The sequence below is a fragment of the Lysinibacillus sp. NPDC093692 genome (assembly GCF_050280125.1).
In the GTDB taxonomy this organism is placed as follows: Bacteria; Bacillota; Bacilli; order Bacillales_A; family Planococcaceae; genus Lysinibacillus.
In genome coordinates this window covers 114334-172004 of the sequence record NZ_JBNNUW010000010.1, presented here as the reverse complement: position 1 = coordinate 172004, position 57671 = coordinate 114334, and the positions used below count along the sequence as shown (strand labels likewise).

Sequence of the window (57671 nt, the reverse complement as noted above, 5' to 3'; positions counted from 1 at the left end):
TGAATCCATCTCTTTCCGCATGAAAAAAGTTGGGGAAGAGGCATTACTTGAAATGCCAATTGGGATTTTGCTTGTCAATGATCAATATGAAATAGAATGGTCGAATCCATATATGCAAGGCGTTTTAAATATGGAGAATTTAGTAGGTGAAGGGATCGTTAATATATCTGACGACATTTACGTGCTAATGAAGTCCGAGGAAACAAACGAAGATACGATTACGCTGCATGATCGTAAGTACCGAGTTTATTATAAAAAAGAAGAGAATTTACTATATTTCTTTGATATCACTGAGCAGATAGCTATTGAAAAACAATACTATGCTGATCGTACAGTTATTGCGATTTTATTTGTTGATAATTATGACGAAATTACACAAGCAATGGACGACCAGCCACGTAGTTTAACGAATACGCTGGTGACATCGATTGTTAATGATTGGGCGGCTGAGCAAGGGATATTTGTGAAACGAATATCATCTGATCGTTTTTTAGCTGTATTAAACGAATCGATTTTAATGGAGCTTGAAAAGAAAAAATTCGCTATTTTAGATACAATTCGAGAAAAAACGGCGCAAAAAAATATGTCATTAACATTAAGTATTGGCGTTGGCGCAGGGTCATCTTCATTAGTAGAACTTGGTGAACTAGCACAATCAAGCTTAGACCTTGTTTTAGGTCGTGGTGGTGATCAGGTTGCTATCAAGCAGCCTACAGGAAAGCTGAAGTTCTATGGCGGGAAAACTAACCCGGTTGAGAAACGTACACGCGTTAGAGCTCGTGTTATTTCTCATGCACTACGTGATTTAATTCAGGATAGTGACCAAGTGTTTGTTATGGGACATAAAAATCCTGATATGGACTCTATTGGTGCCTCTGTTGGCGTACGTAAAATGGCACAAATGAATGATGTAAAGGGCTACGTAATCATAAATTTTGAAGAGTTAAACGGAAGTGTAACACGTTTAATGAATGAAATTGAGAGTAAATCGGATTTCTATGAACATTTCCTAACGCCAGAGGAAGCTGCGACAAAAATGACAGAAAAATCGTTGCTCGTTATTGTCGATACACATAAACCAAATTTAGTCATCGATTCACAACTATTGAAGTTGGCAGAAAAAGTTGTGGTCATTGATCACCATCGTCGAAGTGAGGATTTTATAGAAAATCCAACGCTTGTTTATATGGAGCCATATGCATCATCTACAGCTGAGCTTGTGACAGAGTTACTCGAGTATCAACCAAAACGTGCGAAGATTAATATGCTAGAAGCTACTGCATTGCTAGCGGGAATTATTGTCGATACGAAGAGTTTTACACTGCGTACGGGGGCCCGTACGTTTGAAGCGGCTTCTTATTTAAGGACAAATGGTGCCGATACAGTGCTAGTACAGCGATTATTAAAAGAAGATGTCGATACGTATATTGAACGTTCTAAAATAGTGCAGACTGTTAAGTTCGTGAAACCGGGTATTGCTATTGCTGTAGGTGAAGAAGCGAAAGTGTATGACTCTGTACTAATTGCGCAAACCGCAGATATATTACTAACAATGAAGGATGTCGGTGCTTCCTTTGTCATTGCGCATCGGTCAGATGGCAAAATCGGCATAAGTGCAAGATCACTTGGCGAAGTAAACGTGCAGCTTGTTATGGAGAAGCTAGGCGGCGGCGGGCATTTAACTAATGCAGCTTGCCAAGTCGAATCAAATTCCATTGCTGGAGTAAAAAAATATTTAGAAGAGGCCATAAATGAGGTACTCGAAGGGAGTTCTGAATCATGAAAGTAGTATTTTTAAAAGATGTTAAAGGAAAAGGGAAAAAAGGCGAAATAAAAAATGTCGCAGACGGCTATGCACAAAACTTCTTAATTAAAAATGGTTATGCTGCTGAAGCAAATGCACAAGCATTAAGTCAATTAGAAGGTCAAAAGAATTTAGAAGCTAAAAATGCTGCTGCCGAATTAGCTGAAGCAAAAGCATTAAAAGAAAAATTAGAAGCTTTAACGGTAGAACTAAAAGCAAAATCAGGTGAAGGTGGTCGCCTATTTGGTTCAGTATCTTCAAAGCAAGTTGCCGATGCACTTCAAAAAAAGCATGGCATAAAAATTGATAAACGTAAAATGACTTTAAGTGATGGAATTCGTGCGCTAGGCTTTACAAATGTACCTGTAAAACTACACCATGAAGTATCTGCTACATTAAAAGTTCATGTAACGGAAGAATAAGGGGCGACAATCCATGACCGAACCGATGATGGATCGCGTTCCACCGCATAACCGGGAAGCCGAGCAATCGGTTATCGGTGCGATTTTCCTCGATCCTCAATCGTTAATCACTGCATCTGAAATTTTACTAGCAGATGATTTTTATCATAATGCACATAAGCAAATTTTCGAAACGATGCTACGTTTAAGTGATCTGGGAAAAGCGATAGATGTTGTCACAGTTACTGAAGAATTATCAGCTAAAAAAGAAATTGAGGATGTTGGCGGGCTATCGTATTTACTAGAGCTCGCCAATGCTGTCCCTACAGCTGCTAACGTCGCACACTATGCGAAAATTGTCGAAGAAAAGTCTCTATTACGTCGTTTAATTCGTGTAGCTACTAAAATAGTAGAAGATGGCTATACTCGTGAAGATGAGGTAGAGGCATTACTTGGTGAAGCAGAGAAGAAAATGATGGAGGTAGCCAATCGTAAAAATGCGGGTGACTTTAAGCATGTTAAAGACGTATTGGTGGAAACCTTTGATAACATTGAGCAGCTTCAATCACAAAAAGGTGATGTTACAGGTATTCCGACAGGCTTCCGTGACTTAGACAATATAACAGCTGGCTTCCAGCGTAACGATTTAATTATTGTTGCTGCACGTCCATCTGTAGGGAAAACAGCCTTTGCATTGAATGTCGCACAAAGTGTTGCCGTTCAAGCAAGGGAAAATGTTGCGATCTTCTCCTTAGAGATGGGTGCTGAGCAGCTAGTTATGCGTATGCTTTGTGCAGAGGGAAATATAGATGCACAAGTTTTACGTACAGGTGCTTTAACAACAGAAGATTGGGGTAAACTAACTATGGCAATGGGGAGTTTATCAAATTCAGGAATTTTTATTGACGATACACCGGGTGTACGTATTAATGAAATTCGCGCAAAATGTCGACGTTTAGCACAAGAGCATGGCCTCGGTATGATTTTGATTGACTATTTACAACTTATTCAAGGTAGTGGTAAACCAGGGGAGAACCGTCAGCAAGAGGTATCTGAGATTTCACGTTCTTTAAAACATTTAGCGCGTGAATTAAAGGTTCCAGTAATTGCATTATCACAGCTATCTCGTGGCGTTGAGCAACGTCAAGATAAGCGACCAATGATGAGTGACTTACGTGAATCGGGAAGTATTGAGCAAGATGCTGATATTGTTGCCTTCTTATATCGTGATGATTATTACGATAAAGAGTCCGAGAGTAAAAATATGATTGAAATTATTATTGCTAAACAGCGTAACGGTCCAACGGGTACAGTTACACTTGCCTTTAAAAAAGAATTCAACAAATTCATTAATGTGGATTGGTCGCAAATGCCGCCACCGCCTCCACGTGATTAAATATTTATTTGGCTCACCATCAGTAGTTGAAGATGCCATTTGTTAAAACATTTGCCATGTATATAAGTTGATCTTCGTTACGACTGGACTACTTCAAGAAAGCGCCCTGTCGAAACGGAAATCAACCATACACTATGTTGGCCAAATGCTGATTGAAAAAGAGGAACATAACGTTTGCGACTATGCCAAAACGGAATTAATCTGAATGTTAGATAATATTCATACCATTCTGTTATTAAACACGAACGTTGAATCATATTTTTTGATTTTACGTTCGTGTTTTTAAGTATTTTTGTTGACTAGGCGTTTCTATCATTGTTACAATAATTAACGGCTTAAAAATTGAGATACAAATTGTATCTAACGGAGGTGCTGACTATGACATCAGTTGTAGTTGTAGGAACACAGTGGGGAGACGAAGGAAAAGGTAAAATTACAGATTTCCTTTCACAAAAAGCCGATGCAATCGCTCGTTTTGCAGGTGGTGATAATGCAGGTCATACAATTAAATTTGATGGTGAAACGTATAAGTTACACTTAATCCCATCAGGTATTTTCTATAAAGAAAAAGCTTCAGTAATCGGAAATGGTTTGGTTGTAAATCCAAAGTCATTAGTGACTGAGCTTAGAGGCTTACAAGAGCGTGGCATTAATACAGATAATTTACGAATTTCTAACCGTGCGCATGTTATTTTGCCATATCATATAAAGCAAGATATCGCTGATGAGGAAAGCCGTGGCGATAATAAAATTGGTACAACTTGTAAAGGGATTGGGCCATGTTATCAGGATAAAGTAGCACGTATCGGTATCCGTATGGCTGATTTACTAGACAAAGATGTATTTGAAGAAAAACTACGTCAAAATTTAGTAATTAAGAATAAGTTATTTGAGAAATTTTACGAAGTTGAAGGTGTAACATTCGAAGAAATTTTCGAGGAATATTACAACTATGGACAAGAAATCGCAAAATATGTAGAAGACACGTCAAAAATCTTAAATGATGTACTAGATGAAGGCGGCAAAGTGTTATTTGAAGGAGCACAAGGTATTTTACTTGATGTCGATCAAGGTACGTATCCATTTGTAACATCTTCAAATCCTGTTGCCGGCGGAGTAGCGATTGGTGCTGGCGTTGGCCCATCACGAGTTACAAGTGTTATTGGTGTATCTAAAGCCTATACATCTCGTGTTGGTGATGGACCGTTCCCAACTGAATTATTTGATGAAGTAGGTCAACAAATTCGTGAGGTTGGCCGTGAATACGGTACAACAACTGGTCGTCCACGTCGTGTAGGCTGGTTTGATACAGTAGTTGTGCGCCATTCACGCCGAGTAAGTGGTATTACGCATCTTGCGCTTAATTCAATTGATGTTTTATCTGGCTTAGAAACAGTGAAAATTTGTACTGCGTATAAATATAAAGATGAAACAATTACTGAATATCCAGCAAACCTTCATATTATTGAACAATGTGAACCAATTTATGAAGAGCTTCCAGGCTGGTCAGAAGATGTTACAGGCTGCAAAACATTAGAAGAGCTACCTGAGAATGCACGACGCTATGTAGAACGCGTAAGTGAATTAACTGGTATTGAAATCGCTACTTTCTCTGTTGGTCCTGCACGTGAACAAACGAACGTATTAGTGGACGTTTGGGAAGCAAAATAATTTTAAATCAAAAGAGGACGTACCATATGCGGTACGTCTTTTTTTATACCAAATCTCTTTGCTGGCACTGAATTTTGAGGTGAGAGATGACTTATTACTATATTTTATGTATTCCAAAGAGGACGTTATGGCTGCTGTAGCTACGCTTTTGCAAAGACATCTGTTATTGTCGCTTAGCTTTCATACAAAAGACAACTGTTACAACTTCTATATATTTATATATTAGAATGATATGCAAAAATACACTAAATGAAGTAGGTGATCTTCGTTACGACTGAGCGACTCCTTGGGGATCAGCGATATAGAGGAACGAAGGCTAAAAGCATCACGTCCTGTGATAACGCCTTCGTGACCAACATCTTGTCGCTGCCGCTACGTTAGCACTACGCTTTCGCACAGAAAACATTTGTTGCCCCAAGCAGCTCATCGGACGCCCCCAGGAAAGCGCTCAGTCGGAACGGAAATCACCCCCTCGTTTTGCCGAAGAGCCATACTTAATTTCATAGGTGTTATATTTTTTCACAACAAAAGGGCGTACCATATACGGTACGCCCTTTTGTCATTAGTGAATATCTCTTTTCTTGAAGCGACCACCTCTAACCTCTGCAATATTACCAATTGCTAGGAAAGCATGATCATCAATTTCAGAAACGATTGATTTAAGTTTCGATTCTTCTAATCGAGTAATGACGGTAAAAATAACTTTTTTATCGTTACCCGTATAAGCCCCTTCACCATGAAGGAAAGTCACACCTCGACCAAGTCGGTCCATAATGGTCTGTCCGATTTCATCAATTTCGTCACTAATGATATAAACAGATTTTGATTCCTCCATCCCTTGAATGACGATGTCAATCATTTTATAGGCAATATAGTATGCCAGGATAGAGTACATGGCTTGTTCCCATGTGAACACAAATCCTGCTACCGTAAAGATAAGTACATTGCAGAACATAATAATTTCACCAACGGAAAACGGCGTTTTACTATTAAATAAAATAGCTAAAATTTCTGTCCCATCTAACGAACCACCATAACGAATGACGATTCCGACACCAATACCTAAAATCATGCCTCCAAAAACTGTGGCCAATAGTGTGTCTTGAGTAAATGGTTTTATATTATGTAAGAAAAGTGTTGCTAATGAGAGTACTGTTATTCCGAGTCCTGATGAAAGTGCAAAAGTTTTACCAATTTGTTTATAGCCTAAAAAGATAAAAGGTAAGTTTAAAATGAAGATGAAAATACCAAGAGGTAAACTTAATAAATGCGAAGTGATAATGGATACGCCTACAATTCCACCATCCATAATGTTGTTTGGTACTAAAAATAGCTCCAGCCCCAGTGCCATAATGACTGCACCTAATGACACCATAATGGTCCTTATAATAAGTTTACGAACAGTATTTTTGCTTTGGGGCTTTCTTACTTTAGTGGTTATTCCAGAGGTTTGTGAATCATTCAAATTAATCGCTCCAATCAACTAGTATATCTCCATTCTATTTTATCGGAATATTAAAAAACTAAAAAGTGGTAAGTCTTAAATCATACTAAAAATAAATACAATACTACATTTTTCTCAAACACTACAAATTTACTGTAAGAATTTGGTAAATGTCCTTTGTACACCGAAAGCGAAACGTATTGAGTGAATCTACATTAGATATCCTTTGAAAAGAAGTGGCTGGAGAGAACATCCGCGCTTAAAATTATTTTTATTAATTGCTACAAAAATAGTAATTTTGTAACAAGTAGTAGAGTAATAATACATTTACATTACAAAAAGATGAAAACAATCTAACCGAATTTTCTTTATGGTACAGTATATTGGTGCAAAAAATCCTTGTGGGTAATTAATCCTGCTAAAGGTTAAAGTTGGAAGGGGCTTTATTGATGAGTTCGTCTTGGTCAAGAAAAGAAAAAAACAGTAGATTTACTTACAATTTTTCTTCAATTAAAAAGATATCCATTATTACAGTGTTAATGACAAGTTTAACGTTTGATGTAGGTTTTGCAAAAGAAAATCATAATGAAGATTTGAATAAAATTTATCACGTTTACGTGGGAAATAAATATATAGGTGCGGTCTCTAATGAGAAAGCTATTGAAGAAATTATTGCGTCAAAGGAAAAAGGAGCAAGTCAACAATACAAAGAGTTATCGATTGATGCTAGTTCTTCTGTCAAAATAATCCCAGAGAAAGTATTTAGTAATCAAACTAAAGATGTGGAGATTTTGAAGAAATTAGAACAATCTTTAGTAGTTCAAGCTCCATCATTTACATTATCTGTAGATGGTGAGCCTGTAGTTTCTTTAAAAGATGCAAAAGACTATGAAGATACTATTCGTATGCTAAAACTACAATATGTTTCACAGCAAGAGCTAAATAGTTTATATGTTAACCAACAATCAACGAATGTTCCACCATTACAGACTGGTGAAGCGCGCCTTGTAGATGTTTCTTTTAAACAGGAAGTTTCAGGTGCAATACAAAAAGTAGCACCAAATGCTATTGTAACGCCTACGGAAGCCGTAAAATATTTAATGACAGGCTCTCTTGAACAAGTAACATATAAAGTTCAATCAGGTGATGTTTTAGGATCGGTTGCCCAAAAACATGGATTAACAACAACTGAGCTAGTAGCGTTAAATCCTGGTATCACTGTTGATACAGTTTTACAGATTGGACAAGCATTAAACGTAACAGTCGCTAAACCATTTGTAACACTTGAGGTAAAACAGGAGAAGAAAGTTACTGATACTATTCCGTTTAAGAAAATAGTTGAAGAAGATCCGACGATGTATAAAGGTGAGAAAGTGATAAAACAACCAGGTGTTAATGGAAGTAAAGAAACATCTTATTTGTTAACGTCTGAAAACGGAACTCGTATATCCAAAGTTGCGTTAAAAGAAGATATTATACAACAACCAGTTGATGAAATTGAAGTAGTTGGTACGAAAGTGATTTCATCACGTGGTACAGGTGAATTTACTTGGCCAACAGTGGGTGGCTATATATCAAGTGGGATGGGCCAACGTTGGGGAGAACTCCATCGTGGTATTGATATCGCTCGTCCTAATAATTATAATATTTTAGCTTCAGATAATGGTGTTGTTGTCGCTGCTGGTGTCTCAGGTAGTTACGGTAATCGTATCGTAATTGATCATCATAATGGTTATACAACGCTTTACGGACACCTTTCTTCAATTGAAGTAAAAGTAGGACAAGTGGTAGAAAAAGGTTCGGTTATAGGTGTTATGGGCTCGACTGGAAATTCTACAGGTACACATCTACACTTTGAAGTTGAAAAAAATGGTTCGTTAGAAAATCCATTAACATATGTAGGGCGTTAATTAGTTCGAATAGAAGACAGTCCGAAGTAGGACTGTCTTTTTGTATACGTTGTATTTAAATCTATGTTATTTCCCAAGAAATATTTGTCGAAATATAGTTGGATAAAATATCGTATAATGTCTTAGGATTTAGAATAATGCATAGAAGCAAAAAGCATGGTAGAGTTAAGAGTAGTTACTTTAACTTCTTTCAGTAAAATCCCCCACCTTTATAGGTGGTGAGTTGAATACGGAGTGAAGTTATATTTCAACGGGTGTCCGCTGAAATAGAGGAACTTAGGCTAAAAACTTCACATTCTATGAAAACGCCAAGGAGTGCTTATAGGATATTCGCCTAAAATCATCGCATCCGTGCGAGAACGGCTAACTAACCTGCATCGTGTCGGCCCTCATGTTGTTGCTGTCGCTAGGTTAGCACTGCGCTTTTGCACAAAAGACATTTGCAGGCCTAACTACAAAGCCAAATCATAATAGATAGAATACACATCGTTTAAGAATAGATAAAAAGCGAAAGGGAGAGAAATATATGGACAAAACCATTTTAGTTGTTGACGATGAAAAACCAATCGCAGATATTTTACAGTTTAATTTAATAAAAGAAGGGTACAAAGTTATTTGTGCTTATGATGGAGATGAAGCTCTAGAGAAGGTTGAGGAAGAGCAACCTGATTTAATGCTTTTAGATATAATGTTACCTAAGCGTGATGGGATGGAAGTTTGTAGAGAAGTACGAAAAAAATATGATTTTCCGATCATCATGCTAACAGCAAAAGGTTCTGAGATTGATAAAGTATTAGGATTAGAAATGGGCGCAGATGATTATGTGACGAAGCCATTTAGTACACGAGAGCTTATTGCGCGTGTAAAGGCGAATATGCGTCGCTTACAAGTAGTAGCTCCTACTGCTGAAGAAGTCGAGGAAGAATCCAATGAAATTGTAGTAGGTTCTCTAGTTATTCAACCAGACGCTTATTTAGTGCTGAAACGTGATGAGGCAATTGAACTAACACATAGGGAGTTTGAATTATTACATTACTTAGGTAAGCATATCGGTCAAGTGATGACGCGTGAACATTTACTGCAGACTGTGTGGGGCTATGATTATTTCGGCGATGTACGAACAGTAGATGTAACAATTCGTCGTTTGCGGGAAAAAATAGAGGACAATCCTAGTCATCCGGCTTGGATCGTCACACGTCGTGGAGTAGGTTATTATTTACGAAATCCTGAACAGGAGTAAAAAGGAATGCAGAAAGTAAGCTTCTTTAAATCAATTCATGTAAAGCTAGTACTAATTTACATCTTACTAATCCTACTTGCTTTGCAAATAATAGGAATCTATTTCGCGCGTGAATTAGAGCGGAATTTAAAAGAAAACTTTCGGGAATCCATTTTTCAACGTGTCGATTTGATGCAATATAGCATTCGTGAAGAAATGTTAAAAGAGCGCGATGAAAGTAGTATGCCAACTCTTGAAGAGAGCTTGAAAACGATAGTTATGGAGTTTTCAACGGGGTTGAAGGACGTTTCTGATGGAGATATTTTAGGAATCCGTGTCATCGATAATAGACAACGTATTCGCGCCACATCTGAGGTAGACAATCAAGGTTTGATTGGACAGCGCTCAAATAATGATCTCGTGCGCCGTGCCATCTCTGCGGAAACTTTATTTGAAAACATTAAACTTGATAATAAAACAAGAAATCGAGTGTGGGTGTTAGCTTCGCCAATTCGAGATGGTGCAGGTCCTGATGATGAAATCATAGGGGTTCTTTACATTGAAGCTGATATTGAATCTGTTTTTGAACAAGTGAATGACATTAACCGTATTTTCCTTGGGGGTACGGCAGTGTCCATGGTGATTACGATCTTTTTAGGGATTTTAGTGGCACGAACAATTACACAGCCAATTTCAGATATGCGTAAGCAGGCACAGGCGATGGCAAAGGGTAACTACTCTCGAAAAGTGCGGGTTTATGGTACAGATGAGATTGGGCAGCTTGCTATTACCTTTAATCATTTAACCAATCGCTTGCAGGAGGCGCAATCTACTACAGAGGCAGAACGGCGAAAGCTCGATTCGGTCCTTAGTAATATGACGGATGGTGTTGTTGCGACAGATCGAAAAGGGCGCATCATTCTTATTAATGATCCCGCGCTAGAGCTTCTCCATATTTCAAGAGATATTACATTAGGTCGTCCGATTGCATCTGTTTTAGGTATTGACCAAGAGTATAGTTTTGAGGATTTAATTCACATGAATGATGCGGTGAATTTAAATTTCAGTACAGCAGACGCACCGTATATTTTGCGTGCGAATTTCTCTGTCATTCAAAAAGAAACGGGCTTTATTAATGGTCTAATTACCGTACTGCATGATATTACGGAGCAGGAAAAAATAGAGATGGATCGTAGAGAATTTGTATCGAATGTGTCACATGAATTACGGACGCCATTAACGACGATGCGTAGTTATTTAGAGGCGTTAGCGGATGGTGCATGGAAAGATGAAAATATTGCTCCAACATTTTTGAATGTCACACAAACAGAGACAGAGCGTATGATCCGATTAGTGAATGATTTATTGCAGTTATCACGAATGGATAGTTCAGATTATGAGTTGAATAAAGACATTGTTCTATTCAATTCATTCTTTAACCGTATTATTGATCGTTTTGAAATGTCTAAGTCAGACAAAGTGAGATTTGAACGTTTATTACCAGAAGCCTCTTATTATGTAGAGATTGATACAGATAAGGTGACACAAGTTATCGATAATATTATTTCCAACGCTATTAAGTATTCACCAGATGGAGGTAATATTCGCTTTGGCTTTACAGTGCAAGGAGATATGCTGAAGGTGATGATTTCTGATGATGGTATGGGAATTCCTAAGGAAAATGTAGGACGTATTTTTGACCGTTTCTATCGAGTAGATCGAGCACGAGCACGATCTATGGGAGGCACTGGTCTAGGTCTAGCTATTGCGAGGGAGATGATTGAAGCTCACGATGGTAAAATATGGGCTGAAAGTGAGGAAGGACATGGAACAACAGTGTTCTTCACATTACCACTTAATTTAGATGATTTTGACGAGGCAGGTGAGTGGGAATGAAATATATAGAACCAGTTAAATCAGGTGTATTATTTCTACTCGTTGTGCTAAGTGTAGTTTTAACTTTTATGATTTGGACATACACGCCAGATTATAAAGTTATTGAACAGACTGAAGGAAAAGAAATCCTGATTGGACCACAAAAGAAAATGGCGGATGTCATTCGTCCGTATAAAGCTATTTACCGTTTTGATAAGGAATTTACCGGAACCGTTTCTAATGGCGTCATGGAAGATATTATGCAAGCATTTGAGGGATGGAATATTCTAGATTTAATGCCTGTAAACAATAACCTTACAGCCGACTCTTTAAACGAGATGATTCGTACGAACAATTGTATGACTGTCTTTTTTACTGGTGAGATTCCTTACTCTGCCTTTAACTCAATTTTTCAGTTCGCCGATAAGGAGCTACCTGAAACAACCTTTAATCGTATGATTATAGATTGGAGTAAGTATAGTAACAAAGAGTTACAGGTGTTTTTCATTAGTGGCAATAATGAATCATTGATGCGTTCGCATGTAAGTCTAGAAAATGCTAATCAGTTTGTACGAAATATTATTGAGCCAGCGAAAACATATGGTCCTTTTACAGAGGTGGAGCGAGATGGCTTTACCTCACTATATATTGCAAACGATAAAATTGAATCATCAAAGTATACGTATTTTATCGAAGAGAAACCTGAATTGTTAAAAGATGTATTATTTACAAATCTAAAAAATGTCCGGCGCACTGATGAAAGTACAACTACTGAAAAATATCAAGATGGAATGTCAAAGATGGTGCTTGATTCAAAATTGAAATCATTGACTTATGCAAATCCAGCTGCAGAGAGTAGTATAAGAATAGAACCTTCCAAGCTCTTGAAGGATAGTTTTGAATTTATCAATGAACACGGTGGCTTTACAGATGATTATCGCTTAGTATCAACAAGTACAAGCAATAATCAATTAGATTATCAGTTATATTTACATGGATTACCGATTTTTAGTGAACAGGCGATAAATCGAATTACAACCGTTTGGGGAGATAACCGTATTTTCGTCTACAAACGTCCATACTTTTCTTTTGAGAAAGATATTCCATCCGAAAGAGAGATGAAAGAACTTCCGTCAGGAACAGAAGTCGTTGAACAGATTAAAAAGCTAAATAACATTGCTTTATCAGATATAGATGACATTGTTGTGGGATTCTATTTGACTCTTGATCAAAATACAATTGTGACAATAGAGCCGTGTTGGTTTGTCATTCGTAATGGTGTATCCACGAGACTGACGCCTGAAGTAGTAGGGGGTGTCAAAAATGGATTGGAATAGAACAAAATCTATTTTTATATTCGTTTTTTTAATCTTAAATATTTTCTTGTATTGGTTGTATTTAGATCGTTATAACGAAGCGCAGAGCGTAGAAATACTAGGTGAAAAAACAATAGAAGCCCGTTTAAAAGATGATAATATTACGTATGGACCACTGCCTAATAGTAACGAGTCTGCTACTTACATTACAGGCGAAGTGCATATTTTTAAAAATTCTGCTCCTGATGATAATCAGAAAGTGAGTTTTACGGATGAGACACATACACAAATAAGTGCTGTTTTTATCAATCCTGTGAAATTACGAAATATTAATGACGATGCAAGTCTTATCGATTTTGTCCACACAAACGTTAAAAACGGGGATTCTTATGCATTATGGGAGGTAGACCGTGAGGAACGAGTCGCAGTTTTCTTCCAGAAGAAAAATAATCGAATATTCTATTACAATGATAGTGCCGTGTTAAAAGTACACTGGAATATGGATAACGAAGTGACAAAGTATGAGCAGACAATGATTGACAATATAGAAGAGATGGAGCAACAGGAAACCGTTATTCCACCACTTCAAATTTTCCAAACACTTTATAATAAAACGCTATTAAAGTCAGACTCGAGTATTGCGCAAGTGAAGTTAGGTTACTCGACATTTAGTAAATTAGATAAAACGCAAGTGTTGATACCAACATGGGAAGTACAAGTGAAATTATCGGACGGAGAAATAGAAGAGTACTTCGTTGATGCTATTGATGGAAAAATTATTGAAATCCAAGGAGACAAGCAACAAGGTGAAGAGGAAGACTGGGGAGTTGAATGATGCGATTTAGTGTTTTAGCAAGTGGCAGTACAGGAAATTCGATTTATGTAGAGAATGATGATCATGCATTTATTGTCGATGCTGGTCTAAGTGGCAAAAAGATGGAGCAACTATTTACAAAAGTCGACCGCAATATGAAACAGCTAAGTGGCATTTTCGTTACGCATGAGCACAGTGATCATATTAAAGGAATAGGTGTATTGGCACGAAAATATAATGTACCTATTTATGCAAACAACAAAACATGGCAAGCAATGGACGGGCTAGTTGGGGATATACCTTTAGAGCAACGTTTTGAATTTGAAATGGATACTGTAAAGCATTTTGGTTCATTAGCTGTTGAATCCTTTGCTGTATCACATGATGCAGCAGATCCAATGTTCTATAGTTTTCATGAAAACGGGCGTAAGCTTGTTGTTATTACGGATACAGGTTATGTTAGTGACCGTATGAAGGGTATCATTCGAGGTGCTGATTCCTTTGTATTTGAAAGTAACCACGATGTGAATATGCTGCAAATGGGGCGCTATCCATGGTCTATCAAACGTCGTATTTTAAGTGATGTAGGGCATGTTTCAAATGAGGATGCAGCTATAGCAATGAGTGAGGTAGTATTTGAAAAACCAACAAATATTTATTTATCACATTTAAGTAAAGATAATAATATGAAAGAGCTTGCGCGCATGAGTGTCACACAAACTTTGCAATCCTGCGGTATTATTGCCGGAGAGTATTTAAATTTATTTGATACAGATGCAGAAGAGCCGACAAAATTAGTTACTGTGTAACTTTTCTCAGCAAATGTTTTATGTAACGTAAGTGAAACGGCAGTTACAAATGTTTTATGTAACGTAAGTGAAACGTCGGCTACATTGCTTTTGGCTTAAAGTGAGTTAATCATATCGAATTATACAATAAAAAAATGAGGCTTTAATGAGGCTGTTCAATTACATTTTATAGAAAATGCATTGAACAGCCATTTTTATGTCCATTTTATTTATTTTTCATCTGATTTTAATGTTTGAATCGTAATATTAAGGTAACAACTAACAAATACTAATAAGAGAAAGGACGAGGAGAATGAGCTATTTTCAAGATGATGATAAAAACAAAGATTTTCTAAAAAATGATGATATACAGAAGTCACCTCTTCAGGAGCGACTCGAACAAGAGGAGCGAGAAACGCAAGAGAAGCGTCATAAAAAGAAAGGCGGTGGCGGAGGAAAGGGTGGTTATTTTTTCACTGGTCTTATCGGTGTCATCATTGGCGCTTTACTCGTGTGGCTCATGATGCCTGGACTTGTCAATCAAATGCCAGGTACAACGACGAGCAGCATGGGTGAAAATGAAACAACCATTAATCAAGTTGCAACAGAAGTGACTACTGATGTTACGAAAGCCGTAGATAAGACTTCTGGGGCTGTTGTAGGGATCACGAATATTCAAGAAGTAGCAAGCGGCGGATTCTGGAGTCCACAAGCCTCAGAACAGCCTGCAGGAAGCGGTTCAGGTGTTATTTACAAAGTTCAAGGTGATAAAGCCTTTATCGTGACAAATAACCATGTTATTGAGGGTGCAAAACAGTTAGAAGTAACAATGCCAGATGGAACGAAAGAAGTAGCGCAATTAGTTGGTCGCGATGTTTGGACAGACTTAGCTGTTATTTCAATCAGCTCTAAAGACGTTAAGACAGTTGCGACATTTGGTAACTCAGACGTATTAAAACAAGGTGAAACAGTTATCGCAATAGGTAACCCACTTGGCTTAGAGTTCTATGGCTCTGTTACTACAGGTGTTGTTTCTGGTAAAGATCGTTCTGTACCAGTGGACATAAATAATGATGGCACAAAAGATTGGCAACAAGAAGTATTACAAACAGATGCAGCTATCAACCCTGGTAATAGTGGTGGTGCACTTGTTAACCTTGCTGGTGAATTAGTCGGTATTAACTCCATGAAAATTGCGGAATCTTCTGTTGAAGGTTTAGGATTCTCAATTCCGATTAACTCAGCAATTCCAATTATCGAGGAATTAGAGAAAAATGGTGAAATGAAACGTCCAACAATGGGTATTCAATTAGTAGACTTAACGGATGTTCCGTCATTCCACCAACAGCAGACGTTACAATTGCCAAAAGACTTAACAACAGGTGTTGTTGTTACAGATGTCGTAGCTAACTCTCCATCTGCAAAAGCAGGCATTCAACAATACGATGTTATAGTTGAAATGGATGGCAAAAAAATTGAAACAGCAATCGATTTACGTAAACATTTATATAATGACAAAAAAATTGGTGATAAATTAACGATGAAAGTATATCGTCAAGGTAAAATAGTGGAACTATCACTAACATTAACAAATAGTGGTTCATTGTAAATTAAAAATCAGTGGGGATGATAGGATCTCCACTGATTTTTTCGTTGAATTATGAAGAATGATTTAGAAAATATTGTGGATAACTAGAAAATTGTGAATAATAACATTAACAAGGTGAGTGGCGGTATGAAGCCTATTCTTCCATACTTGCCTGTCCTTTGTTACAATAGATTGTGGATAACATAGACCGAATTGTGAATAAGTTTGTGGAAATTTCGGAAAATAAGAAGAGGTGTAAAAATGGAAAAATACAGCTGTGAAAACCATATAGAACACGCTTTAGACATGTTTGTGGCAGAGCAAAAAGAGTTCCCGATTATGGATAAAGTCGAAGAGGATAAAAAGTTATCCACAAAATGTAGCTACTGTGAACAGCCTGCAGAATATCTTGTATCAAGTAAATAACTTTACACAAGATATAGGATTCTCTTGTGGATATGTTGATAACTTTTGTGGATAATTTGTTTGTAAATGAAATGTAAAGGTGGATAACGTGTGAATATAACGATTGTATCAGTCGGAAAACTAAAAGAAAAGTACTTAAAAATGGGCATAGACGAATACGTAAAACGTCTCGGTGGCTATGCAAAAATGGATATAATCGAAGTACCAGATGAAAAAGCACCCGAACAGCTAAGCGAAGCAGAAATGGAAATCGTCAAGAAAAAGGAGGGTGAACGTATTCTATCTAAAATCGGCCCAGATACATACGTTATCGCCTTAGCCATTAACGGTAAAATGAAAACCTCAGAACAAATGGCGGCAGATCTTGAATCTCTAATGACCTACGGCAAAAGTAAAATCGCGTTCGTCATCGGTGGTTCCCTTGGTTTACATGACGATGTGTTAAAACGAGCTGATGAGCAACAGTCTTTCGGAAAGATGACATTACCACATCAGCTAATGAAACTTGTTTTGGTGGAGCAGGTTTATAGGAGTTTTAGGATTATGAAGGGTGAACCGTATCACAAGTGATAGTAAAGCGGAAGTTTGAAATTATTATATAGATAAACATAAAAAAGTCGTCTTTCTATGTTACATAGAGATGACTTTTTCATTTATTTTTGATATGTGTTTTGATTTCTATATCTACTAAATTAATCTTTTGTATTGTTATGAATGTTTTTCTAAAAATTTAATAATCATTTCGGAAAGTACGTTCGTATTTTTTAGTATTTTCTCTCTTGTTATGATACTATTAAAATACATAATATTACAAAAAAATAGGAGTGATTTTTGAATAAAAGATAAAAAAGTATATATTTAGTATTAATTGAAGTAACAAACTGGTAGTGAATCGGTATTTTGATGATGATATAAATTTTAAATTCACTATTAGCAATAATTTTGATAGGTTTTTAATATTTAATAGAAGAGGTCAATGAATGGGGTAAATTGCAACGTTACCCTTATTATGGTCTTGAGTCCGAGGATTCATTAGTAAGATTCATAAGGTCCTATAGAATATTTACCACTAGGAATGAATTCTATTTAGGAAAGATTAGATAGAAAAGATAAAATGTTTAGAGGTGTATAATGAAGTGTTTAAAATGTAATAATGATTTTATTGAGGAATTTTCATATTGCCCATATTGCGGCACATCCTCTAGTTTACAAGAAAGAAATAATATAATTAATGCTGGTACTAATAATGTAAATATTGGGATAGGAAATAATAGTAAGCAGGAAATTCATTTAAATATACAAGAAAAAGAAGAAAAAGTAGTTAAGTATGAAAATAAGTTAGATGGGGAAATTATTGGAGGAAAAAAAGGTTATAAATATAGATTGCAAATTTCAAGTATTTTATCTGTAGTTTCGGCTGTCGTTACAATTGTAGGCTATATTTATAATAAGAGTAATTATATTGCACTTTTTGTAATGATAACGGTAGGTTTAATTATATATGCAATTGATTCTCTATGGAAATTTACGGAGTTAAAAAAGAATGGAATAGTTTATAAAAATAATAATCCGATTCTTTATGAAGAGAATGAAACTGTTTATAGAGTGAGGAAGTATGGAATCTGTCCTGTATGTCAGGGCAGGGTTAATATACATTATGATAAACAAATTAATAGAGCGCTTGGAAAATGTGTAAATAATCCAGAAGATCATTTATTTACGTATGATCATACTATAGATGCTGGTTTTCCTTTTACATACATCAAATTTTATGAAAATAAATGATGATATTAAAGTAACTAGGAATGTAATTAGTGAGGTAAACGTTTACTTCTCCCAATACCAAGTGCTTTAGTGCTCTTTTTAAGGACAGGGAGAACGTATCACAAGTGATAGTAAAGCGGAAGTTTGAACTGATTGTATAATAAGAGATACTTTTAAAAAGCCTTATTTTAGAGACGTAACTTGATTTGTAATAAAAGACACTTACTACCAAATTGTGCTAATATTATAATTATTAAAGTTGAATTGGAAGTGAGATGTTTGTTACAATCAGGAACTTTAGTTGAGTTTGATAGAAAAAAACAGTTTTTACATGTTAAATCTCTTGGAGAAGGTGGAACGGGAGATACACATCTTTTTAAGGATGAGACAACTGATATGCTGTTTGCATTTAAAAAATACTCTCCAAAGGATACTAACTATATAGATGAACATTATCAACGATTTGTAGATGAAATCAAAATATTGTTTAAGATTTCACACCCTAATATAGTTAGAGTCTATAATTATTATTTATATCCTGAGTATAAATTAGGTTATCTGCAAATGGAGTATATAGATGGAGTTACGATTGAAGATTTTGAACCGGACTTTTTAGGGAAGAGCTGGGGAGAAATTTTTACTGAGACGATATCAGCATTTGAATATTTGGAATCGAATAAAATACTGCATAGGGATATTCGTCCAGCAAATATTATGATAGATAATAGTGGAAAAGTTAAGGTAATTGATTTTGGGTTTGGAAAGAAACTAACGGAACACGATATAGATGCTAGAAGTGTATTTTTGAATTGGCCAGTAACCCATTGGCCAGATGAAACGAAAGATGAAGGAATATACAATCATCAAACTGAAATTTATTTTCTAGGGAAATTATTTAGTAATATCCTTGGTAAAGAACTTCCTAATTTTAAATTTGAGCATATCGTTGATAAAATGATTAAATTAAACCCTATTGAAAGATATACATCATTCCATGATATTGGAATAGACATTTCCCAAGGAGTTCTAGGTGAAATTAACTTTACAAAGAGAGAAAAAGAAGTGTATAGGGATTTTGCAGATATACTTTCAATGTATATCAAAAGTTATGTTAATTATTACGAGCCTATCAATGATCTCAATGTTACGATGAGTAAGTTAGCTATTCTTATACGAAATAGTTCTTTGGAACGTTACATTCAAGATAATAGTGAATTAATAAAATGTTTTATTAATGGTAATTTTTCGTATGACTCGACTAACAATATTGAATTATCATTTGTGATTGATTTTTATCAATTGATGCAACGACTAGTCCCTTATAAACAAAAAATAGTATTAGATAATATAAATATGAGATTATCTAGAATAAAGATAGAAGTAGATTATGATGAATTGCCGTTCTAATGAATTTTTAATATAATGCTCTAGAAAACAAGTAAGTCGCCCATATAAGGGCGACTTTATTTGTCTTTGTCTTCTATAAGGTCTATGATGTCTCTAATATCATCTAACTCTAAAGTATCTGCGATTTTTTCTATATGACTAAAGTTTATATTTTGCCTTTTTTGATTAGCTAATTCGCTTAAAGCAGCATGGCGTATATCAGTTAATCGAGATAATTCCCTTAATGAAATTCCTCTTTGATTGACTAGTTCATGAATCTTCACTTTGACTTTTCTTGTCATAGCTCTCCCTACAATCGATTGATATTGACTATTAAGGAAAACTTACCATATACTAAATAATATAGTGGTACGCTTAAGCGTACCGATTTTTTATATGTTTTTTTATAAAGAAAGACGAATAATCAAAAAGTAGGAGGAATATATTAATGAGTGAGCTAAAAATGGATGATGTATTGGTAAAGAGGAAGCCTATATGGAAAAGTAAGGTTATATGGGCTATCGGAATTATCGTAGTATTATTTTTAGCCTATAAATTAGGTAGCTCTCCAAATGTACCAGAAGGTATTGGAGAAAATTATTATAGTAATGCTCTATGGGCGTTCCATGAACTAAACGTAGCGTTTGAAAATGGTGAATTTCCGAGTAATGAGGTTACAAAATCTATCTCTGATAACGCAAGAGAAGTAGAAACTAATTCGGCCAATTACACTGATAAGGAAAAATATTTAAGTGAACAATTTATAAAAATGGTTCTAGGAGTAGGTGAAGGTTTGGAAGAGCAAGTATATGAAGCTCGTTCTAATCTCGCTAACGTGTTGGAAATAGAAGAAACGTATTAGAAATAGGTGGGGGCTTATTTTAATAATATATAGAAAGTTCTCTCGATAAAAAATATATACAGCTCTCGAAATCTCTAATAACTAAGTAACTTATTTATTAGCGAGGAGAAAAAAGGGTCTCATAAATACGATAGAAAGAAGTGGAAAATATGAAGAACGCTTATGACGAACTATCTAACGAACGAGAAGGATATGTGATGAAAAATGAAGAGAGCGGTGTGGAGATAACTTGTACTGAAAAATTTGTGAAGGCATGGGAAGAAAGAGGTTTTGTGATTATTAAAAAAGGTCTTGTTAAATTAGTTAATGAAAAATAAGCAAATCTCCAATGGCTATAAAGCCCCTTAGGTGATGACTGGTTGCTAAACTTCCAGAAACCACCTAAGGGGCTTTTGACGTAATAATTATGGTAGTTTAGCTGGAGAAGATATAAAATGGCAAATTCCTTGTTTATAAAGCCTTTAACCATTTGAAACTAGGGATTGAGTTTGTCTTTAAATTACCAGGTTCCTTCGAAAGGAAAAAGATAGATAACGGCACTTAGTAGTTAAAGATTTTTATGTGCATTTTTATGTGTGATCGTGCTGTTAAGGATTCCTGTATTTCCCACACCTCGTTCTAAATCTATGTGGAAATATGAAACTATATGTCGCTTTAAGGTGATAAAGCCCCACACGCCCACTTGTGTACTTTAGCGCTTTAACGCTTTAGATAAAATATAGGTGGATATTAAGAAGTAGAATGAAATTTACATCTGAATACTCTACTGAAATTTGAATGAACAGAAAAAAGCTAGAGCATATAAATGGATATAAAGAAACAGAGACACAGACAATTGAAAAGGACTTATTTGAAAGAAAGTGAAAAAAATAGCACTTCAGCGAAGCTGAAGTTTCTACTTCTTAATATTTATGGGTGATTCATGCCCTCGTTGAAGAGACGTTTTCCATAATGAAATAATCAAGAGATAAACTAATCTCACTCCTCGCTATGCTCGGAGGACTTCGCTTCGCTCCGTCCACTGTTTATTTCCGCTCCTACTCCTTATAATCCGATAATAGACACACCATCCCGTTCCTTGAATGTGAAAAAACCGCCTTAATTCATTTAATTTTTGTTTCCATGAGAATTTACGGAGTACACTTCATCTCTCTTGGTTTATTTATATTAAACCCCAAAAAAACGGGGGGACTATGGGTTGAGAGGATGGGATAATATGGAATATTATGATAGTGAAATGAAACGTATAGGTGATTACATCAAAGTGAAGCGTTATGGAAAAAAGATCAGGAAAAGAGATACCTCTAAGAAAACTAAGGCTGAACGACAAGTAGAAATTATGAAGGTAGAGAGGGATTCTGGACTTTCCACCATTGAGAAAATGATAAAAATAGCTATTTTGAAAAATAACGGTTCTAAAGAAAGGGAATATAGTAAGAAGGAGAAGAGAGAGCCTAAAGCTCGGAAACTTACTATGAAGGAAAAGGAAACTTTCGGTGATTTAATGGATATGAACTTTAAGCTAGGCGATAAATATGTGACTCTGACTTATGCAAAGGAAAATGTGTCGCTAGAGCAAGCCAGTCGGGATTTTGACAATTGGATAAAACGTATGCGTGATAAGTATTCTGATTTTAAATATCTAGCTGTGCGTTCTTTTCAAAACCGTGGTACAGTTCATTTCCATGTGCTGATAAATATACCTGATATACCAACTGGAGAATTAAGAAATGGTGTATTTCAAGATATATGGGGACATGGAATAGTCAACGTAAAGAATATTTATTCCCCTCAATTTATTGATAAATATGCGAGATTAAAAAATTATTTAATAAAGAACTTGTTTGAGTTTAAAGCAGATAAACGTTCTTTTGGCAAACGGCTTTATTTACAAAGCAGTAACCTAGAGAAACCAAAGATTATCAAGGGTAACTATACTGAGATAATGGAAAGTTTAAAAAACCTTGAAGGGAATTTAAAAAAGGTCGACGGATATAAGATTACTGTTGATTTTCTAAACTATATTCAGTTCACTACCTTTAAGATTATGTGGTTTAAAAATGAAAATTAGACCTTTTGCAATCCTTTAAAACATTAAGTTCTATAGATTTGTCATAGTAGTTACTTATTCCTGTGTTCTAGCGTATAAAAGGTAGTCACTTTATTCCTTTAAAAATTAAAACCAATATCCCAAAAATGCAAATGCCCTTAGTAAGATTCATCGTAACTTAGGGTTGTAATTTTACACCAGTACGTAATATGCTTGCCTAGTAATAAATTACCAAATAAAGGTAAAATGTTTAAATCGTTACGATAATTAGAATTTCCGTTACGCTGGGGGGAAAATGGTGAACGTAATAGGGTATATACGGGTTTCTACCTTAGGACAAGTAAAAGATGGTTATAGCCTAACTTATCAAAAAGATGAAATAAAATTATTTTGTGAAAAGCAAGGGTGGAATTTACTAGAGTGCTTTATCGATGCTGGTATAAGTGGAGCAAAAATAGATGAAGAAGCCTTAGAGGTAGAAAGAGAAGGCTTTCAAGATATGTTAACTGAAATTTCTACTTCTAAGGTAGATTTCGTAATTGTGCTAAATACTAACCGGTTATGGCGGTCTGATATTGTTAAAGTTTTAGTTCATCGAGAGCTAAAAAAATTTGGAGTGGATGTTAAAAGTATTGAACAGCCGAATTATAGCATTTATAAGAAAGACCCAAACGATTTTTTAGTGAACGGTTTAATGGAGTTACTGGACGAGTATCAACGTATGGAGATAACTATGAAACTGGCACGAGGACGAAATATGAAAGCAAAGCAAGGGAAATATGCAGGAGGAAAACCCATATATGGTTATACGGCTAAAAAGGGACAAAAATTTCTGAGGGTTAATGAAGAGGAAGCCAAAACGGTAAGACGATTATTTGAGTTAAAGGGGAATTTCCAAAGCTGGTCTTTGTCTCAATTGGCTTCTCAGCTAAATAATGAAGGTTATTCGACGCAGCAAGGTAAAAGGTTTACGAAAGTTCAGGTGAAACGAATATTAGACCGTAAAGATTTCTATGAGGGAATGTATTGCTACGGTGAAATAAAAACTAAAGGTGTACACGAACCGATTCTATAAAAATTTTACATCAAGGGGAGAGAGACGAGTGGAAGCGGGAGAAAATAATAATTACAAGGAACGAAAACTGATTATTCCTTCTGTTGGGGAAATAAAAAGAAATGAGCTAATTAACATATTGGCTAGCATAATAAAAAATTATGTAAATAAGTAAAGGAAGGCAAAGTATATGACCAAACATCGTATGAAAGTAGCTATATACACGAGAGTTTCTACAGAGGAGCAAGCCAAGGAAGGGTACTCTTTGGGAGCTCAAGAGGATGCTTTGAGGAAATATGCTGAAAGTAATAACTTGGAGGTTTATGATGTCTATTCTGATGATGGTTATTCGGGTAAAAGTTATGAGCGTCCTGAAATTCAGCGTTTATTTAAGCATTTATATGACGGCAAGTTTCAAGCAATCCTTGTTAAAACTGTAGATAGGATTTCCAGAAGACTTAGTGATATTTCCAAATTGCAAGATGAGGTATTAGTGCCTAACAATTGCCGTTTATTGGTGAGCGATAATAATTTAGATAGCTCAACTCTTGACGGAAAAATGTTCATAAATCTGATTGGTACTTTTGCTGAATATGAGCGTGGAATGATTATAAGTCGGGTAAAAGCTGGTATGGAAAAAAGAGCAGAACAAGGCTATTGGAACGGTGGGATTGTACTAGGCTATAATAATATAAATAAGCAGCTAGTTATTAATACCGAGGAAGCAAAGCTCGTTAAAAGAATATTTGAGTTAAGGGCAGAAGGTAAGGGATATAAATATATTGCTAAAACCGTAAATGAGGAAGGTTATAGATCAAAAAAGGGAAATCTTTTTAGTATCGGTACGATCAAGACAATATTAGAGAATGAAGTTTATATAGGTAAGTGTAGATGGGGGAAGAGAAAGGACTGGAATACTAAAAGGCGCAATGGAGTTACTAAAGATTATGTTTTAGTCGAGGGAAAGCATGAAGCAATAATTTCCCTCGATTTATGGGCTAAAGCCCAAACAATTAATAATACTAATAAAGAGAGTGTATCAAAAAATAGAAATTTTCATGGCGATTTTATTCTTTCGGGAATTCTCCGTTGCCCTGCTTGTGGTGCTGGAACTGTAATGAGTAAGTCGAAAAAAAGAGATGGGAGCGGTTATCATTTATACTATATGTGTCAAGCATTTGCCAGTAAAGGCTTAAAAGCTTGTAAATCAAATTTAATTGGTAAAGAAAGTATCGAAAAGAAGGTACTCCAAAGGGTTAAAGAGCTATTAAACGATATGACGATAGTTGAAGATGTGCTTGAGAGGATTGAAAGTCAAAAACTACTTGAAAAAAGCTCAATGAAAAATACTTTATTGTTGAATAGTAAAAATCTGGAGAAGAAAAAAGCCTTATTAAATAAGCTTAATAGTGACTATTCCTCTGAAAAGCTTGGAGCGAGGGTTTATAATATGCAAGCCGAATTAATCCTAAAGGATATAGATGATATGGAGGAAAGAAAGAGGCGGGTTGAAAGGGAATATGAAGATTTACAAAGCGAATCAACTATTACTAAAGAGACGATTTATCAAGCCCTTGAACATTTCGATAGCCTATACAAAACCGCTACCTTTGAACAAAGAAAGTTACTTTTAAGAGCGTTAATTAAAAAAATTGAAATTGAGCCAAACCGAAAGGATATAAAGTGTATAACTTTTTGGTTTGATTACGATGACGCTTTACTACTTAGTAAGACAGGGAGAACCTTACCACAAGTAAGCACATAGTTATTTTTTTTGAAGCGTCAAAGTACAACTCAATGTCTTTGACGCTTCTTTTAGTTGGTGAATTTCCTTCATTGACGGTTATTTTATTAATAATAGTATGAATTAAATCCTTTTCTTCTTTTTTCGCTCCAATTTTTAACCTGATTAAAACGAATGAAATCAGCATACAAAGGATTAGTAATGATTGTCCTTATAGAATTAGTTGAAAAATGTGCATTTCACTTTGTTTTATATCCTTCATGATTCAATTGTTTTGAAGCCTTTTCCACTAATATATAAATCAAAAATATATTTAACAAGATTGGCTTCACTTTCATTAATTACTAATTTCTTATCCTTGAAAGAGTATCCTAAGACCTTCCACCGTCTCATTTCCCTTCCTTTGCTCTCTGGGTCATTCCCATTTTTACATTTTCTAAAATCATATTTCTTTCTAATTCAGCAAAGCTACCCATCATTTGAAGCATAGCTTTTCATGTTGGTGTTGAAGCGTCAATATTTTCACTATAACTAAAAAAGGGATTTTTCGATGAATGTGGTTATAAAATTACATATAAGTCAAGGTTAAGTTGAACCTGAATCATTTGGGATTGACGATGATAAAAAATAATAATACTCATAGAGTAAAATATTTAAATATTTTTGTAACGAAATTAAATTCTAGGAGTTATATAAGTGAAGGTGGTGAAAATGGGTGGACTTTGAGGAGATCTATCAAGAATATTTTAAAGAAATTTATTTGTTTATCAAATCATTAAGTAACGATGCGAGTATAGCCGAGGAAATTATGCAAGAAGCATTTTTTAAGGCGTTAAAAGCAATTGAAAAATTCGATGGTACTAAAGATATTAGAGCGTGGCTTTTTACAATTGCAAAAAATACATATTTCTCTCACTACAAAAGAAATAAACGACAAATAGATTTGGATGTAGTAGAAGAATCAGGAGTGCAAATTGTAAGTCATTTGATGAATGAAGAAGATGCCTTCGCAGTTCATCAGTTTCTTCACTCGATGAAAGAGCCATATAAGGAGGTCTTTTCACTACGTACTTTTGGCGAATTACCGTTTGAGAAAATAGGGCTTCTTTTTGGAAAAAGTGCAGGCTGGGCAAGGGTGACCTATTACAGAGCGAGGAAACAAATTATTGAGTATATGGAGGATAAGAATTATGAAAGAGATTAAATGCACAATTATTCAAGATATTTTACCACTTTATATTGATGGGGTAGTTAGTCAAGATACAAAAGAAATGGTAGACCAGCATTTACAGCATTGTGAAAAATGCCAAAAGGAATATGGAACAATGAAACGTGAACTGTATATTCCAGCAGAAAATAAAGCCCCTATTATTCAAAAGATTAATAAAAAATGGCGTAAGAAAAAAATAATCATTTCATTTGCCTCCGTTTTTGCTACAGCTATCATTTTATTAGGAGCGTATCTATGTATTTTTTATTATGAAAGGGTTATTCCGTACTCGAAAAATCTATTTAAAATTGAAATGCAAAATGATAATCAATTGGTTTCTCATTATTACGGTAAAAGTTATGCTACTTTTCACGGGACCTATCCTAGCCCAATTGTAATTGACGGTGAGAAAAAGAATGTGAGTTTTATCTTTTACACAGAAACAATTGCTGATTCGCCTTCAAGAAGCCTAATTAATTACGAGAAGAATCTCAATGAACAGGATTATATCTGGAAGTTTGATGAAAGTGAAAAAATTGATGCTGTGTATTATGTGGACTATGATGTAGAAAAAATCGTTGCTAGAAAGGATTCTTGGGATTCAGTTTTAGAACGTGCTGTATTGATTTGGGAGAAATAACAATTACTTTTTTTATTCAAAATGTGTTGGCCTCCCTTTTTGCGTATTTGTTCTTTTGATTTGGGTGGTAGTTACTGTTTTTTCAGTAAGACTAGTACCGTTTTTCAAAAAAATGTATAATATGCTGATGTATATGTAAGGAGGAATAAAAATGGATTTTTGTGTTCACTGTGGTCATCAAAATGCAGAAGAAACTAATTTCTGTGAGAACTGTGGTAAACCTATTAATTCGGTAAGGGAAACAAAATCTGAATCGAATAATTCTGTAGGACCACAGTATTCTAAACAAAATGGAAAAATGTCGAAGAAGAGTAAGTTTACAATCATAGGTATTGCAGTAATGATCGGGTTAGTTGTGATCGCAAATATTGCTATTACAAAAATGTTAGATCCGATGAAGCAGATTGAAGCGATGGATTCTGCATTGAAACAAGAAGATTATCAAGCGTTTTTAGAAGAATTCCAAATTCCTGAAAAATCGATTTATGATGCTGAAAGTTTTTCTTTGTATGTAAAGGAAAATGGGTGGAGCGCAATTCGTGATAATTTAATAGAGGAAGTAAATTCTTTAGAAAATGGTGAATTCGCGGATCCCATTAGTGATAGTCATGGTACAGATTTGATAACGATTTTACAAAAGGAAGTCTTGTTTGGGCTCTTTAAAAAGGTAGAATTCAAATTGGTACCAATAGAAGTCTACACTGAAGCGCCATTAAAGGATATAGAAATTATGATTAATAATCATAAAGTTAAAACGGATAACGAAGGCACACAATTATTGGGCCAGTATTTGCCTGGTGTTTATGCCTGGAGTTATACGTATGATGGCCAGTGGGCTAACTTGAAGAATAGCGGTGAACTGGCAATCCGAGGGAATGGATCAAATAAGCTGAAAATTGATATTGATTGGGATATGACATCTTTAGAATTAGATTCTGACATAGAAGATGCAATCGTTTATGTAAATGGGAAATCCACTAAAATGACTGTTTCAGAAATAGGGGAAATGTACCCTCTTCCAGCTGACGATATTATAAAGATTTATGCTGTTGCCAAAAACTCAAAAGGTCAAGAGGTTCAATCAAATATCATTACTTCAGATGCCCGATATGCTTACTTTGAGTTTCCAGAAGATACAAATCAACCTACTATTGAAGAAGAACAAGAAAAAGTTACAAATGGAAGTCAAAAAGATGAGTACATACAGAAGCTAGATTCGATTGATGCTGGCTTAGCAGATTTGGAGCATTTGTATACTAATAAAGATAATACAGAAATTTTAAAAGCAGAAAAAGAAACATATACTAGATGGGATAATATCTTAAACGAAATTTATGCTTTGTTAAAACAGCAACTTTCTAGTGGTGATATGCAGAGTTTAAAAGAAGTACAAATAGAGTGGATTAAAGACAAAGAGAGTTCTGCCAAAAATGCGGCTTCAAAGTATGCTGAAGATGAAATGAAAGAAATTACAAAGTATAAAATTGAAGCTCAATATACGAAAGAAAGATGTTATGAGCTAGTAAAAAATTATATGAAATAAACAAGTGAAAAAGAGAGTTTTAAAATCTATTACACAAGATATCTACATAAAAAATTCTCTAAATAATTGAGTGTGTTCTTTAAAAAAATAAACCCCAAGAATGCTGTGAAATCGACATTCTTGGGGTTTTTATTTCGATGTGTATTTATTTACTCTAAAAGGGACGTCTTAGACAGCCTCTTTGCCTTTATACACTGATGTAAGAGCTATCGGAATTAGCTCTATCTGTTCTGATTTTTACCAGATGGAAACCCGATCTTCCGGGGCTACATACATGCCATCTCCAGGCTTAATTCCATACGTATCATAGAATTGTTGGAAGTTCACAATCGTGCGGTTTACCCGAACTTTATTGGCTGAATGTACATCATTTTTGCTCAACATCGCTGCAAATTCTTTTGTAGTTGTGGATTTCCATACTTCTGCACTGCTTTCGAAATATGCTTTATAATCCGGATTACTCATTTGGGATACAACTTGCAATGAAGCTGCCATTCCACCTAAATCAGCGACATTCTCGCTTAGTGTAAGCTGACCGTCACTCAAAACACCGGGAATAATCTCAATTCCATTATAGAACTCAATCAGTTTCTGGTTTTTCTCTTTGAATTTCTTAAAGTCTTCTTCTGTCCACCAGTTATTTGCATTTCCATTTTCGTCGTATGCAGATCCGTTGTTATCAAATGCATGGCTGATTTCATGGCCGATGACCATGCCAATGGCACCATAGTTTGCTTCAGGTTTAGCGTTAATATCATAGAAAGGCGCTTGGAGAATACCGGCAGGGAACGTAATTTCGTTATTAAAAGGATTGTAGAAGGCATTTACGGTATATACACTCGTTGCCCATTTCGTTCTGTCCACTGGTTTTCCAAGCTTGGCTTTCATGTCATCAATGTATGCTTTGTTTACTGTGACGGTATTAGAGAGCAGTGAACCGCCTTCGTCATATGTCTTGATAGCTACTTTATCTAATGTCGTATCCCATTTATCTGGGTAACCGATCTTAACAATCATCGTATCCAGCTTTTTAATTGCTTTAGCTTTTGTTGTCTCTGACATCCAGTCAAGAGATTTGATTCTTTCCCCATACGTAGCAATTAATTTCTCTACCATTTGCTCAACATCTTTTTTAGCTTCTGGTGAAAAATGTTTCTCGGCAAACATTTGCTCCAAATATCCGCCCATTGAGCTAGTTGTCTTGGCTACAGCGATCTCTTGAGCTGTTTTTTCACCTGTAACGCCGTATAACGTTGCGTCAAACTCAATAGCAGCATCTTTGAATTCATCTGACAACGAACCGCTTGTTGCCATAATCAATTGCACTTTGGCGTAAGCCTTAAGTACGTTAAGATTAGCCTCAGTCAAGAGATCTGCGCCTTTTTGCGCCAGCTTCACATCGGTTACGATCACTTTATCAGCACTGTCGACTTTCATCGATTTCAAGACTTGTTTCATATCTACTGTTTTGAACATGTCATCGAATTGTTCGATTGTATACGGATTATAGTATTTATTGACGTCACCTTGTTCATGAGGTTCAAGTGATACGGAAGCTAAGCCTTTCTCCATATCATATATTTTTTCGGCAAATGCATTCGCAGCAGACTTTTCCTCGCCCGATGCCACAAGAAGTTTGGTCATATATTGAATATAGGCTTTTTTCGCTTTCGCGTCTTCTGTTACAAAGCTGTTCTTATCCAGAACAGAAGTTAATCCAGAGTAATACAAAGCATTTTCACTGCTGTTCTTTGCATCGTTCATGATTGAAAAGCTAAATAATGAGGTTAGACCCAATTCTTTCTCCAGGATAAGATCGGCTTGAACGAGTTCATCAAGTGTTTTTGCCTCGTCAATTGCCTTTACATATTTCTGGATAGGCTCCATCCCTTGTTTATTTCTACTTTTTGAATCCAACGCTGTCGAATAGAAGTCGGCAATTTTTTGTTCTTTTGTTCCTTCTGCGAACTGTTTGCCAGCGAGTTCATTTATTATTTTTTCTATTTTATCGTTATTTTGCTTGTGCAGCTCAGAAAACACGCCGCCCATGATTTCCCCAGCCGGAATTGTCGATTTATTTAACCAGTCCTTATTGATTGCTTCATAAAAATCGTCATTTAAATGGGAGCCTTTAAGCGACCAAATTCTAGAAATTATATTTTGAAACTCAGCGATCGTAATAGTGTCATTTGCGCCTAATGTGCCGTCAGGATTGCCCGTCAGTACGCCTGCTTTTGCCAGTTTATCGATATCTTTTTTAGCCCAAGCGGGTACATCGGAGAACTCGACGCCGAATGTTCCACTGCGCAAATCATTTCCAACAGGCTTTGGCAATTTTCCAAATGCTCTGCTCAACATGACTAAAGCTTCAACCTTCTTAGCTGGCTCATTCTCTCTTAAATCTCCATTTTTAGAGCCTTGCATAATGGCTTCTTTATTAATTCCTTGTTGATAAGCGTCTGCTGCCATCAACAAAGTTTTTACAATCTCTCCTCTTGTCGCTGATGGCGACTTTTCATCGGCATACACCGATACGCTAACTGATAGGACCATTATTATGGTCATAAGTAAGGATAAAACCTTCTTTTTCATCTTCGTGCTCCTCTAAAGTATATTTGTATAAATAAAGATAAATGGGTAGAATTTAGAATTTTCACCATTTACATACCATTGTAGTTGATTTATTTCAATTTGAAAATATGTCAGGAGCTTTTTAAATTTCAAGAAAGCATGATTTATTCAATTTGGGCTGATAGAGCTTTTAAAATTTAAAAAGGTTTAAATATCGTTAACGCTTTTATTATATTCTGGATTAACTTGTGTCATACAACATGTGGGGGAAGTTTAGTTTTCAAAAAGGCGTGAAGGTTGATTACTTTAGGAAAGTAGACGAAGCACCTACTATGATACGGTGAATTGTATCATAAGTAAGATTATTAAAAAGACCACCCAAAACATTGATAATGCAATGTTTTAGGTGGTTTTATTAACTCTAAATTAAATTTATGATAAGCTAGAAAAAGGAAATTAAGGATAAATACGCATGGTAAAACTCTGGATGTTTGTTGATCTAGCAGTAATTTATATAATTCGCATTGTTCTTGGTTTCTTATCTGGTGTATATCTTTTGGATGGTACAACATCTCGGTTAATTAATGGTGAGCGGAAGCAAAAAAATTTATAAGGTTGAAAAAATATTGTTTAAATGAACCGCGCTTAGACAATTTACAAAAACGTATTATAAGTAAGTGTGGTTTTTATCGGAGGGTTAACAATGAAAAAAGCAGAAATGATGGACAAGTATTTGGACTCTTATGGAAAAGGAATTAGTAGTTCTGAGATTTGTCATGTTGTAGATTTAGTTTTCAAGATTAATTTAGATGAGACACCTATTTTATCAAAAGAGAAGGAAGAGATAGATGGAATTTCTTCATCAACAGGGAGAGCGGTAATAGATTCCTATCTAAATCAATATGACAGCAACATAACAGGGGCAGAAATTCGCAAAATAATAAATGAAATTTTTGGTGTTAATTTAGAAGCGATATCTTCATTAGAAGGAGCAAGAATTTCTTTATATTCAAAAGGTCAGTGGATTGTTCAACATGAAAAAGACTTATTTGTAGTATATACTGGAGCAAGTGATGTTGACGTAAAGGTCTTTCCTACAAATTATTTCACTGAACAAACTGGGTTAGTAGCATTACCTTCTGATTTACAACATGCACTAACGAGTATAGGGTATCACTTCGAAGAAGAAATCGATAGTTACTATTTCTTAAATCCAACAGGTGAGGCTGTTCCAGATGCCTTCAAAGGAAAAACAATAGGCGCTATACTTGGTGTCATCCAACAGTCATTCTCAAATTTATAAACAAACGAATACATAAATAAGTTAGTAATTGGAGATAGAAAATCTCTGTAAGAAAAAAAGTCATATAGGGGAATATGATTCCCAATCTATATGAATTTTCATATTTAACTTCTCTCAGCAGAAGTCTGCCACCTCTATAGGTGGTGAGATGAATGCGGATTTAAGCTACTTTTCAGCGGGTATCCAAACACCCGCTGAAATATAGGAACTCAGTCTAAGAACGCCACGTCCTGTGGCGTTTTTACCGAAATGACCGACATCGTGTCAGCCCTCGTGCAGGCCTAAGCACAAAGCCGATTCCGGACGCAATTATGCCTCGGCATAATTGATTCAAAACCTCTTACTTTCCAAAGGAAGATAAAAATTTAACTCGGTCTCCCATAGGAGGTGTGTTATTATCTGTTAAAACTACTTCCAAGACTGCTGGTCCATTTAAATTCAGTAAGTTATTTATCGTATCTTGGTTAATATCTTCTAGTTCTGTTACTTGGAAATTCGGTATATCCATAGCTGAAGCCAATGCACTAATACTAATTGGATTTTGCTCAAAAGATGGGTGAGTACGCTGGAACTGTAGAGCATGTCCATGGTATACCATTCCTAAGCGAGCATTATTCATAACAATAAACAAGATCGGTAGATTATATTCTTTTGCTGTTAATATTTCCATTCCATGCATGAAAAAGCAACCATCACCTGTGATACATACAACAGGGCGTTCAGGTTCAGCTAACTTTGAGCCAATGGCAGATCCAATTCCACTTCCCATTGCGCCAAAATGGACATTAATATCATAAGTATCATTATCTAAAACCTTCATGTGATGAATGACATAGGACATAAATTCACCAATATCAATTGTATATCTAGTGGAGGATGGTAAATGTTTTTGAATACTTAATAGAACGTTTTTCGTGTTATATTCTTCCATATCTCCAAGAGGCGCATTATTTTCTTTACCCTCAAGAGCACTCTCTTTTCTTGTAAGCCCTTTAGTTCTTAACTCTTCTATAAGTAATAGTAAACTTAAATTGATATCACCTAGCACAGGTAGATCAATCTCATATTTTCGATTGAACACCGATTGATCATAGTCCATTTGTATAGAAAAACGGTTTTTCGTAAGGTTTATGTTGTAGTTATTTGTAGCTGTTTCTCCTAAACTTGAACCCACGATTAACAATACTTGTCCATCGCCATCAGCTATTAATTCTGAGGCAGCCTCGTGGCCAGCAAAGCCGAAAACGCCAACTAGAAGAGGATGATTTTCTGGAATGAATCCTTTTGCTTGCGGTGTTGTTAGAATCGGCCAATTTAGAATTTCTGCTAACTCTAGTAATTGTTCAACTGAATTTCTTACGCCTTGTCCTACTAAAATGTATCCGTTCTTTCTTTTTATTAGCTCTTCAGCTACATTTTTAATAGTATCCATAGTAGGAACTATTGCTGTTCTTTTTGGTGGAGCTGGTATTTCTATGTCTTGCACTATTTCGTGTTGAACATCTATTGGTATAGCAATATGTACTGGACCAGGCACTCCGGATATAGCGATTTCGGAGGCTTTTACTATTTCTTTCAGTAAATCCTTTGATTCTTTAACTGTTACACTGTATTTAGTAACTGGTTGAAAGATCGGCTGAGCATCTAACTCTTGAGAAGCATTTAAGCCGATTGTGCTAACTGGAACAGCACCGGTTAAAAATAAAACCGGTAAATGCTCGCGCATAGCATTTGCAGCACCTGTTACTAGGTTAGTTCCACCAGGGCCACTACAACCAATACATACGCTCATCTCGTTTGTATATTTTGCGTAAGCTGCGGCCATGTATGAAGCAGCACCTTCATGTTTTGTTACAATCGGTGTTAAGTCTTTCATATCATACAGTTCATCAAAAAATGCATTGACTGAACCTGCTGGAATACCAAAAATATATTGAACACCGTTACCTTTTAAATATTCTAAGACCGTACGAGCTGCTTTCATTATAAATCTCCCTTTTTTATAATATAGAACGTTAAGTTAATAGAAATATTTTTTCATAATATCTTCAGCCTTCATGGGCTTACTAAATAAATAACCTTGCATTAAATAACAATTTTGTCTCAATAAAAAATCGGCCTGTTCTTTTGTTTCAACCCCTTCAGCAATAACTTCAAGCTTTAAATTTTGAGCGAGGGTAATAATTGTATTTGTAATTGCTGCTGCATCATCCGTTAACATCTCTTGTACAAAGGATTTATCAATTTTTAATGTAGATATCGGCAGATTTTTCAAATAACCTAAAGATGAATATCCGGTACCAAAATCATCTATGGCTAAATTTACCCCAAGTCCCTTTAATTGTATCATTGTTTTTAATGTTAATTCTGTATTTTTAACAATTAGATTTTCTGTAAGTTCTAATTGTAAATACTCAGGTGACAAGTCTGTCTCTTGTAGGACATTTTCTACAATAGAAAATAAATTACTCTGTTCGAATTGATGGACGGATAAATTTACAGACATACTAATTAAAGGACATCCTTGGTTATGCCATTTTTTCAATTGCTTGCAAGCTTCTTTAAGAACCCACTCACCTATAGGGACGATTAAACCGGTTTCTTCAGCAAGTGGAATAAACTTATCTGGTGTAATCATTCCGTGTTCTCGATGATTCCATCTTAATAAAGCTTCAACGCCCTTAATTTTGTTTGTTTTATAGTTTATTTGTGGCTGATAGAAGATAATAAGTTCATCTCGCTCTAATGCTTTATATAAATCATTTTCAAGCTTGATACTTTCAAAAGTTCTCGTATCCATTCCTTCGCTAAAGAAATGGTAGCTAGTACCTGGTGTTTCTTTTGATTTGTACATAGCTGTGTCTGCATTTTTGATTAATGTATCTGTCGTATCCCCATTATCAGGAAACAGGCTTATACCAATACTTGTTTTAATGTAAATTTCATTGTCTATAAGGTTGAAAGGTTTAGAGAAAGAAGCATTAATACAATTAATAACCTTCAAAATGTCATTTTCACATTTAATATTAGGCAAATAAATTGTAAATTCATCCCCTCCTTGCCGTGATACAGTTGCATCTCCTAGGACGCAAGTACTTAAACGTTTGGCAACCTCTTGAAGTAATAGATCGCCATAGCTATGTCCAAGCGAATCATTTACTAACTTAAAACGGTCTAAATCCAAATAGAGAACTGCTAATTTTTCTCCGTTCGCTTTTGCATACTTTAGCCCTTGAGTTAGTCTATCTATTAAAAGAATTCTATTCGGTAAATTCGTTAAACTATCAAAATAAGCGTGGTATTTAATCTTTTCTTCTAGTTGCTTTCTTTGAGTTATATCTTTAAATGTGACAACTTCTCCTACAATCTTGTCTCCTTCTTTTATTAAGGAGGTTACATATTCTACTGGAAAGTTGGAATTGTCTTTTCTAAAAAATACCTTGTAGCTGTTGAAATTAGTGTTTAATAAGGATGAAATAATAATTTTGTCTTCCGTTTCACTACCACTCATAATAATATCGACGGATTTTCCGATTAATTCTCGCTCTGTTTCATAACCTAACATGAGTGCACCTGCTGGATTGCAAAATGTAATGTTTCGATCAAGATCTAATCCAAAGATACCTTCACCTGCAGAGTTGAGAATTAACTCTTTTTCACGGCTAAGCTGCTGTAACTCCGCTACAACTTTTTCAAGCTCTTTATTTTTCACTATTACTTCTGAGGTTCTCTCCTCAATAATGATTTCTTGCTTTTCCATATATATCAGGTTTGATAATGCAGATGCTGTAGTGTCAACAATGGATTGGGCCAACTGTAATTGGGTTTCTGAGTAATAAAATGCTTTTTCTTCAAGATTAACAATAGATATTTGCCCTAAAATTTCACCCATTGAAACTAGAGGAAACATAACTAAACCGTTTATGCCGAAATTACGACAAACTTCATGATTAGGTCTATCATCCTCAAATACATTTGGAATAAGAATGGCTGTTTTGGTTTCAAAAACCTCCTGCATTACAGCATCATTGCTTTGATCAATTTTAAATTTGTTATGTGTCTTTAGCCAATTTTCTTCTGTCCAATCACTTTCCTTACTCAACTTAGCCGGTTTCACTCTTTTTTCTGCTAAAGGATCTAAAAGGTGAATCCCTATATTTTTATTATCTAAAAACTTCTCTAAGTAGAAAAAGCATTTATCAAGGCTTTCTTGTAGTGAGGAGCACATTGATAAGTCACGTGTAACATCAAGCAGCAGCTGCTTTTCGTTAATAAGGCGCTCTTTATAAGTTAAGTTGTTTGCATTTTGAATAGCAACAGCAGCCATATTCACATATGCCTCGACCGTTTGAATTTCTTCGTCTGTTAAGTTCATTGGAATTCCATAATCAAATAAAAAAACAAGGCCAAATAACTCTTGTTCAAAGGAGATGGGAAGCACTAATAAAGATTTAATATGGAACCCCTCAACTGCTCTGGGATCTGGTCGACTATCCTTCGAAGTATCAGGAATATAGATGGTTCTCTTTGTTTCAATTACTTCTTTTGCTAGTAAATCTATTTCGGTATCAATTATATGCATATTCAAAGTCCAGCCATTAATAACTGCTGGTTTTCCTACATATCCTCTGAATGTACCATCTTTTTGTGGTAAATAAATGCCCACAGAATCACATGTGACGATTTCTTCAGAAATTGCTATTGTTACCTGCTCTAATACTTCACGTAAATCTAGCTTCATATTAATCATTTTTGTTATATTAGCCAGCCGAGAATACCTCGTTTGTTCCATAGACATATATATATGAACCCCCAATTTTATCCTTATCTTGTATAAATTTTTATTAAATTATTTCTTAATTCGTATCGAATGTCCCAGTCTTTTCATTTTACAGTAGTAATAAACAGGTAGGTGAAAAAATATAAAAATTAGTAAAAAAATCTTAAGAGTATTTTGTCTTTTTATTAGTAGCCTTTTTATGTAGGACTACAATCATTCTTTAAGCGAAGGTATTCCTTGTATTTCAAGTAGCGAAAGTAAATTTAAATATATCAAACAGTGGTAATTTCTTGGGCGACTTTTTGTTGTAGGTCTAAAGGTGGGAGATAATTAGTATTTAATAGAAATAATGACATTTATTTTTTAGATAACTTAGCTGAATTGAAAATAGAGCTGGGGAGGGACTGCCAGTGGAATTCATTAAATTAAATTGTCCGAATTGTAATGGGAAAATTGAATATAAAGAGGGACAATCATTTAAATGTCCTTTTTGTGAGACCGAAATAATGTTGAAAGAGAATAAAGTTTATTATGTTGATCAGACGATTAATAATTATTATGGTGCAACTTCTGCGAATAAAGCTACACGTCCAAAAATGAATTTAAAGGCTCTTTTAATGGTACCGTTTGTAATCCTTTGTGCATTCCTTGGCTATTTCCTCTTAAGTAGCAATCAAACAGAAAATGGTAACCGTGAGAAAATATCTGTTCGAAAAATGCCTGAAAGCGAAGTTCTTTTACTCTTTTTAAAAGATATTTTTGATAAAGGAGAAGCTTTGCCAACTAAAGAAGAAATTGTAAGTATCCGTTATTTGGCAGCATACCATTCTGAAGATCAGTGGCATTTTGATTACAGTCTTGATGATCCATTTACAAATAAGCAAGCCAAAATTTCTAACTATATCATTATGGATAAGCTATTAAATACACAAAAAATCGAACAAAAAGATTTTGAAGCCTTTACTGGTCTGACGGTATTGAATTTGATGGGCGATTATGAAATATCACGAAGTGAAAATGTAAGCTTCCGACATCTGGAAGGTTTAAAAAGCTATACAGGTAGCTTTAATGAATCATTTAGTAAAATTGCTGAATATTTTAGTGATAAGTCTAATATTGTAGAGCTCTCTATCCAAATTCGAAGTAATGATGAACTTGCTTTATTATTAGAGTTTCCCAATCTTCAATCACTTGAAATTTCGTACTACACTGAGACGGTTACAGACTTCCCTCTGCTGAATCAACTGCCATTAAAATCATTGTCCTTAATGTCTGCCAATGATTTGAAGTGGTTGTCTTCATTAACTGATTTACAGTCGTTAACAATAGATCTAAGTGAAGCGACAGATTTTAGCTCGTTCTATTCACTGAATCAATTACAAGAATTGAAGCTTACAGCGGTACGAAATTTAAAAACGCTTGATTTTATACAAAACATGCCCAACCTGCAATCGCTTGATCTTGAAAATATGGATATTTCAAATGTAGAACGCCTTAGAAATAAGTCTTCATTGACAAAACTGCGTTTAGCTTCTCTTTTTAAATTAGAGTTGCATGATATTGTAAACAGCCTGTCTTCTCTGACCGATTTATCGATAACTGGTTATCATGGTGAAATATCGTCGATTGTAGCACCTCATTTAAAAAAAGCAGAATTAGCAAGTTCTTTGCTCCCCAAGCTAGAGGCACCTGTTTTAAAATATTTGACTGTTGAAATAAGTGGGGCGCAGTCGTATTTGAATGGAGAAGAATTACTAAAATACCCACAGTTAGAACAACTTACAGCAATGGAGGGTGGTGATTTTATAGGCATCGATTCTTTAAATCGTCTCCCAAATTTGCAAACGATAAATTTAAATGAGACAACTTTTTATGAAGAGACGAGTGAATTATTCAATTTACAGCATGTAAAAAAGTTAAATTGTAATGAGTGTAAGTTTCAAATTGATAGTCAAAATTCGTTTAACAATAACAACCTGGAGCATTTAACTTTGAATGATGCATCTTTTCAAATAGACAATGGTGACTGGGTGAACGAAGTTGATAAGGTTATGCCTTACTTCGCTGGTTTTTCAGCTCTGCGTTCATTCACTATACAAGATAGTTCATTACAATCATTAAGTTTTATGGAAAAGTGGCAACAAATTGAGGAGCTTCATTTAGAAAATAATGCTATTTCAAATGTAGCGCCTTTAGTGAATTTGCCTAATTTGAAAAAGCTGTATATTTTAGGGAATCAGGTGCGAAATACATCTGTTCTAGACAAAGGAATTTTGATTTATTGAGGAAATGTGCTTCTTTTCAAATAGACTTATAAAATCTCACTTAGTCCAATCAAGAGAAACGTATCATGAATAAATAAGTTTTTACAATTTGCTAAATAACCTCTGTATCTAATAAATTTTATATTAGGGACGTTAAATACAAATAAATAAAATAAGCTGTGTAGAAAGTTAGATTTTTAATAACTACTATACAGCTTATTATTTTTAATCTTTATATAATGTGCTTTAAAACATGCATCTCACTTTATCAATCAACACTCTTAAAAAAAACGATCATGATATGCCACAGATTTGCGCAGGGCCTAAATATTATCAATGCAAAGTAAGAGCTATTTATCGTTAACTTTTTATCGCTAGACCACTAAAAGAAACGGGTCCTACAATGTTTGCTTGTGTGTTGGGAGTAGAATTCTCAGCGAAAACCTGATAGAAGTTAGCGCCAGCTATTAAATTGGAATCAATAGCTTGGAATGTAAAGACGTAATTTTGTTCTGAACCAGCTGATTCTACCCCGTCTTGAGTATTGAAGATTTCTTTCCCATTACGGAACACTCTAAATACAATTTGAGAAATATCGGTAACTCCTGCTACACCAACGCTTGTAAGTAGCTCGACACGATTATTTCTTGAAGCGGTGCCTGGGATGTTTATTTGAATTGAAGCTAAAAGAACTCTAAATGGAGCCTGTGGAATTGGAAAAGCAGTTTCTAGGTTAAACGTACTTAGAGGCTCCACTGCTTGATAATCAAGGATTTGCACCATTTTATCACCTCCTTTTGCTAGGATACTATAAGATATGTTTTATAGTAGAGCTTGCTTGTGTAGTAAACTATGCCGTACTATTTTTAAACTCTGTTTAGTTAGCTGTTCAAATTTTTCTGGAATTGTAAGCCTTCAAATTAAAATCATTTGGAATTATTACGGGTTTGAGGTAATAAAAAAGGTGAAAGGTATGTAGTTGTTTTTCATACCTTTTTAGATGGGATTTAAAAAAGGTGTTTAAATTTGAGGTAGCTATTCTTCTTGCATTGAAATGAGCCAAATAAAATCATCCTCAATAATTATTTGAATGTCTAAGCCGAGGTTCATTAACTTCTCAGCTTTTAATTGTTTTGTACTTATACCACGACGTTTGTTCCCAAGAATAAGGAAATCTGTATCCTGTGTAACCGCGCCTTGCATAATTCCTCCACAAGCTCGTATTCTTTTTGCAGCTTCTGAACGTGTCATAGTGGAAAGGGCCCCAGTAAAGACAATTTGTTTATGATGAAATGGATGCTTTAAACGTTCTGATGGGTTAGAAAGTAAGATGACTTCTGTGTTGTCCTTATCGTTGTTCATGTTGGCTCTCCTTGATTGAAATAACGTTTTTACCTAATATATAGGTGACATTGATTTGATTCTACATTTAAACTAGTTATGGGAAATCGTATCATAAGTAAGGTATAAAAAATAATGTGATCCGTTAATTATGAATATTTGTATCTATAGAAAAAGCTAAGAGTATGTGAAATTTAAATTGATTTTGCATACTTTTTTTCCTAAAGAAGGATTTTATAAATAGTGACCGAACTAAGGAATAGAGCGGGCAAATTATAACTAGCTCATTATCAAAAGAAAATAAGGGGAAAAGGGTGGTTCGGTGATTCAATTCAAAAAAAATAATATTACAGTTTTTCAAAGTGTATTATATATGACTACCTCGGCAATCATTCAAACGAATGAAGCAGTAATTATGACAGATCCTAATTGGCTACCTACTGAAATTGAAGACATTAAGAGTTTTATAAACGAGATTAGAGGTGATAAACAACTATATATTGTTTATACACATAGCGATTTTGATCATATTATTGGGTCTGGGGCATTCCCAGAAGCTAAGATAATTGCCTCAAAACAATTTGATGAAAATCCTAACAAAGAAGACATCATGCAAAAAATTAAACAATTTGACCAAGGGTATTATTTGAATAGAAGTTATTCACCTCAATATCCAAATGTAGATATTGTCGTTTCAGAGGACGGGCAAAAAGTAGAATTCGATTCTTTTACCATGACATTTTATCAAGCACCTGGTCATACGAATGATGGTTTATTTACAGTTATTGAGCCTTATGGTCTGTTTCTTTCTGGCGATTATTTGTCAGATGTTGAGTTTCCATTTATTTTTAGTAACTATAAAGACTATGTAAATACGGTTAATAAAGCTGAAAATATTTTGCTTAATCATGAAATAACGACCCACGTACCTGGACATGGTACGACAACGCAAAATCAACAGGAAATTCAAAAAAGGATAAACAGCTCGAAGTATTACTTAGAGCAGCTTCCTCATGATAATGGAGAGTTAGAAAGATATTTAAGTGAAGAATATTCATTTTTTGAAGGGATGAGAGGCATCCATACTGACAATAAGAAAATGGCTGAAGAAATTTTGTAGAGGAAGCATTCATTAGTGCTTCTTTTTTTCGTTTTTGAGATGGGGAAATTTTATTTTGCATGCAAATATTAAAGCCAAAGTTTAGATTGCATAGATATTCGCACTTTGTCCGTACATATTTTCTGCACATTTTACAATACTATATCTAGATTATTTATTTAAATGGCAGGAAGGGGAGAGGTAGAATTGGCTAAACACTCAGATATGAGTTGGAAAAAGGATCACCCAAGCACTTTGTTTGGGAACTCCGTCCAAAAGGTGGAGCGTTTGTTGAAACATGTAAAGTCACACCCAGAGGAAATAGCGATTGAGCATGCTTTCAATCAAATCGAACATGCAGAAAATGCATTTATGAATGCAAAGGAATATGGTGAGCATTTGGATACAGTCCAACAAAATAAAGAGTACTTAGAGCAGATCAAGCAGCAATTACACGAAATGCAAGACAAATAGTGACAGAAGAAATAATAATAATTTTTAAGCGGCTTAAGTCCAATAATTGAAAGGACTAAGCCGCTTTATTTTATTCATTTTGTTTGCTTTCAGTAATCCTCAGTTAATCGTTCTTTCTGCGAAATTTTGCGAAAGACGGGTGACTGAGCACCTTTTCCTGGGAAATAATCTTTGTATATTTTTAATATTCAGTTTAATTTTGTGTAATTACTAAAGTTGGAATGATATTTACGTATGTCATGAATGTTAGATTAGGTAGGGACGCACATCAACTATATGTTCATAATCTTAAATTAACACCAAACGATTATTTTATACGGTGTGGTTTGTGCAGGGATACTTCTTGTAGTAGGGCCATAAATCACAATTAAGTTCCGATTGGCTATGCTTTTTGAAAAAGGTTGCCCATTTTTGAGTAAGATAAGTGTATAAGCAGAAACATTTAGTTGTAATTGACCATCACTACTAACTAATTGGTTATTAAAAAAGTCGACTTTGACATTTTGATTGTTATTTTCCTTTACAACAACAAGTGCTCGATATTGAGGCGGATATATTAAAGGGACAGGCGCATTCCCATCATAATATCCAGTAACCCGATCGCCGGGATTCACAATTTCTTGATTCACAAAGTAAGTGGAAGGTGAGACGACAAAATTGACGATGCCCTGAGTACTATCTTCTACCGTCATCAGTTTATAACAGCCTTCCTTTTCACCATTTTGCCCAATAGGGAAATCATCAATCTGAGTAACGACACCACGAAATGATTTAAAGTTTACCATTGCAATTCCTTTCTTTATAAAATTTTAAGCAATTATTGGTGAGACAAAAGCTTTCGTTATTGTTTACCCGAAGGAGCTAAATTGAATTCATGACTAAAAGAAAATCAACAACATTATTTTTAATTTATGTAACATACCCAATTTGGGTGACAGAGAATGCTTGTAAGGACAGGTTTATATAATACATGAATCAATATATACTTAATTGGCAAACTATAAACACTATTTTTAAGAGGAGGGGAGCCTATTGAAGTGGATTTCTAAAAACAAGAAACTCCTTTTAATATTCATCATTATTATTATGTTTATTGCTGGTATACTCGATATCAAATATGAAGGATTATTCTTTCAACTATTACCTGAATCTGTTCAAAACTATTTAGCTACTATTTTCTAAGTAGAATTGTATTTTTTAGGATATAGAGACTGGCTAAAAAACTCGTCTATTCATATTTGGAATTGGATTTTTTTCCAATTCCTTTATTTAATGTCTTTTAGCGGGTATTTGGACACCCGTTGAAAGAAATTAAAGTACAAAGCCGATTCCGGACGCAATCATGCCGAGGCATAATTGATTCTCAAGCAAAATTTGCGAACAGAAGAATTAAAGGAGTTGAAGTAAGAGCGTGAATAGTAAAGAGGATATTCAAAAACAGTTTTATAAAATATATAAAGGACAGAATAGTATCTCAGAATTTGAAGAGTGGCTTTACAAAACACAAGAAATTGAAAGTGTTTATAACAATGATTTTTACTTCAAGTTACTTGATTTGGATTATAGAAAAAAGCATATTAAAGTTGAATTAGTGAAGATAATAGAAATGGAAATTCCACATGGGAAGTTTGAACAGACACGAATTATTTCTCTTTTGAAAAACATCATATTTGATAAGGATGATCCAATAGAGATATTGGAGCAATTATATGATGATTATTGCAACGGGTATTCATTTCTTCGTTTTTTAGGACTTACGTATATAACAGGGATTGATGCACTACCTAAATTAAAGCAAAGGGATAAATGGGATGAAAATGAATTTAATAGTAAGAGAGAAATATTAAACAATCTCAAACCAAAACTAATAAAAGAAGCAGAGCGTTTGTTGTCATTCTTTCAAGAAGAGTTACTAATAATTGCTGAAGAAAATGTTTATCTTGATTATCGAAAAGAAGAAGAAAAGATAGAACTTCATAATGTTGAAAGGATGTTTAAAGAATAAGTCATTAAAGGGTTAAGTGGTGGTGAGGCAATGAATGCAGTTGTAAAAGCAATTTTATCCCCAAGTGAAGAATATAAGGTTGAAATTATTAAAAGAAATGACGGTCTATATACATTAGAGATCTTCAGATGGTTTGAAGGCGATATCGTCTACTCATATGAGTATTGAAGTTCTATCACACAAGGTTTTTCACTAATGGATACAGAAGAAAGTGCAATGAAAATTGGTGTCGAACAATTAAAAGTACATTCTGGTGAAATATTTGACCTTTAACATAATTAGCGACAGCGATATATTTTTGCTTGTACTAACAGTAATAGTTCAGAAGATGTTGACATGGAGCTAACTCCATCTTTTATAGTGAAAGTATTAAAAGAATGGGGTGATGTGAATGGCTATTATTACTTATGTATTGATAGGGTTATACGCATTATTGACAGGGATTGCAGGCTTGCAGCAATGGAGAGAGAACGGATATCAAATACGAACATTTTTGTTTATTGTCTTATTTATCTGTATTCTTGTAACGATATTTTTACCGAACAAAGCTCTAGTACTGATGTTGCTAATCCTTGAATTTGTTTTGATACATGTATTAGCAGTTGCGGAAGGGCTAGTAACAAATAAACAGCTTAGATATAGTCACCATGTCGTTCGCTTCATATTCCATTGTATACTGCTATTAATGGTTTATAAATTTATTTATGAGTAGGTGATGATCATAAAAATCGGTGAATTTGCTACATGTACTAGTCTTAGTAAAGACACTATCCGTTATTATGAAAAAATGGGTCTATTACGTCCAGAAATAAATAACAAACATCGTGAGTATAACGAGGATCATATCGAGATCATTAGTACAATTCTAAAACTAAAGAAATGTGGTTTTTCACTTCAAGAAATTAAAATACTTTTTGAATGGTCGCAAAATACGGATGAAAATGATGAATTGACAGAATCAGAAATTCAAAGCCTTCAACAGATGAAATTATTATTTCAAAATAAGTATAAACAGATGATTCAAAGAGAAAAAGAGATTAAACAAATAAAGCAAGTCTTACAACGTGCTGATAATAAAATGGAGCAGCTATTGGAAAAAAATAAAGATAGATAGGTGTTCTAATAAAAAATCACGGTATCATTTTAAAATCCTGATAACTCCCTTCATGCGAAAAATGCTGAACTAACAATAGGCAAAAGTGGCACATCCATCATTAACACAGCAAATATGGCTGTGTTTTTTCATATACAGAATTCATCCCTGTAGAAAGGATTTATAAAATAAATTTTGAATATATACGATATGCTAAAGCACAAACTTTTTAAGAAGGTGATGATAACTTTATGGAAGAATGGAGAATAGCGCTAGAAGAATTTTTAAAGGACTGGAAAAATAGAAATGACGTAGTAGGGGCACTTGTATGTGGGAGCTATGTTACGGGCAATCCTACAAATCGTTCTGATATTGATGTACATATTATTTTATCTGATGATGTTGATTGGAGAGAGGGAATAAACTTATTAATGGTTTTCTTATAGAGTATTTCGCCAATCCACCAAAACAGATTCGCAAATACTTTCAACAAGATTTTCAAAACCATAGAACAATGTCTATAGTTCAATTGATGACAGGAAAGATTCTATTCGATAACACAGGGATACTTCATGAATTAAAAATCGAAGCTGAACATTGGCTAAACAATGAATATGATGAACTTAATAAAACAATAGTAGAAATGAAAAAATATTCACTATGGGATTCATTAGATAATTTAAAGGATTGTTTTGAACAAAAAAGAGTGGATTTCCACTTTGTATATTTTAATTCATTAGCTAATGTATTTTCTGAGTACTGTCAGTTTTTGAGATTAGAAAGCATTCCATACTATCAAGTGCATTCTTATCTTATAGATCCAGCCTATAATAAAAAATATTTAAAAAATGTTTTCCCTGATTCCATATTTAAGGAAATGTTTTTAAAAGCTTTAATAGAAACGGATATACAAAGGATGATGGAAGTATATGAAGAGTTAGTAAACCATGTAATGAATCAGATGGGTGATTTTGATATTGATGGTTGGAAAATAAAAAGTCCTCTAATAGAATGAGCTTTACTTTCTTGGTTAGACTAAAAAGAAATAATTTTAATAAAACACTAGAAAATAGTGAGAAAATTCTATATATTTTTTATGTATAGTGGAGCTGGTGCAAAAACAAGACTGGTTCCATATTTTTATGTTATTATATAAATATAATAATAAATAAAACCTCATTATTTTATGAAAACGCTAACCAAATTTAGGACGATTATTCCATAACGCTTAAATAAAGGTGGTGATTCTTAGTGGGGGAATAGTGGGTTTTTCTCTTGATTTATTAAGGAGAAGGCTCGAAAAATGCACATAACTCTCATATAGATAGTTGATATTTTAATCTTTATGTAATTATGATACACTGCAATAAGGTAATAATTGATACAGAAAAGATGTACTCCTACGTTACTCCAGAGCTTACTGTGACAGCAGGAGAGCTTACATCCTTTCTGCAAATCTTAATATATAAGGAAGGTAAAAATGAGTAACAGACAAATTAAATCAGATGTTATCTTAATTGGTGCCGGAATCATGAGTGCGACTTTGGGGACAATGCTTAAAGAATTAGCACCAGATTGGAAAATTACAGTGTTTGAGTCGCTTGATAAAGCTGGTGAAGAAAGTTCTCACGAATTAAATAATGCGGGAACTGGGCATGCGGCACTTTGTGAGCTTAACTACACTTCAGAGAAAAAAGACGGATCAATCGATATTAGCAAAGCGATTAACGTTAATGAACAGTTCCATGTTTCAAGACAATTTTGGTCTTATCTTGTGAACAATAAACTAATCAGTAATCCACAAGACTTTATTATGCCTTTACCTCATATGAGTTTAGTACAAGGGAAAGACAATGTAGAGTTTCTGAAAAAACGTCATGAAACGATGGCGAAAAATCCTTTATTCCAAGGTATGGAATTTTCTGATGACCCAGAACAACTAAAGGAATGGATTCCTCTTATTATGCAAGATCGTCCAGCAGATGAAGCTATCGCTGCGACAAAAATTGACACTGGTACAGACGTTAACTTTGGTGCATTAACACGTATGTTATTCGACCATTTAAAAAACAAAGACGTTGACATCAACTACAATCACACTGTAGAAAGCATGAAACGTACTAGCGATGGTTCATGGGAAGTACGAGTGCACGACAAAAAAGGCTGTAAAATGGAATACCATACAGCAAAATTTGTCTTCCTTGGAGCTGGTGGAGGAAGCCTAGAATTACTACAAAAATCAGGTATTCCTGAAGGGAAACATATTGGTGGATTCCCAATCAGTGGATTATTCCTAGCATGTAAAAACCAAGAAGTTGCTGAGCAACATCACGCAAAAGTATACGGAAAAGCTAAAGTTGGTGCTCCACCAATGTCTGTTCCGCATCTTGATACACGCTATATTGATAACAAAAAATCTTTATTATTTGGACCGTTCGCAGGTTTCTCACCTAAGTTCTTAAAAACAGGTTCAAATATGGATTTATTTGCTTCTGTAAAACCGCATAATCTTACAACGTTATTAGCGGCAGGAGTTAAAGAGATGGGATTAACAAAATATTTAATCCAACAACTTATGTTATCTAAAGAACAACGTATGGAAGAGCTACGTGATTTCATTCCAAATGCTAAGAGCGATGATTGGGATATTATTGTAGCTGGTCAACGTGTACAAGTTATTAAAGATACTGAAGCTGGTGGTAAAGGTACGCTTCAATTTGGTACGGAAGTTGTAAGTGCTTCTGATGGCTCAATTGCTGCATTACTTGGAGCTTCTCCAGGTGCATCTACTGCTGTACACGTTATGCTTGAGGTAATCAATAAATGTTTCCCTCAACATGTTAACGAGTGGGAGTCAAAAATTAAAGATATGATCCCATCATACGGCAAGTCATTAGCAGAAAATCCAGAGCTTCTTAAAGAAATTAACGAAGCAACAGACGAAGCGCTTCGTTTAAAATAAAATTAGATGTAGAAACAAAGAATGTAAACGATTTGTTTCTAAATAATAAAATAGAACCTTCATTCTAATTTTGGGTGGAGGTTCTATTTTTTATTGCACAAATCCTTAAGGAAGAGTATTTTGCCAAAAAATAAGCTTCTATTAGAACGTGGAGTGATTTCCGTTCCTCTATCGCTGATCCCCAAGGAGTTGCCCAGTCGTAACGAAGATCACCTTATATTTCATAGCGTATGATTTAACAATTCTCATATCCACTTTTAGTAATAAGTTGTATCGGGAATTTTTTATCCATATTATCTAATATATTAAAATAGGCGTTAATTAATGACAAAAGCGCAATGAAAAAAATATTTATTGATTATATAAAACAAAATAAATGATTAGAAGCACACCTTTTACTAGCAAACAAAAGGTGTGCTTCTAATTTTAAAATTTAAGCTTGGCATAACAAAATTGGATAGAGCGTTTGATATACATTGAACAAAAGAATAGCAACAAAGAAAACAAGAGTGCTAAAGGAATGCTGAAAGCGATCGGAAGCTCAACACCTTTCCAAATGCTCATTTGTATTTGTTCCAAGCCGAATGTTCGCAAAATGCCGGCTACTATTGATAGTAATGCACTGAAGATCAGCCCTGTATAGAGGACAGATAGTACGAGAAGGGCTAATGAGCAAAAAAAGCCTTGAATAATTTTTATGAATGTCATTCCTCTTTCCTCTGTATAATTTGTTGCACCTTGGCGTTTTTAGCAATCGAATAGCTTTTTGTATAGTAAAGTGTTTGTATATGACAATTATCGCCTACTGCTACAATATCTCCGTCAACAATTTCTGCATCTGTATAGGAAAGGTGTATTTGTTCACCTTTAATACATTTACAATTCAGCTTTTTCTTTAGAAAAGATATAGATAACGTATCTTTTTCTACATGTATCACATCTGCAATAAGCTCTCCAATCTCATTTCCACCAGACATTCTTAATTGAAAATGTTTAGCCTCTATCTCATTTGCTTTAACAAAACCGACTGCATGAAACTGTTCAACTTGTAAGTTTTGTTCAATGGTCAACTTCCCCGAACTATTCAATGTTGTTACTCGCCCATTGCGCATATTTAAGCTCCCGGCACTTTTAACCTCATTAACTTCACAAAAATCTTTTATAGAGCAAGACCCTGTACTATTTAAAATCTGCGCTTCAACGCGGGAATGAAAAGAGCTATGGCCATGAGTAGAGATTTTTTTTACGCGTATTTCTTGATGTAAAGTAACAAATCCACGGATATTTAATTGCTCACAGTCTGCTGCTAAGTCATTAATAGAGCCGTTAGTAAGGGTTACTGTACGTAGTTTTTGAATCACGGATAACCACCTCATTTTAATTTAATTAATATATATTTTAATTATTAAAATATATATTAATTAAATTATATGCTGCTTTGTTTTGTCAAGAACAAAATAATTGTCACGAGCTTTTTATAGGTTTCTAGGCAATAAAAAAAGGATTTCAATTTCATGAAATCCTAAAAAATTTTATTCATTAACTGATTAACCTCACGCAATATTTTTGCCATGTCTATCAGTTTTTCCTGTGGAAACTTTAAAAATAAATCTTGAACCTTTAATTCACCGCTATTAGTTAATACCATTTTTACAACACGACGATCTTCTTGCTCTCTAATCCGTTTTACAAATTCTAATTTCTCAAGTTTATCGCACATGGATGTAACGGCTCCTGGCGTCACGCTAAAGAACTCAGCAATTTCTGTTGCCTTCATACCGTCATTAATCTTTAGCTGAAGTAGGAGGATTAATTGGTTTTGCGACAATGAGTCTCCCTCAGATAAGAGATTTACAAACATTTTTGATTTATTCTGTATTTCAAGCATCTCTCTCATAATCGTTTCCACATTGTGCAATTGCTCATTTTTTGACATAATATCACAGCCCGTTAAATATTTAATAACTAAATTATATAGTAAATAAATAATGTGAGCTACAGCAAACGTTGCTATTGACTATATCGATAACTTCGATTGCTGTTATCCCCAAGGAGTCGCCCAGCCTCCACTCCAATCAACTTAAATCCAGGCATATGAAAAATGGATTAATCAAAACACGCTCTTATTAAATAAATAGGGCAGATTAATTTCTTGAAAAACCCATATTGTTAGAATACACCCGCTAAGAATTGGACTGGATCAAGATTATGAAATTAATACAATTGCATTTACTTTATAAAAGTATCGCACATCCATTCATAAAATTTTTCCTTCTCTTCAAATTGTGGATAATGTGCTGATTGTTCATAGGCAATAAATTCTTTTTTATCGGCTTCAATAATATCAAAGTAGTTTTTTGCTGCATTAGATGAAGTTTGATAATCATACTTACCCATAACAAAATAGCATGGTAATTCGAGCTTGTTTACTTTAGTAGGTAACGGATTTTTTATTGTTTCCTCTAATAAAGTCTTTTGAGAGTAGGATAGCCCATAGTTGTAACGAATCACATCTAATAAGTTATACTCACGACTGAATAACATACTTATGATATTCCCATCAGGGTTATCAATAAGTCTTGAAGATCCACCATATTTTCCAACATACGTACGTGGGGTAAATATATCGCCATTTTTAATTTTTCCAGTTAACTCTTGTAAATCTTGAACATCCTCTGTATGGCCAGCTTTTTCTGCTTGCTTAATAACGTAATTCAAACTGTCAATCTCGCTTTCTACTGTATCACTCATCTGTCCAATTCCAACATATGCTGTAAATTTTTCAGGAGCTTTAGAGGCAGCTTGCGTTGCAATATACGTACCATAAGAATGGCCAATTAAGATTACTTTTTCTTTGCCAAGACGATCTGATATATAATCCGTCAAGGCCAATAAGTCATCTACGAGTAAGTCTGCTGAAAGATTAGAATAATCCTCAAAAAAATGATATGATTTTCCGCTTGCTCTTTGGTCGTAATTCACGACCGTAAAATTGTTTTCCAATAAGTTTTGATACTTACTGGCATACGGTATTTCTGAACATCCAGGCCCTCCATGGACAAAAATAATAACAGGATTATCCTGATCTTTGCCACGTATCATAACTTCATGATTACTTCCATTTATCTCTACTTGCTTTAATGCACTTACACTGTTAGTACCTTTAATATGGGCAGTCCATGTAGGGGATAAAAGCGCTATTATGAGTAAGATGATAGTAATTATTCCAGTAAATTTTATAAATTTCATTATCTTTTTCATCTAATTCCCCTCTGTGAATGTGAATTATAATCGAAATTTTCAAATTCTTTTAGGAAGAGTTGTTGAATTGTACATTTTTCTTTTATAAACGTAGAAGTACATACTAAGGGGCCACCAAAGGGCGACAAATATTGGATAAAACGCCCATATTACGTTTGGAGAAGAGACAACGTTTACTGTAATAAAAAAGATGCTGATCAGCATTGTAGCGGTAACAGAGAATGCTACAAACGTTTTTGTTTGTGCGTGGTATAAAGCTAATGGCCACCAAATGACTAAAAATGCAGGATAAATCGCCCAAGGGTATGGATGGGATAAAATAATATTTAATAAAAAATAATAAATGATGGTACTTGCACAGCCGATCAGCGCAATTTTTAATGTTTTTGCTTTTTCTTCTAAATACATAAGAATTGGCCACCAGATGATTGGATAAACCGCATAAATGAACCATATATAATCGGGGGAGTATAAATAATTTTCAATGATAAGAAAAGCAATAATCATAGCACTGCAAACTAGAGAATATTGTTTATACATTCTTTTAGACATAAAAAATAAAGTAATGGGCCATAGCAGAACAAGTAAACACGGGTAAATGAACCAAATCGTCTGAGGTGATGTCGTATAATTGACGATACCTAAAAAAATCATTGTCATTAAACTACCAACAATCGAAAAGCTAATAAAGTTCTTCATGTTTTATTCACTCCATTTCTTACGTGACCAAACAAAGTACATAGATAAGGGCCACCATAAAATTGCGAAGATCGGATAGATTGCCCATATTGTATGTGGCGTATAGTAGAGATTAATAAATATAAAAAATACAATAATTAAGCCGCTACCCCATATAGAGAATTCTAAATTTAATTTAGCCATGTTTTTCTTTTCGGGCTCTTTCACACCTAATTCCTTTTTTAAATCTTCAATATCTCCAAACTCTACGATTGCTTTGTTAATGGCATCCTCTTGTTCTTTCCCTTGATCCATCAAATAATATACTTTTTCTTCAAGATTTTGAATGATTTCTTGTTTAACCATCTCGGTTTCTTTATTACGAGGAATGTCTTTAAAAAGCTCATCAATATGGTTTTTTATTTTTTTCATTCTAAGCCCTCCATAAATAAGTCGATAATTTCTTTTACTTCCGACCACTCTTTTACTAGCTCATTTAAATAAGCTTTACCTAATGGGGTAATACGGTAATACTTTCTTTTGCCTCCGTGTGAAACATCACCATAATAGGCTTCAATAATTTCCTTTTTCTCAAGGCGTTGAAAAACTGCGTATAACGTTGCTTCTTTAATTTGAAAACGATTATTTGTGCGGATACTTATTTCCTGAGAAATTTCATAGCCATAACGATCTTTCTCTAATATTAGCCTTAAAATAATGGAATCCAAGTGTCCGCGGATGATGTCACTTCGAACCATAAGTCACCTACTTATTTTTTTATTGCTCTATCTGTCAGAGTAATATTAGCAAACATTACTCTGCCTGTCAAAGTAATTTTTCCAAATAGGTCCATATTTCTGCTAAGAAGGATCATCATCAAAACGTGTGGTTGATTTCCGTTCCGGTTGGGCGCTTTGTTGTTGCTGTTGCTACGCTTTCGCACAGACAAAACATTTGCTGCCGCTTTGCTGTCGCTAACAAAAGTCACCCACGACTTTTGGTGATGAACTATCAAGAAGCAATCAATCAGAGGTTAAAAAATCCCCATTCACTTTAGAAGTAAAAGGGGATTGGGGATATTTATTTAGAATTGAATTAGGATGAAAAATCCTTAAGGGGAACTATTCTTAGATTATCGATTTCTATTACATATACAAAGCTGCAAGGAATATACCTAATGTTTCTTCATAGATGTCGTCGAATTGGCTAAGTGGAAGTGGATTTGTACCACTACCTAATTCAACAGTGAATCCAGGTCTACGCCAATCCTGGATAAACCAATCTTTATAGCCTGCATAGCTGCCTGCTGAATTGATAGGCTCGTAGCCACTAACCCGGCTAAACTCATTAACAAGGGTTTCTGACTCTGGTGGTTCGAGGTTTTCAAACCCCCAATAAATGACTCTACCTTGTGTATGAAACGCAAGAACTCTGGCGAAATCACGCTTCCTTGTTAAGTCAGCCATAGCGATTGCCTCAGGCTCGGACAAAGGTTTTTGGCCTCCAAAATCTCTTGGACCAGGTGTTTTCGGATTTCGTGCTCTTTCAAGCCCCCATTTTGCAGGAAACTGGTCGTTCAAATCGACACCATGTAAATTTGCCTTCCAACCAGAGAAATCGGTGTTACCGTTATTCCAAGTAATAAGCTGGTTTTTTAATGCTTCGTCATTAGGTGGTCCTTGTAATACTAAATCAACACCATCGGGATTGACCATCGGAACGATAGAAAGGAGTGTTTGCTGGTAAAGTGGGAGAAGGGATAAACCGCGAATTGTATTTTGATTAGTGAGAGAGAGTAGGTAGTCGTTTATAAAAGTTAAAATAATTGGAGTTGTAATCCATTCATTTGCATGAAAGGAGCCGTTATAATGGACACGCTTAGCTCCGTTCCCAATTAGAAGCTCTGGAATTTCATGCTGTAAAACAGAATGTCCAATTGTAGAGCTTTGTAGAAACGGATAAGTATCGAGTAGTTTTTTAATATCGTTCATCATGGTCGTGTAAGTATAATTTTGGTTACCATTGATGAGCCTCCATGTGATTCGTTGGGGAATGCGAATTGTCTGCCCAATGTGTAATTGATTTGGATTGAGACCAGGATTGACGAGCAAAATGGCCACTAATGGGAGATTTCTGCTTTGGGCTATTTGCCAAAAAGTATCTCCTTGCTTTATTTGATAATTGATTGTAACAAACCCCGGAATTCGAACACGCTGTCCAACCCTTAAAAATTGAGGTTTAATAGTTCGATTTGAATCTATAATTAGTTGAAGAGGTATTTTAAACACTTCACTAAAATGCCAAAGAGAATCCCCAGGTCTTACGAAAATGTCCACAATTGTTCTCTCCTTACTATCAATTATGTCTCGGCAAAATTGGCCAATATATAATATATATGAAAAGAATATGGGGCTTATTAACTTTTAATGAATCATCACCAAAACGTGTTGTTGATTTCCGTTGCGACTGGGCGCTTTGTAGCTGCCGCTTCGCTTTCGCTACAGAAAACATTTGTTGTTGCTGTCGCTACGCTTTCGCACAGAGCAAAGCTTCCTGGGGGCGTCCGATGAGCCGCTTCACTCGCGTTGCTCGCTGCAGGGTCTCGGGGCAACAGATGTCTTTTGCGCGAAAGCGTGAGTGCAACGTAGCGGCAGCAGCAGGATGTTGGTCACGAAGGCGTTATCACAGGATGTGATGCTTTTAGCCTTCGTTCCTCTATATCGCTAATCCCCGAGGAGTCGCCCAGTCGTAACGAAGATCAACTTATTTACATAGTAGACGTTTATCCACAACTTTTGGATATGAACTTTATTAAATATTCCTCACAAAGAGATTATTCTCTTAACGTAAGAGGAAGAAACTTTGTTACTTTTTGATGTACAATGATATTAGTTATAGGGTTTATGACAGATAAAGGTAGGAAAGCAAATGTTAAATAAATTAAAGATAAGTATACGAACGAAAATTACGTTAGGCTATATTGTTATCATACTTTGTTTACTTGCATCAGTGGTCATCTTAAATAATCAAATTACTTCTCTACAAAAAGAAAGAAATTATATTATCAAGAATGACTCAAATATACAAGCTCTAACTAATCGAATTGAAAAATACATTTTAGATATGGAATCGAGCCAAAAAGGCTTTATGATTACAGGCGAATTAAGTTATTTAGAACCTTATAATAGAGCTGGTGAAAGTTGGGAATTAACTTTTGGCGAACTTTATCAACTTTTAGAAAATAAACCAGCACAACAACAGAGGTTAAATGAGATAAATGCAACGATACAGCATTGGATTACAACAGTAGGAGAGCCTTCCATTAAATTAAAAAAAGAAAAGAATAAAGAAGCTTTATGGGAACTCTATAAAGTAGATATAGGTAGTAAAGACATAGAAACAGTACGAGATCAGTTTGAATCACTCCGTTCAGAGGTAATTGCAACGATGCAAGCCAAAGTAAACGAGTTGGACAAAAAAAATAGTATTGTAACACTTACACTGCTTGGCATACTTATATTTATTTCAGTTGTTGCGATTATCATTGCAAGTAGTATTTCTCGTTCAATCGTAAAAACGTTAACAGAGGTTACACGAACGATCCAAGAAATCACTGCTTCCAAGAGCAATCAAAAAGGAAGAATACATGTTAAAACAAATGATGAAATCAATGCTCTTGCAGCTGCTACAAATGAGTTGTTGGATGCGCTTGAGAGAAGAGAATGGCTACAGTTGAATATCGCAGAAATTGTCACAAAATATCAAGGGATTTCTGCCATAACCAAATTAACTGAAACCTTCCTTTCAGAAATAGCGCAAAAAACGCAATCTTCCCTTGGAGCATTGTATGTTCGTGAAACTACTGATCATCAAATACAGTTTGTAAAAAAGGCGGCTTTTGCGGATGTAACGGATAACGTTGGAATGGAGAGCTTTAAACTGGGACAAGGCTTAATTGGACAATGTGCTCTAGAAAAAAAGGTTTTAATTTATAATGATATTCCAGAAGATTTCCGTTTAATCGGCACTGGTTTAGGGAAAATACAGCCAAAAGGTATTTTTATCGTTCCTATTATATTTGAAAATGACGTAATCGCTATTGTTGAGTTAGCTACATTAACTAGCTTTAATGAGCTACAGCAGGAATTAGTGAAGCAAGTTATTGAAACCTTTGGATTAACGATCAATAGTGTCCTAGGGCGTATGGAAATTGTCCGTTTATTGAATGAATCAAGAGCTTTGACAGAGGAATTACAGGTACAATCTGAAGAGCTTCAGAAACAATCAGAAGAATTGCAGCTGCAAACAGAGGAGCTGACAATGATTAATGAACAATTGGAAGAAAGAACAAAAGAGGCAGAGTTAAAGTCGAAACAATTAGAACAAGCTAAGAAAGAATTAGAGGAAAGTGCAGAACAGCTGTTACTAAATTCAAATTATAAATCTGAGTTTTTAGCCAATATGTCACATGAATTACGAACGCCACTGAATAGCATTTTAATTTTATCGGAAATGTTGGCTGAAAATAGCCAAAATACATTATCAGAAGAGGAAGCCGAATTTGCAAAGGTTATCCATTCTTCAGGTGGAGATCTGCTGGCATTAATTAATGATATTTTAGATTTATCAAAAGTTGAGGCAGGTAAGCTAGATATTAATTTTGATGAAATGAATATGAGTGAGGTTCCTGTACAAATTGAACAAACCTTTGCACCTGTTGCAATGAAAAAAAATCTACAATTCTATATTTCGAAAGACGAAAATGTAGTCGATATTTTCTATACTGATGAACAAAGATTCCAGCAAATATTGAAAAATTTATTATCAAATGCCTTTAAATTTACAAAGCAAGGCTCAGTTCATCTGGACATTAAACAGCTTAGAGAAGAACAGTTAACAAATAATATGCAGGATGTTAGTGCTGACTGGTTAGAA

General features: G+C 34.8%; 52 protein-coding genes and 1 pseudogene (2 of these 53 only partly in view). 37 read left to right on the top strand and 16 right to left on the bottom strand.

Annotation, left to right across the window (positions count from 1 at the left end):
* The 4 genes from ACQKN4_RS13250 to ACQKN4_RS13235 form a co-directional block, all read left to right on the top strand.
* Positions 1 to 1783: the 3' portion of a DHH family phosphoesterase gene (locus ACQKN4_RS13250; protein ID WP_427483885.1), read on the top strand. It extends 191 nt beyond the left edge of the window; only the last 1783 of its 1974 coding nucleotides appear in the window; its start codon lies beyond the left edge, outside the window; the stop codon is at positions 1781 to 1783.
* On the top strand, positions 1780 to 2226 hold the full coding sequence (gene rplI, locus ACQKN4_RS13245; protein WP_079563373.1) for a 50S ribosomal protein L9: 447 nt from the start codon (positions 1780 to 1782) through the stop codon (positions 2224 to 2226). The genes ACQKN4_RS13250 and rplI overlap by 4 nt, the downstream gene beginning before the upstream one ends.
* Positions 2227 to 2239: 13 nt before the next feature.
* Positions 2240 to 3601 (top strand): replicative DNA helicase, encoded by a 1362-nt coding sequence (dnaB, locus tag ACQKN4_RS13240; RefSeq protein ID WP_079563374.1) that lies wholly within the window; start codon positions 2240 to 2242, stop codon positions 3599 to 3601.
* 378 nt (positions 3602 to 3979) lie between these two features.
* Positions 3980 to 5272, top strand: coding sequence for an adenylosuccinate synthase (locus ACQKN4_RS13235; RefSeq protein ID WP_079563375.1), 1293 nt, complete (start codon positions 3980 to 3982; stop codon positions 5270 to 5272).
* A gap of 562 nt (positions 5273 to 5834) precedes the next feature.
* Here ACQKN4_RS13235 and ACQKN4_RS13230 read toward each other — a convergent pair.
* On the bottom strand, positions 5835 to 6647 hold the full coding sequence (locus ACQKN4_RS13230) for a YitT family protein (protein WP_170939053.1): 813 nt from the start codon (positions 6645 to 6647) through the stop codon (positions 5835 to 5837).
* A 518-nt stretch (positions 6648 to 7165) separates the two neighbouring features.
* Here ACQKN4_RS13230 and ACQKN4_RS13225 point away from each other — a divergent pair.
* The 11 genes from ACQKN4_RS13225 to ACQKN4_RS13175 all read left to right on the top strand — a co-directional run bounded on the left by ACQKN4_RS13225 (position 7166) and on the right by ACQKN4_RS13175 (position 19823).
* Positions 7166 to 8626 carry a peptidoglycan DD-metalloendopeptidase family protein gene (locus ACQKN4_RS13225; RefSeq protein WP_427483884.1) on the top strand — a complete coding sequence of 487 codons (1461 nt, stop codon included), beginning with the start codon at positions 7166 to 7168 and terminating at the stop codon, positions 8624 to 8626.
* A 526-nt stretch (positions 8627 to 9152) separates the two neighbouring features.
* Positions 9153 to 9866, top strand: a complete 714-nt coding sequence (yycF, locus tag ACQKN4_RS13220) for a response regulator YycF (RefSeq protein WP_049662630.1) — start codon at positions 9153 to 9155, stop codon at positions 9864 to 9866.
* Between the two features lie 6 nt (positions 9867 to 9872).
* Positions 9873 to 11741: a cell wall metabolism sensor histidine kinase WalK gene (gene walK / locus ACQKN4_RS13215; RefSeq protein WP_079563378.1), complete on the top strand. Its 1869-nt coding sequence runs from the start codon at positions 9873 to 9875 to the stop codon at positions 11739 to 11741.
* A complete protein-coding gene (locus tag ACQKN4_RS13210; RefSeq protein WP_170939049.1) occupies positions 11738 to 13057 on the top strand; it encodes a YycH family regulatory protein in 1320 nt (439 codons plus the stop codon). The genes walK and ACQKN4_RS13210 overlap by 4 nt, the downstream gene beginning before the upstream one ends.
* Positions 13044 to 13871 (top strand): two-component system regulatory protein YycI, encoded by an 828-nt coding sequence (locus ACQKN4_RS13205; RefSeq protein WP_427483883.1) that lies wholly within the window; start codon positions 13044 to 13046, stop codon positions 13869 to 13871. The genes ACQKN4_RS13210 and ACQKN4_RS13205 overlap by 14 nt, the downstream gene beginning before the upstream one ends.
* Positions 13871 to 14659 (top strand): MBL fold metallo-hydrolase, encoded by a 789-nt coding sequence (locus ACQKN4_RS13200; RefSeq protein WP_079563381.1) that lies wholly within the window; start codon positions 13871 to 13873, stop codon positions 14657 to 14659. Before ACQKN4_RS13205 ends, ACQKN4_RS13200 begins: the two co-directional genes overlap by 1 nt.
* Positions 14660 to 14951: 292 nt before the next feature.
* Positions 14952 to 16247: a S1C family serine protease gene (locus ACQKN4_RS13195; protein ID WP_427483882.1), complete on the top strand. Its 1296-nt coding sequence runs from the start codon at positions 14952 to 14954 to the stop codon at positions 16245 to 16247.
* 240 nt (positions 16248 to 16487) lie between these two features.
* Positions 16488 to 16652, top strand: a complete 165-nt coding sequence (locus tag ACQKN4_RS13190; RefSeq protein ID WP_079563383.1) for a CxxH/CxxC protein — start codon at positions 16488 to 16490, stop codon at positions 16650 to 16652.
* 90 nt (positions 16653 to 16742) lie between these two features.
* Entirely contained in the window at positions 16743 to 17222 is a 480-nt protein-coding gene (gene rlmH / locus ACQKN4_RS13185; RefSeq protein ID WP_079563384.1) for a 23S rRNA (pseudouridine(1915)-N(3))-methyltransferase RlmH, read from the top strand.
* A gap of 561 nt (positions 17223 to 17783) precedes the next feature.
* Positions 17784 to 18437 carry a hypothetical protein gene (locus ACQKN4_RS13180; protein ID WP_271911953.1) on the top strand — a complete coding sequence of 218 codons (654 nt, stop codon included), beginning with the start codon at positions 17784 to 17786 and terminating at the stop codon, positions 18435 to 18437.
* 258 nt (positions 18438 to 18695) lie between these two features.
* Positions 18696 to 19823, top strand: a complete 1128-nt coding sequence (locus tag ACQKN4_RS13175; protein ID WP_271911952.1) for a protein kinase family protein — start codon at positions 18696 to 18698, stop codon at positions 19821 to 19823.
* Between the two features lie 56 nt (positions 19824 to 19879).
* Here the strand turns inward: ACQKN4_RS13175 and ACQKN4_RS13170 are convergent, their stop codons facing one another.
* Positions 19880 to 20104 carry a helix-turn-helix domain-containing protein gene (locus tag ACQKN4_RS13170; protein WP_271911950.1) on the bottom strand — a complete coding sequence of 75 codons (225 nt, stop codon included), beginning with the start codon at positions 20102 to 20104 and terminating at the stop codon, positions 19880 to 19882.
* A 146-nt stretch (positions 20105 to 20250) separates the two neighbouring features.
* Here ACQKN4_RS13170 and ACQKN4_RS13165 point away from each other — a divergent pair, with 146 nt between their 5' ends.
* The 5 genes from ACQKN4_RS13165 to ACQKN4_RS13145 all read left to right on the top strand — a co-directional run bounded on the left by ACQKN4_RS13165 (position 20251) and on the right by ACQKN4_RS13145 (position 25533).
* Entirely contained in the window at positions 20251 to 20664 is a 414-nt protein-coding gene (locus ACQKN4_RS13165) for a hypothetical protein (protein ID WP_427483881.1), read from the top strand.
* 149 nt (positions 20665 to 20813) lie between these two features.
* Positions 20814 to 20981 carry a hypothetical protein gene (locus tag ACQKN4_RS13160; protein ID WP_205445382.1) on the top strand — a complete coding sequence of 56 codons (168 nt, stop codon included), beginning with the start codon at positions 20814 to 20816 and terminating at the stop codon, positions 20979 to 20981.
* 881 nt (positions 20982 to 21862) lie between these two features.
* Positions 21863 to 22735 (top strand): rolling circle replication-associated protein, encoded by an 873-nt coding sequence (locus tag ACQKN4_RS13155; RefSeq protein WP_427483880.1) that lies wholly within the window; start codon positions 21863 to 21865, stop codon positions 22733 to 22735.
* A gap of 277 nt (positions 22736 to 23012) precedes the next feature.
* Positions 23013 to 23789, top strand: coding sequence for a recombinase family protein (locus tag ACQKN4_RS13150; RefSeq protein WP_271913650.1), 777 nt, complete (start codon positions 23013 to 23015; stop codon positions 23787 to 23789).
* 169 nt (positions 23790 to 23958) lie between these two features.
* Positions 23959 to 25533: a recombinase family protein gene (locus ACQKN4_RS13145; protein ID WP_427483879.1), complete on the top strand. Its 1575-nt coding sequence runs from the start codon at positions 23959 to 23961 to the stop codon at positions 25531 to 25533.
* A gap of 368 nt (positions 25534 to 25901) precedes the next feature.
* Here the strand turns inward: ACQKN4_RS13145 and ACQKN4_RS13140 are convergent, their stop codons facing one another.
* Positions 25902 to 26000 (bottom strand): recombinase family protein, encoded by a 99-nt coding sequence (locus ACQKN4_RS13140; protein ID WP_427483878.1) that lies wholly within the window; start codon positions 25998 to 26000, stop codon positions 25902 to 25904.
* 227 nt (positions 26001 to 26227) lie between these two features.
* Here ACQKN4_RS13140 and ACQKN4_RS13135 point away from each other — a divergent pair, with 227 nt between their 5' ends.
* The 3 genes from ACQKN4_RS13135 to ACQKN4_RS13125 all read left to right on the top strand — a co-directional run bounded on the left by ACQKN4_RS13135 (position 26228) and on the right by ACQKN4_RS13125 (position 28905).
* Positions 26228 to 26716, top strand: a complete 489-nt coding sequence (locus ACQKN4_RS13135; RefSeq protein WP_427483877.1) for an RNA polymerase sigma factor — start codon at positions 26228 to 26230, stop codon at positions 26714 to 26716.
* Complete coding sequence (locus ACQKN4_RS13130; protein ID WP_427483876.1) at positions 26703 to 27362, top strand: zf-HC2 domain-containing protein; 660 nt, start codon at positions 26703 to 26705, stop codon at positions 27360 to 27362. Before ACQKN4_RS13135 ends, ACQKN4_RS13130 begins: the two co-directional genes overlap by 14 nt.
* A 151-nt stretch (positions 27363 to 27513) precedes the next feature.
* A complete protein-coding gene (locus tag ACQKN4_RS13125) occupies positions 27514 to 28905 on the top strand; it encodes a TcaA 3rd/4th domain-containing protein (protein WP_079563386.1) in 1392 nt (463 codons plus the stop codon).
* Positions 28906 to 29142: 237 nt separating this feature from the next.
* On the opposite strand, the gene ACQKN4_RS13120 is transcribed toward ACQKN4_RS13125, so the two are convergent.
* The gene (locus ACQKN4_RS13120; protein ID WP_427483875.1) at positions 29143 to 31497 is read right to left on the bottom strand and encodes a M13-type metalloendopeptidase; all 2355 of its coding nucleotides are present in this window, start codon (positions 31495 to 31497) and stop codon (positions 29143 to 29145) included.
* Positions 31498 to 31948: 451 nt separating this feature from the next.
* Here ACQKN4_RS13120 and ACQKN4_RS13115 point away from each other — a divergent pair, with 451 nt between their 5' ends.
* Together ACQKN4_RS13115 and ACQKN4_RS13110 are read left to right on the top strand one after the other, a co-directional pair.
* Positions 31949 to 32089, top strand: coding sequence for a hypothetical protein (locus ACQKN4_RS13115; protein WP_170939051.1), 141 nt, complete (start codon positions 31949 to 31951; stop codon positions 32087 to 32089).
* A 90-nt stretch (positions 32090 to 32179) separates the two neighbouring features.
* Positions 32180 to 32779, top strand: a complete 600-nt coding sequence (locus ACQKN4_RS13110; protein ID WP_079563388.1) for a hypothetical protein — start codon at positions 32180 to 32182, stop codon at positions 32777 to 32779.
* Between the two features lie 340 nt (positions 32780 to 33119).
* Here ACQKN4_RS13110 and ACQKN4_RS13105 read toward each other — a convergent pair whose 3' ends face one another.
* Together ACQKN4_RS13105 and ACQKN4_RS13100 are read right to left on the bottom strand one after the other, a co-directional pair.
* Positions 33120 to 34763, bottom strand: coding sequence for a thiamine pyrophosphate-binding protein (locus ACQKN4_RS13105; protein ID WP_427483874.1), 1644 nt, complete (start codon positions 34761 to 34763; stop codon positions 33120 to 33122).
* A gap of 36 nt (positions 34764 to 34799) precedes the next feature.
* Positions 34800 to 37577 carry a bifunctional diguanylate cyclase/phosphodiesterase gene (locus ACQKN4_RS13100; protein WP_079563390.1) on the bottom strand — a complete coding sequence of 926 codons (2778 nt, stop codon included), beginning with the start codon at positions 37575 to 37577 and terminating at the stop codon, positions 34800 to 34802.
* 392 nt (positions 37578 to 37969) lie between these two features.
* Between ACQKN4_RS13100 and ACQKN4_RS13095 the strand changes: the two genes are divergently transcribed.
* Positions 37970 to 39844 carry a leucine-rich repeat domain-containing protein gene (locus tag ACQKN4_RS13095; protein ID WP_427483873.1) on the top strand — a complete coding sequence of 625 codons (1875 nt, stop codon included), beginning with the start codon at positions 37970 to 37972 and terminating at the stop codon, positions 39842 to 39844.
* A gap of 339 nt (positions 39845 to 40183) precedes the next feature.
* Here the strand turns inward: ACQKN4_RS13095 and ACQKN4_RS13090 are convergent, their stop codons facing one another.
* The gene (locus ACQKN4_RS13090; RefSeq protein ID WP_079563392.1) at positions 40184 to 40606 is read right to left on the bottom strand and encodes an exosporium protein C; all 423 of its coding nucleotides are present in this window, start codon (positions 40604 to 40606) and stop codon (positions 40184 to 40186) included.
* A 252-nt stretch (positions 40607 to 40858) separates the two neighbouring features.
* Positions 40859 to 41185: a BRCT domain-containing protein gene (locus ACQKN4_RS13085; protein WP_427483872.1), complete on the bottom strand. Its 327-nt coding sequence runs from the start codon at positions 41183 to 41185 to the stop codon at positions 40859 to 40861.
* A gap of 301 nt (positions 41186 to 41486) precedes the next feature.
* Here ACQKN4_RS13085 and ACQKN4_RS13080 point away from each other — a divergent pair, with 301 nt between their 5' ends.
* Together ACQKN4_RS13080 and ACQKN4_RS13075 are read left to right on the top strand one after the other, a co-directional pair.
* The gene (locus tag ACQKN4_RS13080) at positions 41487 to 42284 is read left to right on the top strand and encodes an MBL fold metallo-hydrolase (RefSeq protein ID WP_427483871.1); all 798 of its coding nucleotides are present in this window, start codon (positions 41487 to 41489) and stop codon (positions 42282 to 42284) included.
* A 186-nt stretch (positions 42285 to 42470) separates the two neighbouring features.
* Positions 42471 to 42737: a hypothetical protein gene (locus ACQKN4_RS13075; RefSeq protein ID WP_427483870.1), complete on the top strand. Its 267-nt coding sequence runs from the start codon at positions 42471 to 42473 to the stop codon at positions 42735 to 42737.
* Between the two features lie 293 nt (positions 42738 to 43030).
* Here the strand turns inward: ACQKN4_RS13075 and ACQKN4_RS13070 are convergent, their stop codons facing one another.
* On the bottom strand, positions 43031 to 43522 hold the full coding sequence (locus tag ACQKN4_RS13070) for a hypothetical protein (RefSeq protein ID WP_427483869.1): 492 nt from the start codon (positions 43520 to 43522) through the stop codon (positions 43031 to 43033).
* A 247-nt stretch (positions 43523 to 43769) separates the two neighbouring features.
* On the opposite strand from ACQKN4_RS13070, the gene ACQKN4_RS13065 reads away from it, so the two are divergent.
* From ACQKN4_RS13065 to ACQKN4_RS13030, 8 genes and pseudogenes are all read left to right on the top strand, one after another.
* Complete coding sequence (locus ACQKN4_RS13065; RefSeq protein WP_170939052.1) at positions 43770 to 43919, top strand: hypothetical protein; 150 nt, start codon at positions 43770 to 43772, stop codon at positions 43917 to 43919.
* Between the two features lie 229 nt (positions 43920 to 44148).
* Positions 44149 to 44742, top strand: coding sequence for a hypothetical protein (locus ACQKN4_RS13060; protein WP_427483868.1), 594 nt, complete (start codon positions 44149 to 44151; stop codon positions 44740 to 44742).
* A 30-nt stretch (positions 44743 to 44772) separates the two neighbouring features.
* Positions 44773 to 45015: pseudogene (locus tag ACQKN4_RS13055) on the top strand (hypothetical protein).
* A 118-nt stretch (positions 45016 to 45133) separates the two neighbouring features.
* Positions 45134 to 45454, top strand: coding sequence for a hypothetical protein (locus tag ACQKN4_RS13050; RefSeq protein WP_079563398.1), 321 nt, complete (start codon positions 45134 to 45136; stop codon positions 45452 to 45454).
* A gap of 3 nt (positions 45455 to 45457) precedes the next feature.
* The gene (locus ACQKN4_RS13045) at positions 45458 to 45856 is read left to right on the top strand and encodes a MerR family transcriptional regulator (RefSeq protein ID WP_079563399.1); all 399 of its coding nucleotides are present in this window, start codon (positions 45458 to 45460) and stop codon (positions 45854 to 45856) included.
* Positions 45857 to 46086: 230 nt separating this feature from the next.
* Positions 46087 to 46281, top strand: coding sequence for a nucleotidyltransferase domain-containing protein (locus tag ACQKN4_RS13040; protein ID WP_427483867.1), 195 nt, complete (start codon positions 46087 to 46089; stop codon positions 46279 to 46281).
* A 68-nt stretch (positions 46282 to 46349) separates the two neighbouring features.
* Positions 46350 to 46850, top strand: a complete 501-nt coding sequence (locus tag ACQKN4_RS13035; protein WP_427483866.1) for a hypothetical protein — start codon at positions 46350 to 46352, stop codon at positions 46848 to 46850.
* 465 nt (positions 46851 to 47315) lie between these two features.
* Positions 47316 to 48797: a malate:quinone oxidoreductase gene (locus tag ACQKN4_RS13030; protein WP_079563401.1), complete on the top strand. Its 1482-nt coding sequence runs from the start codon at positions 47316 to 47318 to the stop codon at positions 48795 to 48797.
* A 704-nt stretch (positions 48798 to 49501) separates the two neighbouring features.
* On the opposite strand, the gene ACQKN4_RS13025 is transcribed toward ACQKN4_RS13030, so the two are convergent.
* From ACQKN4_RS13025 to ACQKN4_RS12995, 7 genes are all read right to left on the bottom strand, one after another.
* Positions 49502 to 50158 (bottom strand): hypothetical protein, encoded by a 657-nt coding sequence (locus ACQKN4_RS13025; RefSeq protein WP_079562448.1) that lies wholly within the window; start codon positions 50156 to 50158, stop codon positions 49502 to 49504.
* A gap of 161 nt (positions 50159 to 50319) precedes the next feature.
* Positions 50320 to 50733: a MarR family transcriptional regulator gene (locus tag ACQKN4_RS13020; protein ID WP_427483865.1), complete on the bottom strand. Its 414-nt coding sequence runs from the start codon at positions 50731 to 50733 to the stop codon at positions 50320 to 50322.
* A 293-nt stretch (positions 50734 to 51026) separates the two neighbouring features.
* Positions 51027 to 52058: an alpha/beta fold hydrolase gene (locus tag ACQKN4_RS13015; protein ID WP_427483864.1), complete on the bottom strand. Its 1032-nt coding sequence runs from the start codon at positions 52056 to 52058 to the stop codon at positions 51027 to 51029.
* Positions 52059 to 52097: 39 nt separating this feature from the next.
* The gene (locus ACQKN4_RS13010) at positions 52098 to 52757 is read right to left on the bottom strand and encodes a hypothetical protein (protein WP_427483863.1); all 660 of its coding nucleotides are present in this window, start codon (positions 52755 to 52757) and stop codon (positions 52098 to 52100) included.
* Between the two features lie 3 nt (positions 52758 to 52760).
* Positions 52761 to 53168 carry a permease prefix domain 1-containing protein gene (locus ACQKN4_RS13005; protein ID WP_079562444.1) on the bottom strand — a complete coding sequence of 136 codons (408 nt, stop codon included), beginning with the start codon at positions 53166 to 53168 and terminating at the stop codon, positions 52761 to 52763.
* A complete protein-coding gene (locus ACQKN4_RS13000; protein ID WP_053482886.1) occupies positions 53165 to 53494 on the bottom strand; it encodes a PadR family transcriptional regulator in 330 nt (109 codons plus the stop codon). The genes ACQKN4_RS13005 and ACQKN4_RS13000 overlap by 4 nt, the downstream gene beginning before the upstream one ends.
* Before the next feature lie 387 nt (positions 53495 to 53881).
* Positions 53882 to 55072 (bottom strand): M14 family metallopeptidase, encoded by a 1191-nt coding sequence (locus ACQKN4_RS12995; protein WP_427483862.1) that lies wholly within the window; start codon positions 55070 to 55072, stop codon positions 53882 to 53884.
* Positions 55073 to 55664: 592 nt separating this feature from the next.
* Here ACQKN4_RS12995 and ACQKN4_RS12990 point away from each other — a divergent pair.
* A protein-coding gene (locus ACQKN4_RS12990; protein WP_427483861.1) for an ATP-binding protein crosses the window boundary here: on the top strand, positions 55665 to 57671 show its 5' portion. The gene runs 735 nt beyond the window's last position; the window shows 2007 of its 2742 coding nt (coding positions 1-2007); its start codon is at positions 55665 to 55667; its stop codon lies off the right edge, out of view.

What these genes read in the sequence shown, in the direction of transcription:
- ACQKN4_RS13210 (WP_170939049.1), top strand. Translation starts at nt 11,738, where the DNA reads ATGAAATATATAGAACCAGTTAAATCAGGTGTATTATTTCTACTCGTT.
- yycF (WP_049662630.1), top strand. Translation starts at nt 9,153, where the DNA reads ATGGACAAAACCATTTTAGTTGTTGACGATGAAAAACCAATCGCAGAT.
- ACQKN4_RS13020 (WP_427483865.1), bottom strand. Translation starts at nt 50,733, where the DNA reads ATGTCAAAAAATGAGCAATTGCACAATGTGGAAACGATTATGAGAGAG.
- ACQKN4_RS13000 (WP_053482886.1), bottom strand. Translation starts at nt 53,494, where the DNA reads ATGGTTCGAAGTGACATCATCCGCGGACACTTGGATTCCATTATTTTA.
- ACQKN4_RS13090 (WP_079563392.1), bottom strand. Translation starts at nt 40,606, where the DNA reads ATGGTGCAAATCCTTGATTATCAAGCAGTGGAGCCTCTAAGTACGTTT.
- ACQKN4_RS13170 (WP_271911950.1), bottom strand. Translation starts at nt 20,104, where the DNA reads ATGACAAGAAAAGTCAAAGTGAAGATTCATGAACTAGTCAATCAAAGA.
- ACQKN4_RS13160 (WP_205445382.1), top strand. Translation starts at nt 20,814, where the DNA reads ATGAAGAACGCTTATGACGAACTATCTAACGAACGAGAAGGATATGTG.
- ACQKN4_RS13110 (WP_079563388.1), top strand. Translation starts at nt 32,180, where the DNA reads ATGAAAAAAGCAGAAATGATGGACAAGTATTTGGACTCTTATGGAAAA.
- walK (WP_079563378.1), top strand. Translation starts at nt 9,873, where the DNA reads ATGCAGAAAGTAAGCTTCTTTAAATCAATTCATGTAAAGCTAGTACTA.
- ACQKN4_RS13115 (WP_170939051.1), top strand. Translation starts at nt 31,949, where the DNA reads ATGGTAAAACTCTGGATGTTTGTTGATCTAGCAGTAATTTATATAATT.
- ACQKN4_RS13200 (WP_079563381.1), top strand. Translation starts at nt 13,871, where the DNA reads ATGCGATTTAGTGTTTTAGCAAGTGGCAGTACAGGAAATTCGATTTAT.
- ACQKN4_RS13030 (WP_079563401.1), top strand. Translation starts at nt 47,316, where the DNA reads ATGAGTAACAGACAAATTAAATCAGATGTTATCTTAATTGGTGCCGGA.
- ACQKN4_RS13125 (WP_079563386.1), top strand. Translation starts at nt 27,514, where the DNA reads ATGGATTTTTGTGTTCACTGTGGTCATCAAAATGCAGAAGAAACTAAT.
- ACQKN4_RS13235 (WP_079563375.1), top strand. Translation starts at nt 3,980, where the DNA reads ATGACATCAGTTGTAGTTGTAGGAACACAGTGGGGAGACGAAGGAAAA.
- ACQKN4_RS13165 (WP_427483881.1), top strand. Translation starts at nt 20,251, where the DNA reads ATGAGTGAGCTAAAAATGGATGATGTATTGGTAAAGAGGAAGCCTATA.
- ACQKN4_RS13010 (WP_427483863.1), bottom strand. Translation starts at nt 52,757, where the DNA reads ATGAAGAACTTTATTAGCTTTTCGATTGTTGGTAGTTTAATGACAATG.
- dnaB (WP_079563374.1), top strand. Translation starts at nt 2,240, where the DNA reads ATGACCGAACCGATGATGGATCGCGTTCCACCGCATAACCGGGAAGCC.
- ACQKN4_RS13120 (WP_427483875.1), bottom strand. Translation starts at nt 31,497, where the DNA reads ATGAAAAAGAAGGTTTTATCCTTACTTATGACCATAATAATGGTCCTA.
- ACQKN4_RS13205 (WP_427483883.1), top strand. Translation starts at nt 13,044, where the DNA reads ATGGATTGGAATAGAACAAAATCTATTTTTATATTCGTTTTTTTAATC.
- ACQKN4_RS13005 (WP_079562444.1), bottom strand. Translation starts at nt 53,168, where the DNA reads ATGAAAAAAATAAAAAACCATATTGATGAGCTTTTTAAAGACATTCCT.
- ACQKN4_RS13050 (WP_079563398.1), top strand. Translation starts at nt 45,134, where the DNA reads ATGGCTATTATTACTTATGTATTGATAGGGTTATACGCATTATTGACA.
- ACQKN4_RS13140 (WP_427483878.1), bottom strand. Translation starts at nt 26,000, where the DNA reads ATGCTTCAAATGATGGGTAGCTTTGCTGAATTAGAAAGAAATATGATT.
- ACQKN4_RS13040 (WP_427483867.1), top strand. Translation starts at nt 46,087, where the DNA reads ATGGAAGAATGGAGAATAGCGCTAGAAGAATTTTTAAAGGACTGGAAA.
- ACQKN4_RS13180 (WP_271911953.1), top strand. Translation starts at nt 17,784, where the DNA reads ATGAAGTGTTTAAAATGTAATAATGATTTTATTGAGGAATTTTCATAT.
- ACQKN4_RS13230 (WP_170939053.1), bottom strand. Translation starts at nt 6,647, where the DNA reads ATGGTGTCATTAGGTGCAGTCATTATGGCACTGGGGCTGGAGCTATTT.
- ACQKN4_RS13130 (WP_427483876.1), top strand. Translation starts at nt 26,703, where the DNA reads ATGAAAGAGATTAAATGCACAATTATTCAAGATATTTTACCACTTTAT.
- ACQKN4_RS13045 (WP_079563399.1), top strand. Translation starts at nt 45,458, where the DNA reads ATGATCATAAAAATCGGTGAATTTGCTACATGTACTAGTCTTAGTAAA.
- ACQKN4_RS13070 (WP_427483869.1), bottom strand. Translation starts at nt 43,522, where the DNA reads ATGGTAAACTTTAAATCATTTCGTGGTGTCGTTACTCAGATTGATGAT.
- ACQKN4_RS13105 (WP_427483874.1), bottom strand. Translation starts at nt 34,763, where the DNA reads ATGAAAGCAGCTCGTACGGTCTTAGAATATTTAAAAGGTAACGGTGTT.
- ACQKN4_RS13195 (WP_427483882.1), top strand. Translation starts at nt 14,952, where the DNA reads ATGAGCTATTTTCAAGATGATGATAAAAACAAAGATTTTCTAAAAAAT.
- ACQKN4_RS13035 (WP_427483866.1), top strand. Translation starts at nt 46,350, where the DNA reads ATGTCTATAGTTCAATTGATGACAGGAAAGATTCTATTCGATAACACA.
- ACQKN4_RS13190 (WP_079563383.1), top strand. Translation starts at nt 16,488, where the DNA reads ATGGAAAAATACAGCTGTGAAAACCATATAGAACACGCTTTAGACATG.
- rplI (WP_079563373.1), top strand. Translation starts at nt 1,780, where the DNA reads ATGAAAGTAGTATTTTTAAAAGATGTTAAAGGAAAAGGGAAAAAAGGC.
- ACQKN4_RS13015 (WP_427483864.1), bottom strand. Translation starts at nt 52,058, where the DNA reads ATGAAAAAGATAATGAAATTTATAAAATTTACTGGAATAATTACTATC.
- ACQKN4_RS13100 (WP_079563390.1), bottom strand. Translation starts at nt 37,577, where the DNA reads ATGTCTATGGAACAAACGAGGTATTCTCGGCTGGCTAATATAACAAAA.
- ACQKN4_RS13225 (WP_427483884.1), top strand. Translation starts at nt 7,166, where the DNA reads ATGAGTTCGTCTTGGTCAAGAAAAGAAAAAAACAGTAGATTTACTTAC.
- ACQKN4_RS13085 (WP_427483872.1), bottom strand. Translation starts at nt 41,185, where the DNA reads ATGAACAACGATAAGGACAACACAGAAGTCATCTTACTTTCTAACCCA.
- ACQKN4_RS13145 (WP_427483879.1), top strand. Translation starts at nt 23,959, where the DNA reads ATGACCAAACATCGTATGAAAGTAGCTATATACACGAGAGTTTCTACA.